The sequence below is a fragment of the Kitasatospora sp. NPDC059599 genome (assembly GCF_042735125.1).
Lineage (GTDB): Bacteria > Actinomycetota > Actinomycetes > Streptomycetales > Streptomycetaceae > Kitasatospora.
In genome coordinates this window covers 1-44418 of record NZ_JBHWCL010000075.1, presented here as the reverse complement: position 1 = coordinate 44418, position 44418 = coordinate 1, and the positions used below count along the sequence as shown (strand labels likewise).

The following is a 44418-nucleotide window of genomic DNA, read 5'->3' as shown; positions in this document are numbered from 1 at the left end:
ACGCGCAACGCGCAACGCGCAACGCGCAACGCGCAACGCGCAACGCGCAACGCGCAACGCGCAACGCGCAACGCGCAACGCGCAACGCGCAACGCGCAACGCGCAACGCGCAACGCGCAACGCGCAACGCGCAACGCGCAACGCACAACGCACAACGCACAACGCACAACGCACAACGCACAACGCACAACGCACAACGCACAACGCACAACGCACAACGCACAACGCACAACGCACACCATGCAACACGCACCACGGAGCGCAGGGGGACGGATGGGCAAGGCCGACGCCGTACGGGCGGCCAACGCACTGGGCGTGCGATGGGTCGAGCGGACCGACCCGGCGGAGGGGACGGTCCTGATGCCGGCCGGTGTCTGGCCGCTGCTCGGACTGCTGGCCCCGGCCGGGAGCCCCGAGGTCCGGGGCGAGCTGGCGCAGGCGCTCGGCATGCCGCCGGAGGCCGCCGCCGACCGTGCCCGGGATCTCCTCGGCCTGCTGCGGGACGTCCCGGTGGTCGGCTCCGCGCTCGGCCTCTGGACCTCGCGGCGCCTGCGGCCGCGCCCCGAGTGGCTGTCCGGGCTCCCGCCGGCCCTGCACCGGCGGCTGACCGGTGACGTGCCGGAGGACCGTCGGCAGCTGGACGCCTGGGCCAGGAACGCCACGGACGGCCTGATCGACGCGCTGCCGGTGGAGGTGGACCGGGACACCCGGCTGGTGCTGGCCGCCGCACTCACCGTCCGCACCGACTGGATCCGCCGCTTCGACGAGGTCCACGGCGTGCCGTACGGCGTGGACGACGCCTGGGGCGAGCCCGTCCGCTACCTGTCGCGGTGGACGTCGATGCTCGACCGGGTCGCCGTCCTGGAGACGCCGGCGGGCCTCGTCACCGAGGCCAGGGTGCTCGGCTACGGCGACATCAGTGTCCACCTGCTGCTCGGCGAGCCCGACGCCCGGCCCGGCCGGGTGCTGGCCGCCGGGATCGAGGTGCTGGGCCAACGACACCGGCGGACCACGGCCGACCGCCTGCCCGACGGCGCCCCCGGCCCCGGTCTCACGATCGCCCGGATCGCGCGGTACCAGCCGGAGGACCTGCTCTCGGTGGTCGTCCCGCAGTTCACCGTCGAGGCCGACCACGACCTGCTGGCCCACAAGGCGGTCTTCGGCCTGAAGACGCTGAGCGCCCGCTCCGAGACCGAGCACCGGCTGCCCGGCCTCGCGGACGGCGAGCCGCTGTACCTGAACAGCGCCCGCCAGCGGGCCACCGCCACCTTCGGCCCGCGCGGCTTCCGGGCCGCCTCGGTGACCGCCCTCGGCGTGGCGATCGGCGCCGCCGCGACGACCCGCCGCCCGCCCTACCAGCAGCGGATCGCCCGGGTCGGCTTCGGTCGCCCCTTCGGCTTCCTCGCGGTCCACCGCACCTCCGGTCTGGTCCTCGCGGCGGGCTGGGTCACCGAGCCGGACCGCGAGGCCGAGCGTGAGCCGGAGACCGACCCGTGGGAGGAGTGGCAGGAGGAGGACTGACGGACGGACGGGGAACCGACGGACGAACGGGGAACCCACGGACGGGGCCGACGGGTGGGGGACGGACGGATGGATGGCCGTCGGCCGGGGTGCGTGATCACCACAACACCCCGTGGCGGCCTGCGCGCTGACAGACTGGGAGCAGCACAGTCCGTCACGGAGAGAGGCCACACCCCGCATGCCCAGCAGCGCTGCCGTCGACAACCCGTGGTTCCGCCGGTTCAACCCGTCCGACTCCGCGCCCGCCCGGGTCGTGATCTTCCCGCACGCCGGCGGCTCGGCCAGCTACTACCTGGAGTACGCCAACGCGCTGGCGCCGCACGCGGACGTGCTCGCCGTCCAGTACCCGGGCCGGCAGAACCGCTTCCTGGAGCCGACGATCAGCTCCGTGGACGAACTCGCCGACGAGCTGTTCCGCGAGCTGCAGGACTGGACGGACCGGCCGTTCCTCTTCTTCGGCCACAGCATGGGCGCGGCCGTCGCCTTCGAGACCGCGCGGCGCTTCGAGCGCAACGGCGTGAAGGGGCCCGAGCGGCTGTTCGTCTCGGCGGGCCGCGCGCCCTCGCTTCCTCGGGACAGCGAGGTGCACACGCTGCCGGACGACGAACTGTTCGCCGAGATCGTCGAACTCGGCGGCACCGACGAGCGGATCCTCGACATCCCCGCGCTGAAGGAACTGATCCTGCCCGCCCTGCGGGCCGACTACACCGCCATCGAGACGTACCGCTGCGCCCGGGACGCGACCGTGTCGGTGCCGATCACCGGCCTGGTGGGGGAGACCGACCCGAACGCCACGGTGGAGCAGGTCGGCCAGTGGGACCGGCACACCACCGGCGGCTTCGACCTGCGGGTCTTCCCGGGCGGGCACTTCTACCTGGCCGACCGGATCGCCGAGGTCGTGCAGCTGGTCGTCAGCCGCCTGCACGGCTGAGCCTGCCCGGAACCGGCCCTCCGCACGGGTGACCGAACCCCGTCGGCTCGGCTACTGTGCCAGCGTGACGGGCCGTCAGCAGACGGTCAGCAGAGCACCGGGAGGCCGTGTTGCGCCGGATCGCCGTCGTCGGAGCGGGCCAGGCCGGCCTGCAGTTCGCGCTCGGGCTGGTGGCGGACGGGTACGAGGTGACGCTGGTCGCCGAACGCACCCCCGAGCAGGTGCGCGGCGGCCGGGTGCTGTCCACCCAGGCGATGTTCGGCCCGGCGCTGCGGATCGAGGCGGCGGCCGGGCTGGACCTCTGGGCGGACCGGGCGCCCGCCGTCTCCTCGGTCGACGCGGTGCTGGTGGCGCCGCCCGCCGTCCGGGCGCTGGAGTTCACCATGACGCTCGACGAGCCCGCCCAGTCGGTGGACCAGCGGCTCAAGCTGGCCGGGTGGCTGGAGCTGCTGGCGGAGCGCGGTGCCCGGGTCGAGTACCGCGCGCTGGACCGGGAGGGACTGCACGAACTGGCCCGCCGGCACGAGCTGACCGTGGTCGCGGCCGGGCGCGGCGAACTGGCCGGGATCTTCGACCGCGACGCCGGCCGCTCGCCGTTCGACCGGCCGCAGCGGAACCTGTCCTGCCTGTACGCGCACGGCGTCGACGCGCCCGACCCGGCCGCCGGGCCCAGGGCCCGGATGCACGCCCTGCCTGGCCTGGGGGAGCTGTACCTGCAGCCGGCGCTCACCCACTCCGGTCCCTGCTCGGTCCTGCTGTGGGAGGCGCTGCCCGGCAGCCCGCTGGACGTGTTCGGCGACGACCCGGCGCCCGACGTCCGACTGGACAGGATCCGCGCCCTGTTGGGCGAGTACCTCCCGTGGGAGGCGGAGCTCTGGACGGCCGCCGAGCCGACCGACGCCGGGGCCGGGCTGTCCGGCGCGGTCACCCCGACGGTCCGCCGCACGGTGGCCGAACTGGGATCGGGCGTGGACGCCGTCCACGTGCTGGGCCTCGGCGACGCGGTGGTGGTGAACGACCCGATCACCGGCCAGGGCGCCAACAGCGCGGCCCGCGCCGCGGAGGCCTGCCGGCGGGCCGTCGTCGAGCACGGCGACGCTCCGTTCACGGCCGACTGGATGTGCCGCACCGCCGAGCGGTTCTGGCAGCAGCACGCCCGCCACGCCGTCGGGTTCACCGCCACGATGCTGACCATGCCGGACCACCTGCAGGGTGTGTTCGCGGCCGCCGCGGAGCGCGAGGAGGTCGCCCGCCGCCTCGCCAACACCTACGCCGAACCGAGCGACCACGCCGCCTGGCTGGCCACCCCCGACCTGACCGCCGCGTACCTCGCCCCGCAGGGCACCGCGCCGTAGTTGTCGGGTGGGAGGCCTCCCGCGTGAGCGCGCAGGAGCGGGCCGAACTGTCCGGCCTCGCGAAGGCCTTCATGGTCGATCCGTTCGAGGCCGACATCCTCCCGGGATTCCGGGGCGACCTCGACGAGGAGGACCGGGACCGCCCGCCGGACGACATCGCCGGCGCCCTGCCGGACCTCGTCGACCGAGGCCGAACCTCGTCGACCGAGGCCGGATCGAGGTCCGGCGGATCGCGCCCCGGGTCTCACCGACCGGCGAGGAGGGGTAGGGCTCGGAGACCCGGCGCCGGCGGACCGCCTCGCGACCGTCCTGGGGACGAGTCCGGGTGGGAGCCCCCGGCGGACGGCACCTGGGTCGGCGCCCTTGATTCCGATCGAGAGCGACGCCGGGAAGCGAGACCGACGCCGGGAAGAGGGGCAGCCGCCGCTCGCCGGGGACGGGGACGACGGGGACGGGGACCCGCTGGGGTCCCGCCGCACTTGCCCCCGGGCCGTCCGCAGGACGACGCTGGAGGGAAGGACGGCAACGGGTTCGCGAAGCAGTGGACTCGGAAGCAGCGGGTCCGCGAAGCAACGGGTTCGGGAAGCAGCGGGTTCGGGAGGCGTCTCCCGTGGACGGACACGAGCCCGCGGGCCGGTCCGGGAGCGGTCACCGCAGCGTGCCGCACACGGCCGACCTGCGGGTGGAGGCCTGGGCGCCGACGGCCGAGGGCTGCATCGGCGAGCTGGTGCACGGTGTCGTGCACAGCTTCGCCGACCTGAGCGGTGCGCGGATCGTCGGCGAGCGCGGCTGCACCGTCGTCGCGGCGAGCGACGCGGACCTGCTGGCGGGCGTCCTGGAGGAGGTCGTGTACCGGATGGACGCGCACGGCGAACTGCCCGTCGCCGTGGCGGTCGGCGGCATCGAGGGGCCGGACGGCGCCCGGACCGTCGCGGTGCGGTTCCGGATGGCGGACACCGCGACCGCGGCCCTGGTCGGAGCCGTGCCGAAGGCCGTCTCGCTGCACGACCTGGACCTGTGCGCCGGGCCGCACGGCTGGACCTGCCGGGTCACCGTGGACGTCTGAGCCCGGGGAGTGCCGGAGCAACCGGGCGGCGGAACAACCGAGCGGCGGAGACCGCGGCAGCGGGCGCCGTCCGCGGGAACGGGGTGAGCGAGGTGGAGATCGCACTGACCGAGGCGGGCCGGCACCGCTGGCGGATCGAACCGCGCCCGCCGATGCGGGTGCCCGGCATCGTGTTCGCGTCCGCCGCACTGCTGCCGCAGGCCGCCGGGGACAAGGCGCTGGAACAGGTGGCCAACGTGGCGACCCTGCCCGGGATCGTCCGCGCCTCCTACGCGATGCCCGACGTGCACTGGGGCTACGGCTTCCCGATCGGCGGGGTCGCGGCCACCGACGTCGCCCGGGGCGGGGTGGTCTCGCCCGGCGGGGTGGGCTTCGACATCTCCTGCGGGGTCCGGCTGCTGGCGGCCGGCGTCGCCCGGCACGAACTGGACCACGAGCGGATCCGCCGCCTGATGGACCTGCTGGACCGCACCGTCCCGCGCGGCCTCGGCCGGGGCGGACTGTGGCAGCTGTCCGGGCCCGGGGAACTGGACGACCTGCTGCTCGGCGGCGCCCGCTACGCCGTCGAGCACGGCCACGGCGTGCCGCGCGACCTGGAGCGCTGCGAGGACGGCGGGGTGCTGGACGGCGCGGCCCCGGGGGAGGTGAGCACCCGGGCCGTCGAGCGGGGGCTGCAGCAGGTCGGCAGCCTCGGCTCGGCCAACCACTTCCTGGAGGTGCAGGCCGTCGACCGGGTGACCGACCCGGACACCGCGGCCGCCTTCGGACTGCGGCCCGGCCAGGTCTGCGTCATGATCCACTGCGGCTCGCGCGGCCTCGGCCACCAGATCTGCACCGACCACGTGCGCGCCATGGACCGCGAACTGCACCACCACCGGATCGACCTGCCGGACCGCCAACTCGCCTGCACCCCGGTCGACTCGCCGCGCGGCCGCGCTTACCTGGGCGCGATGACCGCCGCCGCCAACTACGGCCGCGCCAACCGGCAACTCCTCTCCGAGGCGGCCCGCCGCGCCTTCGCCACCGCGCTCGGCGTCGGACTGGAGCTGGTCTACGACGTCTCGCACAACCTCGCCAAGCTGGAGACCCACGAGGTGGACGGCGCGCCCCGGACGCTGTGCGTCCACCGCAAGGGCGCCACCCGCGCGCTGCCGCCCGGAGACCCCGACCTGCCCGCCGACCTGGTCGACGCCGGCCAACCGGTGCTGGTGCCCGGCACCATGGGCACCGCCTCGTACGTCATGGTCGGCCTGCCCGGCAACGAGGCCTTCCGCTCCGCCTGCCACGGCGCCGGCCGGGTGCTGAGCCGGCACCAGGCACTGCGCACGGTGCGCGGCGAGCAGCTCGGGAGCGATCTGGAGGCGCGGGGCATCGCGGTGCGCCCCGCCTCGTGGCGGGCGCTGGCCGAGGAGACCCCCGAGGCGTACAAGGACGTCGACGCGGTCGCCGCCGTCACGGAGGCGGCCGGGCTGGCCCGGCAGGTCGTGAGGCTGGTGCCGCTGGGCGTGTGCAAGGGGTGAACCGGGTGCCCGCCGCCCGCCTTCGCTTCCGCCGCTGCTTGCCCCTGCTCGCTCTCTGCCCGCCGCCCGCTCTTTGCCCGCCGCCGGTCCGCTGCCCGCCTTCGGTCCGCGCGTCGGGGCGGTCCGCCGGTCCGCCGCCCGCCGCCGGTCTGCACCCGGTCGTCCCGGCCGGGTCTCTCGACAGGCCGTCCCGCGGGCGCTTTGATGGCCGACGCACCCGTCACAGGAGGTGGTCCATGCCAGGCAACGGAACCGGGCCGGTGATCGAGCTGACCTCGCTCACCAAGCGGTACGGCAGCACGGTCGGCATCGAGGGACTGGACGTGTCCGTGGCGGCCGGCGAGGTGTTCGGCCTGCTCGGCCCCAACGGCGCCGGGAAGACCACCACCCTGCGCTGCCTGGTCGGTCTGCTCGGCCCGACCGGCGGCCGGGTGCGGGTGCTGGGCCTGGACCCGGTGGCCGACCACCGCCGGCTCGCCCCCTCGATCGGCTACCTGCCCGGCGAACTGCGGCTCTACCCCGAACTCACCGGGCGCCAGACCCTCGACCTGCTCGCCGCCCTCCAGGGCGCCCCGGTGCCGCGCCAAGGGGAGCTGTGCGAACGGCTGAAGCTCTCCCGGGCCGACCTGGCGCGCCCGGTGGGGGAGTACTCGCGCGGTATGAAGCAGAAGCTCGGGCTCGTCCAGGCGCTCCAGCACCGGCCCGCCGTCGTGGTGCTGGACGAGCCGAGCGAGGGGCTGGACCCGCTGGTCCAGGAGACCTTCTACGAGTTGCTCGCCGAGGAGACGGCCGCCGGGCGGACCGTCCTGCTCTCCAGCCACGTGCTGCCCGAGGTGCAGCGCACCTGCGGGCGGGTCGCCATCGTGCGGCACGGCCGGCTGGTGACCGTCCGCTCGGTCGCCGAACTGCGCGAAGCCCGGGCCCGGAAGGTCCGGCTGGTCCTCGCCGACGGACTGGGCGCCCGGCCGCTCGGCGCCGCCGAGCGGTGGTCCCCGCGCTGGGACGGCGGGCGGGTCGAACTGCTGGTGCCGCCGGACGAGGTGGTCCCGGCCGTGCGCGGCCTGCTGGCCGAACTGCCGGTGGCCGACCTGACCGTGGAGGAGGCGGGCCTGGACGAGGCCTTCCTCGACCTCTACCGCTCGGACGACGACGGCTCGGACGACGCCCGTCCGACCGGCGCCCGTCCGACCGGCGACCCCGATGACCGGAGCCGTGTCGACGGCGCCCGTCCGACTGACGACCGTCCGCCGACGACCGAGGAGCAGCCGTGAACCCGGGCACCGTCAGCCGCCGCCTCCCCCTGGTCTGGCTCGCCCTGCACCGGCGCCGCCGGATGCTGCTCTCGCTGCTGCTGGGCATGGTCGTCTTCGAGACCCTGATCGTGGTGATCGCCGGGACCGTCGCGCCCGGCGACCTGTTCGGCGCCGCCCGCCGCAACCCGCCCGGTGCCTTCAAGGCGTTCAGCGGTTCCAACGGCGACATCTCCATCGCCAGCTACCCCGGACTGCTCGGCGCCGGACTCACCCACCCGTTCTGGATCGCCCTCCAGCTCACCGTGATCGGCTCGCTCGGTGCCGCCGCCGTCGCGGCCGACGTCGAATCCGGCACCATCGAGCTGCTGATGACCCGCCCGGTCTCCCGGCGCCGGCTGCTCGCCGAACGGGCGGGTGCCATGATCGCCGCCTCGGTGCTGCTCAACGCCGCCGCCACGCTGACCATCGCACTCGGGGTGGCGTTCTCCCCGAAGCTGCGCGCCGCCGTCCCGGAGGGCGCGGTGTTCACGGCCGGACTGCTCGGCTGCGCCCTCGCGTTCTGCCTGACCGGGCCGGTGCTGGCGGTGTCCGCGCTCAGCCGGCGGCGGGCGTACGTGGTCGGTGCGGCGGTCGTCTTCGGGGCGGTCGGCTTCGCGCTCAACTTCGTCGCGCTGGCCTGGGCGCCGGCCCGGCCGCTGCGCTACCTCAGCCCGTTCCACTACTACGCCCCGGGCGACGTGCTCGGCCACGGCGGGGTGCCGTGGGCGGCGCTGGGCGTGCTGGTCGGGGTCGGCCTGCTCGGTCTGCTGGCGGCGTTCCGGCTGCTGGAACGCCGGGACCTGGCGATCTGACAAGGGCGGTGCCGGCCGACCGGTACCCCGGCGCAGCGGCCGGGGCGCCGCTCCGGCATGCTGTACCCCCGCCGACCCGGCGGCGATGATCATTCTGCGTGGACGGACCGATGGACAGCAGCGACGACAGACCCGCCCCGGCCCGCGAGGCGCGGCGCCCGCCGACCCGGCGGACGGCCCGCCCGACAGCCCGCCCGACAGCCCGTGCGACGGACGGCTCGGGGACCCGGCGGGTGCCCAGGGCCCGGGTGGCGGCGCTCCTGGTGGCCGCGGCGCTGGCGGGCTGGGGTGCCGCCACCGCCCCGGACTGGAACGGGCCGTGTGACCCGGGCTTCCCCGGCGTGGACGAACTGCGGGACGCCCTGCCGGTCTTCGCCTGCTTCACCGTGGGCGACCGGACGACCGCCGGCTACCGGCTCGACGTCCGCTACTCGGGGAAGGAGCACGACCCGGAGGAGGCCCTGTCCGTCGCCCGTCAGGAGGCCGGGGTGTTCTGGCAGCGCTTCCCCTACCCGGTGTCGGGCGTGCACATCGACACCACGGCGGCGTTCGGCGAGTCGGCGGTCAAGCAGGTGACGCTGGACGCGGGCGAGTTGACGTCGCGGTTCGGCCCACAGCCGGCCGGGCCGGGCGCGCGCTTCCCCGGACAGCCGGTCGGGCGCACCGAGGTCGTGCTGTGGGCGGTGTGCGGTGGGCTGCTCGCCGTGGCGGCGGGGCTGCTGCGCCGCCGCCGGCCGGGTCGGCGGTCCGGGGCTCAGCAGGCGCGGGCCGCCGCCAGCAGGTGTTCGCGGACCAGGGAGACGTGGGGGTTGGCGGACCCGGCCGGCCGCCGGACCAGGTAGGCGGTGTTGATCGGCGGGTCGGCCGGCTCGTGCAGCAACCGCAGCGCTCCGGAGGCGAGTTCGGCCCGGCAGAGGTAGCCGGGCAGGACGCTCCAGCCCGCGCCCGCCGTCACCGCCGCCAGCACCGCCCGCAGGTCCGGCACGGTGAGTGCGGCCCGGGCGTGCAGTCGCCGGTCGAAGACGTGCCGCCAGTAGCGGCGGGCGATCGGCAGGTCCTCGGCGTAGCTGAGCAGCGGCACCTCGGCCAGCGCCTCGGGCAGGTCCCGGCCGGCCAGCCGGTCGGCCCACGCGGGTGCGGCGACCAGGACGAACTCCTCGTCGGCCAGGGGTTCGGAGAGCAGCGTGCGGCCGCGCGGACGCCGGGTGGCGATCACCAGGTCGTGCCGACCGGCCCGCAGTTCCTCCAGCAGCGGGTCCGTCAGCCCGCCGGTCACCCGGAGCCGGACCCCCTCGGCGACCAGCGGTGCGAGCTCCGCCAGCAGGACGGTGCCGAGGAACTCCGCCGGCCCGGCCAGGTGGACCGGCTCCGGGACGCCACCGCCGCGTCCGTCGGCGAGGCCCGCCAGCTGGTCCAGCGGGACCGCCAGGCGGGCGGCGAGGTCGTCGGCGTACGGCAGCGGACTGACCCCGCGCGCCCGGCGCTCGAACAACTCCCGGCCGAGCCGCTGCTCCAGCGCGCGGATCTGCGCGGTCACCGTGGACTGGGACAGGCCCAGCAGGTGTGCGGCCGCGGTGAAGGATCCGGCGCGGTGCACGGCGAGGAAGGTCCGCAGCTGGTTGAGGTCCAGCGGGCCGGAGCCGGGCAGCAGCCGGTCCTCCGTGCTCGGGCGGCTCGTGGTGGGGCGGCTCGCCGTCCGACCGCTCGCCGTCCGACCACCCGCCGTCCGACCACCCGCCGTCCGATCGCTCGTCGTCCGATCGCTCATGCCGCGAGGGTACGGGATCCCGATGGCTGGGCCGACCGTGCGAGGCATCGGAATTCCGATGCCTCGCATCGCGTGGCCCATTGGTTCCCGTGGGCCCGCCGGGTCTAGCGTCGACGGTGTGAGCGCCGCGGCGGGGGTCGTCGCGGCGGGGAACGCACCACTGGAGGCACCCACGATGGCCGACATCCTGTTCGTCCTGACCGGCTCGGACGTCTGGACCCTGAACGACGGCACCAAGCACCCGACCGGCTTCTGGGCGGAGGAGGCCGTCGTCCCGTACCAGGCCCTGACCGCGGCCGGGCACCGGGTCGTCGTCGCCACGCCGGGTGGCGTCGTCCCGGTCGCCGACCGGGCCAGCCTGACCGACCCGGCGATCGCCTCGGCGCTGGAGGCGATCGAGGAGTTCCGCCGGCCGCGCGTGCTCGCCGGGACCGACCCGGCCGACTACGACGCCGTCTTCTACCCGGGCGGCCACGGCCCGATGGAGGACCTGGCGGTCGACGCCGACTCCGGCCGGCTGCTGACCGCGGCACTGGCGTCCGGCCGCCCGCTCGGCGTGGTCTGCCACGGCCCGGCCGCGCTGCTCGCCGCCCGCACCGAGGACGGCGGTTCGCCGTTCGCCGGGTACCGGCTGACCGGCTTCACCAACGCCGAGGAGACCCAGGCCGGTCTGGCGGACCGGGCGCCCTGGCTGCTCCAGGACCGGCTGGTCGCCCTCGGCGCGGACTTCCGGGAGAGCGAGGCCTGGGCGCCGCACGTGGTGGTCGACCGCAACCTGGTGACCGGCCAGAACCCGGCCTCCTCCGCGCTGGTGGCCGCCGAACTGCTGAAGCTGCTGCAGGCGTAGCCGCCGCGGGCCGGGCCCGCCCGGGCGGTGCGCCCGGGCCGGCCGGCGCCGACGGTCGTGGCAGGCTGCCCGGGTAGCACCGCCGCCCGTGACCAGGAGCACCGCCATGGACCGACCCGCCGCCCTCCACCCTGCCGCCCTCCGACCCGCCGCCCTCCGCCTCGACGCCACCGCCTCCGGACACCCGGCGGGAATCCTGGACGCCGCCGAGCGCGCCGAACGCCGGGGCATGGACCGGCTGGTGGTCGCCGAGACGGCGTACGACCCGTTCCTCCAGCTGGCCCGCGCCGCCGACCGGACCACGTCGATCGAACTGGCCACCGGCATCGCGGTGGCCTTCGCCCGCACCCCGATGACGCTCGCCTACCAGGCGTGGGGGCTGCACGCGGCCTCCGGCGGACGGGCCGTCATCGGGCTGGGCTCCCAGGTCAAGCCGCACATCGAGAAGCGCTTCGGGATGCCCTGGGACCGTCCGGCCGTCCGGATGCGCGAGTACGTGCACGCGGTGCGGGCGATCTGGCACAGCTGGCAGACCGGTGAACGGCTGCGCTTCCGGGGCGAGTTCTACACCCACACGGTGATGACGCCGGTCTTCTCGCCCGACCCGGTCCCGGCCGGGGTGCCGCGGATCCTGCTGGCGGGCGTCGGGCCGCTGATGACCCGCACCGCCGGGGCGGTGGCCGACGGTTTCCTGAGTCACCCGTTCTCCTCCACCGCGTACCTGGCCGAGCAGGTGCTGCCCGGCCTGACCGAGGAGCGGGCGCGGGCCGAGGCGGAGGGCGCCGCGTGGACGGAGCGGCCGTTCGAGGTCGTCGGCAACGTGCTCACCGCCGTCGGACGCACCGAGGAGGAACTGGCGGCCGGCCGCGCCGCGACGCGCGAGCGGCTCGCCTTCTACGCCTCCACGCCGGCCTACCGTCCGGTGCTGGCGCAGCACGGCTGGGAGGACCTGCAGGAGGAGTTGCACGCCCACTCGGTGCGCGGGCGCTGGGCGGAGATGGCCGCGCTGATCGACGACGAGGTGTTCGACGCCTTCGCGGTGTCCGGTTCGGTCGAGGAAGTGGCCCGGGAGGTGCGGCGCCGGTACGCGGGCCTGGTCACCCGGCTCTCCGTCAGCCTGCCCGAGGACGCGGACCCGGAGCTGGGCCTGGACGTCCTGGCAGCGGTGCGCTCCCTGGACTGACGTCCGGAGCGCGGGCCGTGCAGTGCGGCACCGACCGGTACGGTCCGGAAACGGGCGGGATGCGAACGATGCGGGTCGTCGATCGGGCGACTGGTGATCAAGTCCGGGCAGATTCGGGCAACGGGTTTCCGGTGGTGAGGGCGGGAGGCAGGATCGCGGTGACAGGCCGGGCCGTGCGACGAGGCGTGGCCCTCCGGGCCTGTCATGTCTTGGCCAGCCGTTCCTTCCCTGGCCATCCGCTGCCGATCGTGGGGGTACCCGCGTGTCCGTGTCCGACGACCGCCCCGCCGACTACGACCTCGCGGAGCGCTGGGACCCCGTCGAGGCCGCCGAGGCCGACGAGTTGGCCGACCTGGACGAGTTCCTGCGCGTCTGCGCCGAGCTCACGGGCTTCGACGTGCCCGAACTGCGCGCCACCGGCATGGCGGACGAGCACCACCGCACCGTGCTGGCCCACCGGGTCCGGGACGAGCACGCCCTCGTGCACCTCTGGTACGTCGGCGCCTGGCCCGGCGAGGCGCCCAGCTCCGCCCGCGCCCACGACCGGGGCCTGGTCTGGCGGACCTTCCGGGCCGTCCCGCCCGGGGCCGCCGCGCCCGGGTACGGCAGCTGGGCCGACGCGCCCCGGGGCGCGGCGGCCCGACGGGACGAGAGCCGGTGACCGCCCACTGGGACGCCGTCGTGGTCGGCGCCGGCTTCGCCGGGAGCCTGGTCGCCCACCGCCTCGGCGCACAGGGGTGGCGGGTGCTCGTCCTGGAGGCGGGACGACCCGCGCCCACCGGTGCCGAAGCCTCGGCCGCCCACCGCGCGGCCGGCGGCGGACCACCCACCTCGCCCTACCCGCACAACCCCGAGGCGCCGTCACCCGACGTCACCGACCTCACCGGACTGCCCGGCGGCGGCTTCACCGCCACCGGACACCTCCGCCAGTACGGGCCGCTGCCGTACGCCAGCGGCTACCTGCGCGCCAACGGCGGCACCGGCCTGCTCTGGACCGGACTCGCCCCGCGCATGCACCCCGAGGACTTCCGCACCGGCGACCTCGGACACGGCCGCAACTGGCCGATCGGCTACCACGACCTGGAGCCGCACTACCGCGACGCCGAGCACGAACTCGGCGTCGCCGCCGACGCCGGGGAGCAGCGCAGCGCCGTCGGACTGCCCATCCCCGACGACTACGCCTTCCCGATGCGCGCCATCCCCGCCAGCTTCCTCGACCGGCAGCTGGCCGACGCCCTCGACGGCCGGACGGTCCGCGACCCCGTCGTGCCCGGGCCCGCCCGGCTCGCCGTCACCCACACCCCGCACGCCCGCAACGGGGTGCCGACCACCGGGGTGCCGGTCCGTCCCGGCTCCGCCGACGGACCGCTCTGCGCGGGCAGCGCCGGCTGTGTCCCGGCCTGCCCGAGCGGCGCCAAGTACACCCCGCTGCGCACCCAGGCACGCTGGGCTTCCGGGGTCGAGCTGCGCACCGGGGCCGTGGTCGCCCGGGTGCTCGCCGACCCGCGGACCGGGCGTGCCGGGGGAGTCGAGTACCTGTCCGGCGGTGCGACCCACCGGGTGGCGGCGGACCTGGTGGTGCTCGCCGCGCACGCGATCGAGAACGCCCGGCTGCTGCTGCTCTCCGGTCTGGCCGAGCGCAGTGACCAGGTCGGGCGCAACCTGATGGACCACCCGGCCCTGCTCACCTGGGGCCTGATGCCCCGCCCGGTCGGCCCCCACCGGGGGCCCGGCTCCACCAGCGGCCTGGAGGCCTTCCGCTTCGGCCCCGGGCGCGACCGCCGGGCCCCGTTCCGGATCGAGATCGGCAACTGGGGCTGGTCCTGGGCCGGTGGGCCGCCGGAGGCGGAGGCCGCCGCGATGCTCGCCGCCGGACTGCGCGGCAAGGAACTGCGCGAACGCCTCGGCGACCGGCTCGGCCGCCAGTTCTCGCTCCAGTTCGAACTGGAACAGCCCGCCGACCCGGCCAACCGGGTCACCCTCGACCCGGACCGGCGCGACCCGCTCGGCCTCCCCGCGCCGGCCGTCCGCTACGACCTGTCCGACTACGTCCGCGAGGGCATGGCCTCCGCCCGGGCCGTCTCCGACCAGCTCTTCGCCCTGCTGGGCGCCGAGGACCACACCGCCTACCCGGCGGAGGGCTGGCCGGGCCGGCTGGAGCACCGGGGAGCGGTCCACGGCTACCGGGGCGCGGGCCACGCCGGCGGAACCCACATCATGGGCGACTCGCCCGCCACCTCCGTGGTCGACCACTGGCAGCGCTGCTGGGACCACCCCAACCTGTACGCCGTCGGCTGCGGCTCCATGCCCTCGCTCGGCACCTCCAACCCCTCGCTCACCATGGCCGCGCTCGCGCTGCGCAGCGCCGAGCGGATGCACCGGGACCTGCTGGAGCTGCACCGGCCGGCGACCGTCACGACACCGGCCACGTCCCGTACCCCCGTACCCCCTTCGTCCTCGGAGCCCTCATGACCGGCATGCCGCTGCCGCCCGTACCGGAGCCGTACCACCTGCCGTTCCACTACGGCGCGCTGCACAACATCGGCGTCGACTACCTGGTCGACCACGAGCGGGCCCGCGAACTGCTCGGCAAGCGCCACCCCGGGCTGCAGGCCGCCGCGTTCGACGGCGGGGCCTGCGTGTCGCTGAACTACCAGCTCTACTTCGCCCAGTACCCGAACGGCGGCGGCATCACCCAGGAGTTGGAGATCAACCTGATCGCCCACCCGCTGTTCGCCGAGGACCGGATCCCGGTGGTCAACTACGGCCAGTACGCCCGGGGGTACGACCAGACCAAACTGCTCGGCATCGCCCGGCTGCACGTGCTTTGCGACAACCTGCTGGCCATCGACGCCGGACGCCGACTCTACGCCGAGCCCAAGCACCCGGGCTGGTTCGAGACCACGCTGCCCTCCCTCAACGCGCCCGCCGTGCGCGAACGCTGGACCGTGTCCTGCCGCCGCGCCGGCCTCGGGCCCGACGGGCTGGACCGCCACGACGAGGAACTCCTCGCCCTGGACGTGAACCTGGCCGGCCTCACCCCCGAAGCGGTCACCAACACCCCGATCACCGGCTACGGCACCGACGACGAGGGCAAGCTCCTCGCCGGGCCGCTCACCGTGTACCAGCCCTACCGCTACTACGCCCTGGACGACCGCACCGCCGACCGCGTCCGGCTCGACCTCGGCAACCCCGCCGAGGAGTCCGCCCGCGACCTCGCCCACCTGATCGCCGACGCCCCGGCCGCCGGGGCCTGGACCTACCAGTCCCCGCCGGTCGCCGCCCACAACCGGGCCTACTACGTCCGGTGACCGCGGAGCGCTTCACCCCCGGGAGTACCGCCGTCCGCCGGGACATCGCGTACGGCCGGGTCTGGACGGCCATGCCGTACACCGTCCTCGCCGACGACGGCGCCGACCTGACGATGACCGCCCGCCCCGGCATCGCGAGCCTGGCCCCGTCGAGCTGGACCACCGCGCGGCGGGCGGGCGACGTCGCGGTCCGCAAGCGCGGCATCGACGACCTCGCCGCCGGTCAGTGGGAACTCGACCACTGGGTCTGGCGCGACACCGTGGTGCTCAGCCGGTTCGTCGCCGGCGAGCCGTACAGCGTGCACCGCTTCCTGACGCCCGAGGGCCGGCCGCTGCGCTGGTACGTCAACTTCGAGCGCCCCTACCGGCGGACGGCCATCGGCATCGACACCCTCGACCTCTTCCTGGACCTGGTGATCACCCCCGATCTGGCGACGCACACCTGGAAGGACGAGGACGAGTACGCCCAGGCCCGGCGCCTCGGCCTGATCGACGAGGCCACCCACCGTCAGGTGGAGCGCGCCCGTGAGGCAGCCCTCGCCCAACTCCTGGACCGCAGGGGGCCGTTCGCCCCCGCCCCGGACGCCTGGACGATGCCGCCCCCGGGCCCGCTGCCCGTCCTGCCGGCCGCGACCCTCAGCACCCCCGCGGGGTGAGTCCGCGGCTGCCTGCTAGGGTCACGCCTCGACATGAACGACACCAGCCCGACGGGCACCGCGGACAAGACATGCACCGCGAACGCGACCGGCCATGCGGACCCGACGGGCACCGCGGCGAGGGCCCTGGTGAACGCCGCGGACGCGATGGACGACATCGAGGCGCTCGGCCACCTGCACGACGGCGGAGACTACCGGCGGCTGGCTGAACGGACCTCGAACCCGGACGTGCTGCGCCGACTGGCCCGGGGCGAGTACCCGTTCGTCTGGCACGCGATCGCCAAGAACGCCGCCGCGCCCACCGACCTGCTGGTCTCGCTGTCCCTCCGGCGCAACACCACCTGGAACGAGAACCTCCTGCTCGAACTGATCGCCGCGCACCCCGCCCTCACGGGCGAGGCGTTGGACGGGTTCATCGATCTCCTGGCCACGCGGCTGAGGGAGGACGCGCGCCCGTACGCGGCGGTGCTGGAACTGGCCCGGAGGCCGGAGCCCACGGCCGAGCGGCTGCACTGGCTGGTGCACCTGCCCGGGGCCTCGGCCCGGTTGCGCCGGGGAGTCACCCGGGTGCTGGTGGCACGACCGGACCGGTGAGCGCGGACGGCGCCTGTCCGTCGTCCTGATGCCCGTCGTCCTGCTGCGCGCCGGGCCGATCCGTGGGTGCGGCTGCGGCCGGCACCCGGGACCAGCGCCCGGCGAGGACCGTTCCGGCCACCAGCTGCAGTTGGTGGTAGAGCATCAGCGGCAGCACCATCAGCCCCGCCTGCGACCCGAACAGGACCGTGGCCATCGGCAGGCCGTTGGCCAGGCTCTTCTGCGAACCGCACAGAACGGCCGCGATGCTCGCGGACCGGTCGAGCCCCAGCAGCCGCGCCCCGAGTGCGGTGGCCGCGAGAGCGGCGGCGAGCAGGGACAGCAGCACCGCGAGGAGCCCGAGCAGGGCGACCGGCGTGGCCAGGCGCCAGATGCCCTGGGCCACCGCCGCGCTGAACGCCGTGTAGACCACGAGCAGGATCGACACGCGGTCCACCGGGGCCAGGGACCGCCGGTGACGGTCCAGCAGCCCGCCGATCCACGGTCGCAGCAACTGCCCCAGCAGGAACGGGGCGAGCAGCTGGAGCCCGATCCGCAGCAGCCCGTCGGCGGACAGCTCCGTGTGCGAGCCCAGCAGCCGGGCCGCCAGCAGCGGGGTGAGGAACAGCCCCGCCAGGCCGGAGTAGGTGCCCGCGCAGATCGCCGCCGGGACGTCGCCCCCGGCGGCGCCGGTGAGCGCCACCGAGGACTGCACCGTCGAGGGCACCAGGCAGAGGAACAGCACCCCGGTCTGCAGCGGCGCGGTCAGCGGTACCGGGGTGAGCAGTGCCGTGGCGAGCCCGAGCAGCGGGAAGAGGACGAAGGTGGCGGCCAGGACCAGCCCGTGCAACCGCAGGTGCCGCAGACCGGCCAGCGTCTCGCGGGTCGAGAGCCGGGCGCCGTAGAGGAAGAACAGCAGTGTCACCGCGAGGTCGCAGGCCGACCCGGCGACCCGCGCCGACCCGCCGGAGGCCGGGAACAGCGCGGCCAGGCCGACCGTCCCGGCCAACGCCGCCAGGTACGGATCGAGCCACCGAGGCACCTGCACACGCGCGCCCAGCGCAGGCCGGTGTTGCCCCTGGCGGTGTTGCCCGTGGCGGCGTTGCCCGTGCCGACGCTGCCCTGGCGGTCGCTCCGGCTGGTCCCAGCCTGCCGGACGGTCGGTCACGGACCGCCTCCCGTCACCGGGCGGCGCGCGGGCCCGGCCGGCGGCGCCGGACCCAGGAGACCGCCGACCAGCGAGCCCGCGCCGTCGTGGTCGCTGCCCGCCGAACCGCTGCCGTTCTGGAGATTGGCCGTCCGGTCGACCTCCAGCCACGAATCGGCGTTGGAGTTGTCCACGACGGTGATCAGGGACCCGCCCGCCGCCGCGGGTGCGGCGCCGGCCGCGAGCAGGGCGCACGCTCCGGCCACCCCCAGCACACCGGCCCGCAGGGCGGCGGCCGCCGAGGGCGGGGCGGGCCCGCGCCGACCGGCCGTCACACCGTCACCGCCGTCAGCTCCCGAGAGCGGGCGATGTTCCGCTCCAGCAACTCGGTGGACTCCCGCACACCGATCTGCCGGTCCTCCTCCGCTGCGGCGGGCAGCCGCCCGTCGGCGACCTTCAACCCCGCCAGCGCCTCCTCCATCGCCCGGTGCGCCGCGAAGAGGCACGGTGTGCTGTAGATGGCGACGTCCACCCCCAGCTCCGTCAGCTCCGAGAGCGACAGCCGGGGGGACTTGCCGCCCGCGATCTGGTTGAACAACAGCGGCTTGTCGCCGACCACCGCGCGGATCCGGCGGATCCACTCCTCGCTGCGCACGCCGTCGACCAGTACCACGTCGGCGTCCGTCGCGGCGAGCGCCCGGGCGCGGCGCAGGATGTCCTCCTCCTCGGTGGCGTCGGTGCGGGCAACCACCACGAGGTCCGTCCGGTTGGCGAGAACGAGCTCCAGCTTCTCCAGGTACTCCTCCAGCGGGAGGACCTGCTTCCCGTCCGCGTGGCCGCAGCGGCGCGGCCGCTTCTGGTCCTCCAGGATCACGCCCGAGGCGCCGATGCGTTCGAGCCTGCGCACGACGTGGCAGGCCACCTCGGGATCGACGTAGCCGTCGTCGATGTCGACCAGGAGGTGGTGCCGGGGGAAAGCGCCGCGCAGCCGCTCGACGAAGCCGACCATGTCCGGCCAGGCGATGAAGCCGATGTCGGGCAGCCCGTAGTAGGAGGCCGCGAAGCCGAAGCCGGAGACGAACATGCCGTTGTAGTGCTCGGCCGCGATGGAGGCCGAGTACATGTCGTAGACGCCGATCAGGGGCGTGGTGCCGGGGCCCGCGATCTCCGCGCGGAGGCGCTGTCCGGGGGTGTCCGTCGTCGTGGTTCCGTGGAACAAGGCCTTCTCCTCATCCGGATGACTTTGCCTGAACTTGGTGTTCGCTAGACCAAACCGAGGTGTCATCACTATGCGGCCTTTAATGTTCCGTGGGCAAATCTTTAAAGGAGATTCCCACGTTGGAGTGAAGGTATCGGCGACAATAGGAAAGGCGTAAAACACTTTCGTATGCCGCGCGGGCGTCAAGGGTTCCGGGACGGGAAGGTCGGCGCGGCTGTCCGGGTGATCGGGTGCCGTGCGAGGTGCGGCACGTCGTCCCGGCGGTCGACGGCCGCGAGGGGGTCGCCCGGGTCCCGGCCCGTGCGTCCGGAGCGCGCACCCGGGTCCGGGGGAGGTGTCCGCGCCGGAGTCGTCGGCGGGAGCGGGAGCGGGAGCGGGAACGGGCACCGCCCGCTCCCGCCGACCGCCGGGCGCTGACCTGCGGCGGTCCGACGGCGGGCGGGCGGGCGGGGCGGGTCGGGCGGACCGGCCGGGCGGACGGGTCGGTGGGTGGAGAGGCCGGGCGGCCGGGTTCAGGCGCTGGCCACCGGCGGCGCCGCGCGCCGCTCGCGCAGCGTCCTGAGCATCCGGCGGGTCGCCTTGGTGGCGACGGGCGGCAGCAGCTCCAGCGCCAGCCGGCGCGGGGCGGAGCGCAGGACCGGGGCCTTGACCTGGTAGTTGAGGCGCAGGACGCGCGCCCCGGCGATGGTGTCCTCGTCCACCGTGTAGCCGTCGGCCCGCCAGTCCCGCGCCAGCAGGACCTGCCGGGCCGCCGCGGCGTCGCCCCAGGTGCCGTAGAACTTCATCGGTGTGAGCAGGACCGGGCGCAGTCCGCCGGTGAAGACCGCCTCCCAGACCGCCGCCGAGACGCCGGGGGTGTGCTCGGAGCGGTAGTCGTCCAGCGCGACCAGGCCGTTCCCGGTGAGCGCGGCCCGCGCGACGGCGATGTCGCCGGCGACGTGCTCGTACAGGTGGGAGGCGTCGACGTGGACGAACCGGCAGCTGCCGGCCGGGATCCGGCCGTCGGCCAGCACCGAGGTGGGCGCCTGCACGATCTCGGGCAGTTCGCTGTGGAAGGCCAGGTAGTTGGCCTCGAAGGCGCTTCGGGTCAGCGTCTTCCGGTAGGACATGTCCATCTCGGCGGCGTTGTCCTCGTCGCCGGCCTCGGAGTCGAACAGGTCGCAGACCGTCAGCCGCTCGCCCGGCCGCAGGTGGTCGCCGAGCAGGACGGCGCTGCGGCCCAGGTAGCTCCCGAGCTCCAGGATGTCGCCGGTGACGCCGGTGGTGGTCTGGGCGGACAGCAGGTGGCCGAAGGCGGCCCGATCGAGACTGAAGAACCAGCCGGGGATGTCGTCCCGCTTCATCGGTGCGGGGCGGGCGGCTGCGGTCTCGGCAGTGGGCACGGCGGCCTCCAGGGGGACGGCGGGGCGCGGTGGCGGATCACGCCGCGGAGGGACGCCGAGGACGTGAGGCGGATCATCATAGCCACGCGGGGGCCCGCTGGGGCCAGGTGTGGAAGGACCTGATTCCGTTCGGCCGTTCGGGCGTTGGGGCGTTCCCGGAGGGCGGCGGCGTCCGGGTCAGGCGGGCCGTCCGGATCGCTCCAGCTCCGCGATGGTCTCCGTCAGCCAGGCCCGCTCGGCGGCGGTGGAGGCCCGGGCGACGAGCAGCATGCCGCGCCGGAACGGATTGGGCTCCTGCTCGGCGCTGACCGGCCGGCCTTCCCCGTCGTAGAAGAAGCTGCTCGGCGCGTCCAGGAAGGCCAGCCGGCGGCGCAGGACGGCGGCCTGCCGGACCGGGTCGGCGAGGTGGTGCAGGAACGTGGTGAGCGTGAAGAACCTGATCTGGTCGGTGATCTCGGCCTGTTCCGGGTCGGCCAGCCGCCGCAGCAGCTCGGCCCGGCCGTCCACGGTCGGTTCCAGGGTCTGGCGCGGCGCTGCGCCGGTGCCGGGTTCGCTGCGGCGGGAGAGCAGGCCGGCCTTCTCCAGCCGGGCGATGGCGGGGTAGAGCGCGCCGTCGCTGACCGGCCGGACGTGCCCGGTCAGGCCGGTGATCCGGGACTTGAGTTCGTAGCCGTGCAGCGGCTGGTCGTACAGGAAGCCGAGGATCGCGAGGGTCAGCACGGTCGGGGCCCTTCCGTCGGAGCGCGCCGGTGGAGCGGTCATGATATCTCTTGCCGATGTACCTCGAATCGATGTATCTCTATTCGAGGTTGCCGTCCGGGCTCCGGCCGAAGGGCCCCGAGCAGGCCCCGGACGGCGGAACAGGGGAGGAATCATGCGCGGGCATCTGTCCCGACTCACGGCGCTCGCCGTACCCGTCTACGCGGAACTGCTGTCCGGGGTGGTCGCCTCGGTGATCGGCACGCTCTGGGTGGCCGGTCTCGGCGGGGCCGCGGTCGCCGCCGTCACCTTGGCCGGAACCGTCGAGAACCTGCTCCTCGGGCTCGTCCTGGTGGTCGGCTCCGGCACCAGCGTCCGGCTGTCCCGCGCACTCGGCGCCGGTGACCACGACGAGGCCGCCCGCACCACCCGCGCCGCCTGGTGGCTCTGCGCCGCGGGCAGTCTCGCCCTCGCCGTCCCCGGCTTCCTGCTCCGCGACCGGCTCGCGGGCGCCTTCCTGGACGGCGAGGCCGCCGCCCACGCCGCCGCGTACCTCACCGTCGCCTTCCCGGCCTTCGCGCTGTTCTTCGGTCAGCGGGTCGCCGACGAACTGTTCAAGGGTGCGGGCGACACCCGCACCCCGATGCGGATCGCCCTGCTCTCCAACGCCCTGCTGCTCGTCCTCGACCCGCTGCTCATCCTCGGCGCCGGCCCGTTGCCCGCCCTCGGTGTACCGGGCGCCGCGCTGGCGCTGGCCGCCTCCCGGGCGGTCGCCCTCGCCGTCACCCTGCGGCTGTCGGCGCGGCCGCAGCCGTGGCCCCGGCCGGCCCGGGCCGCCGGGGCAGTGCGCGCGGCGGCGGCGCGGATCGTGCGCGCGGGCACGCCGTTCGGCCTGGACTTCACCGCCCGGATGGCCGTCGGTACGGCCCAACTCGCGCTGGTGGCGGGCTTCGGTGTCGCGGCGGTGGCCGGCTACGGCGTCGGCTACCGGGTGCTGCTCGTCGTCACCATGGCCTTCTACGCGCTGCGCCAGGCCGCCGCGATCGAGGCCGCCCGCCTCACCGGCGCGGGGGAGGGCGGCGCGCTGTGCACCCTGCACCGCGCCACCGGACGGCTGGCCGCGCTCGTCGGTGCGGTGGCGGCGGTGCTGTCCGCGACGCTCGCCGCCCCGCTGACCGCGCTGTTCACCGACGACCCGGCGGTGGCGGCGCAGTCCGTCGGGTTCCTGCGGATGGCGGCGCTCTACCTGCTCCCGTACGCGCTGGTGGTAGCCCTCGGCGGGTTCCACCAGGCGGCGGGTGCCGGCCGCCCGGTGGTGCTGTCCGTCCTGGTCGGCCTCGGCGCCCAACTCGTCACCTCGGCCGCGCTGTCGGGGCCCCTGGGAGTGTCGGGCGTCCGGCTCGGACCGGTGGTGGGCGCGGTCCTGCAGCTCGCCCTGCTGGCGGCCCTCGCACGGCCTCGGGCGTCGGCTGCACCGAAACGACCGGTTGCACCGAAGCGACCGGCGGTACCGAAGCGACCGGCGGCACGGGAGCAGCCGGAGGCCTCGCGCCCCGCGCCCGCACCGCACCCGGCGCCGGCCGACGAACCGAGGGTGCTCCGAAGCGCCGAGTGACCCGCGGCGGCCGCGGCGCCCGCCGAGCGCCCGCCCCGGACCGGCGCGGGCGCGCGGAGGGTGCCGGCTGTGCGAGGGTGGCGGGCATGGCATCCACCCCGGACGGGCGGCCGATTCCGCCTGCGCACGCCGACGAACGGACCATGCTGGAGAGCTGGTTGGACTTCCAGCGGGCCACGCTCGCCACGAAGGTCGCCGGGCTCGACGACCGTCAGGTCCGGCTGGCCGCCGTACCGCCGTCGACGATGACCCTGCTGGGTCTGGTACAGCACCTCGCCGAGGTCGAACGCACCTGGTACCAGCGGGTGTTCGCCGGTCTGGAGGTGCCGCCGGTGTACGGCGCCGACAACCCCGACGGGTACGCGCTGGACCCGGGGCGGGGGGCCGCCGAGGCACTGGCGCGCTGGCGGGCGGAGATCGACCTCGGGCGCGAGCTGACCGCGTCGGCGTCCCTGGACGCCGCGGGCCCGCTCTCCGCCGGAGCCGCCGCGGCGCTCGGCTCGGAGACCGTCTCGCTGCGCTGGATCCTGGTCCACCTGGTCGAGGAGTACGCCCGCCACAACGGCCACGCCGACCTGCTCCGCGAGTGCGTCGACGGCGTCACGGGCGTGTGACGGACTCCGGTGCCCGTCCGGTGCCGTCCGGCAGCCGTGCGGCGAGCAGGGTCCCCGCCGCCGCCAGGGCGGCCATGGCCAGGGCGGAGGGCGTCAGCGCGGCGCCGGGGTCGCCGCTGCCAGTGGTGGTCGTGGCCAGCGCGATTCCGAGGGCCGGGCCGACGTTCAGCGCGGTCTGCTGCAACCCGCCCGCGACGCCGGCCTCGCCGGTGGACGCGCCCCGGACCACCAGCGCGGTGGCCGTCGCCATCACCGCGCCGAAGCCGGCCCCCAGCAGCAGGAAGCAGACGGTGATCCCGACGGTCCCCGAACCGGGGCCGAGCCGGGCGGTGAGCAATGCGCCCGACGTGACCAGGACCGTCCCCACCAGCACCACGGCGCGCTCGCCGTGACGCTTGGCCGGCCGGGCCGAGGTCGCCGCCGCGACGATCATCGCCACCGCGAGCGGCGCCGCCCGCAGTGCGCTCTGCAGCGGGTCGAGCCCCAGCACGTCCTGCAGGTAGTACGTCGCCGGGAAGAGCACGCCCTGGAGCGCCGCCGAGGTCGCGAGCAGGACCCCGAGCGGCGGTGCGACCGCCGGCGAGCGGAGCAGGGCGGGTGGCAGCAGTGGACGCGCGGTGCGCCGCTCGTGCCGGGCCAGGGCGAGGCCGAGCACTCCGGCCACCGCCAGGCCGAGCGCGGTGCCGGCCGACCAGCCGGAGTCCGGCAGGGCGACCAGGGTCTGCACGAGGCAGGCCAGGGCCAGTGCGAGCAGGGCCGCGCCCGGCAGGTCGAGCCCGCCGCCGGGTGCGGCCGCCGCCGGTCGTGCCGCGGACGGCACGGCGAGGACCGCGAGCAGTGCGGCCCCGGCGGGCAGGAGGCCGACCAGGAAGACCGACCGCCAGCCGAAGTGCGCGGTGAGCGCTCCGCCGACCAGGGGCCCGGCCGCCGCCGCGAGCCCGATCGCCGCGGTGCGCACCGCGATCGCACCGGCCAGCCGGTCGGCGGGCCAGGCGGTGCGCAGCATGCCGAGGGTGGCCGGCTGCAGCAGGGCGCCCGCCACGCCCTGGACCACCCGCAGGGCGATGACCCAGCCGATGCCGGGCGCGACGGCGATCGCGGCGGAGCTCGCGGCGAAGCCCGCCACGCCGAGGGCGAAGACGCGGCGGTGCCCGTAGCGGTCGCCGAGCCGGCCGGCGAAGACCAGCAGGGCGGCGACGGTGACGAGGTAGCCGGTGCCGGCCCACTGGACGGCGGCGACGGAGGCGTGCAGGTCACGCTGGAGGACGGGCCGGGCGACGGTCAGCACCGTGCCGTCGAGGGCGACCAGGACGGCGCCGGTGATGCTCGCGGCGAGGGTGAGCCGGCGGTGGAGCCGCGGTGTCACCGGGCGGCCGGGCCGAGGTGGGCGTCCAGCACGGCGCGCAGCAGCGGCTCGACGTCCTCGCCGCCGGTGATGAGCCGGAGGCTGCCCCAGGTGCGCAGCTGGGCCAGGCCGTGCAGGTTGGACCACAGGGCGGCGGTGGCGGTGGCCGGGTCGTCGGCGTCCGGGTGCACCTCGGAGACCAGGCCGACGAAGGTGAGGAACAGCGGCACGCTGGTGCGGCGCAGTTCCGCACCGCTGCCCTCCAGCAGGTCGTGACGGAACATCAGCTCGAACATGCCGGGGTTGGCGGCGGCGAAACCGAGGTAGGCGCGGGCGAGCGCGTCGAGGCGGCTGCGGGCGTCGCCGCCGGTGCCGGCGGCGAGGGCGTCGGCACCGGCGAGCGTGTCGGTGAGCCGGCCGAAGCCCTGCTGCGCGATGGCGGCGAGCAGTTCGCGGTGGGTGGGGAAGTAGCGGCGGGGCGCTCCGTGCGAGACCCCGGCGTGGCGGGCGATCTCGCGCAGTCCGAGTGCCTGGACGCCCCCGGTGGTCACCAGTTCGACGCCGGCGGCCACCAGTCGGGCGCGGAGGTCCCTGTCCTGATCAGTCATGGACACTGTCTACCAGGGTGGCGTAGACAGTGTCTACTCGCCGTCGGTCGGGTGCCGGGAGCAGAATCGGTGGCATGGACGAAGGCGGCGAGTCGGCCTGCTGGCTGGAGCGGGTGTGCCCGGAGTGCGGACGGCTGCGGGAGCGGTCCGGTCCGGAACCGTGCGAGAACTGCGGTGCCACCGGCGACGACCCGCCCTGTGGTGCCACCGGCGACGACCCGCCCCGCGGCGCCGGACGGACGGACCCGGGCCACAGCTGAGCCCCCCGACAGGGCACGGAGAGCCGGACCCCGGCCCGGCCGCTCGGCCGGACCGGGGTGGCGCACGCCTGGACGGCGGGCGGCGCTACTGCGCCGGCGGCTCGTCCCGGAACTGGTTCTTCATCTGCTCCTGGGCGGTGTCCACCTGGCTGCCGTACGTTCCCTGGGTGTGCTCGTCGACGGTGTCACCAGCCTTGTCGACGGCCTTGTCGGCCTGCTCCTCGTGGCCCTTCAGCAGGCTCTTGAGCTTATCCATCATGGACATGTGGTCACACTCCTGGATGAGACGGCCCCACTCCTCCAATATCACCGCGCATCCCCCCGCGCGCATCCCGCGGGCCGCGCGGCGGGCTTGGCAAGGCGATTCCGGTCCTGTCAAATCGTGAGTTCACGGCCCGTCGGAAGGAGTCGCCCTGATGCTGCGCACCCGTCGCTCGACCTCCCCGCTCGACCGCTCCACCACGAACGACCGCGCCACCCGGCCGGACAACGCCACCCCGTTACCGCGCTCACGCGGCGGCGCCGCCGCCCGGCGCGGCGCGGGCGCCGCACTGACTGTCGCCACCCTGGTCACCCCGCTGCTGCTGGCCGGTGCCGGGAGCGCGGTGGCCGACCCCGACCCGGCGCGCAAGGGCGCCAAGCTGGCCGCGCGGCTGGTCGAGGCGAGCGACGCCGAGACCGCCCGCGACACCCTGGCCGCGCTGCAGCGGATCGCCGACCGCAACGACGGCACCCGGGTGGCGGGTTCGAAGGGCCACGAGCAGTCCGCGCAGTACGTCTACGACCGGGCGCGGCGCGCCGGACTCAAGGTGTCCAAGCAGGAGTTCGAGTACACCTTCTTCGAGGCCCGGACCCAGCGGCTCGACGTGCTGTCGCCGAAGGCCGAGTCCGTCCCCGTGATCGCGATGACGTACTCGGTGAGCGGCCCAGACGCGGGCCTGACCGCCGAGTTGGCCGTCGCGCCGGTCAGCGCCACCACCGGCTGCGCGGCCACCGACTACCCGGCGGGCGGGTTCACCGGCAAGGTCGCCCTGATCCGGCGGGGCGGGTGCAGCTTCGCCCAGAAGCAGGCCGCCGCGGCGGCGGCGGGCGCGGCCGGCGCGCTCATCTACAACAACGCCGACGGTGACCTCAACGGCACCCTCGGGGACCCGACCGCCGGAAAGGTCCCGACCGGCGGGATCACCAAGGCGGCCGGTGAGGCACTGGCCGCCGGGGCGGCCGCCGGGCCCGTCCGGGTGACCCTCGACCTCCGCACCTTCATGGAGCCGCGCAAGACCTGGAACGTCATCGCGGAGACCCGCGGCGGCGACCCGGCCAACACCGTGATGGTCGGGGCGCACCTCGACTCCGTCCCGGCCGGGCCCGGCATCAACGACAACGGCTCCGGCTCGGCGGGCATCCTGGAGGTCGCCGAGAACCTCAACGTCCACCCGGTGAAGAACAAGGTCAGATTCGCCTGGTGGTCCGCCGAGGAGTTCGGCCTCAAGGGTTCCGAGGCGTACGTGGCGTCACTCTCCGAGGCGGATCGGAAGAAGATCCGGCTCTACCTCAACTTCGACATGATCGCCTCCCCCAACTACGCGCAGTTCGTCTACAACGGCTCCGGCAGCGCCGGCGGCGGCGCGGGCCCCGAGGGCTCGGCGCAGATCGAACGCGACATCACCGGTTACCTGGACGGCCTCGGCCTGCCGCACGACCCGACCGCCTTCGACGGCCGCTCCGACTACGGTCCGTTCATCGACGCCGGCATCCCGGCCGGCGGCACCGACACCGGCGCCGAGAAGATCAAGTCCCCGGAGCAGGCGGAGCGTTACGGCGGCACGGCGGGCACCGCCTACGACACCTGCTACCACAAGGCCTGCGACAACCTCGGCAACATCGACATGGACGCCTTCGACGTCAACATCGACGTGATCGCCAACGCCGTGGGCACCTACGCCTGGGACCTCTCCTCCCTCCAGCGGCCCGTACCGGTGCCGGCCCCGACCGGGAAGTCGGCGGCCGTGGGCGCGGGCGGCCCCGGCACCAGCGGCACGAACGACGCCGGAGTGGGCGGCTGCGCCGACGACGTGGCGGCCTGATGCCCGGGTGGGCCCGCTGCCGTCCTCGGGCGGCGGGCCCACCCGCCCGCCGTACGCACCGCGAACGCCGCCTCCGACCGTGCCACCGCTCCCTCCCCTCCGTCATCGTCCCTGATGGGCGCCGGTGCGGTCACCGTAGCGGAGACCACTGACAATCCGGCCCCGGGCCTGTACGGTGCCGCGCGGAGCGCATCCGCCGAGACCCGGTGGGTGCGCCGAGCCCGGTCCTGCCACCATGGGACCGAGATCACGACACCGTGACACCCTCGGAGGAGTCAGCAACATGAGCACGCACTACGACGTCGTCGTCCTCGGCGCGGGCCCCGGCGGCTACACCGCCGCCGTCCGCTCGGCCCAGCTGGGCCTGAAGGTCGCGGTCATCGAGGCCAAGTACTGGGGCGGCGTCTGCCTCAACGTCGGCTGCATCCCCTCCAAGGCCCTGCTGCGCAACGCCGAGCTCGCCCACATCTTCACCAAGGAGGCCAAGACCTTCGGCATCAAGGTCGAGGGCCAGGTGACCTTCGACTTCGGCGAGGCGTTCCGCCGCAGCCGTTCGGTGGCCGACGGCCGGGTCAAGGGCGTCCACTACCTGATGAAGAAGAACGGCATCACCGAGTACGACGGCTGGGGCACCTTCGTCGACGACCACACCCTGCAGGTCGCGCTCAGCGGCGGCGGCTTCGACGTCGTCACCTTCGACCACTGCGTCATCGCCGCCGGGGCCACCACCCGCCTGCTGCCCGGCACCAGCCTGAGCGAGCGCGTCGTCACGTACGAGGAGCAGATCCTCACCGAGCAGCTGCCGGAGAGCATCATCATCGCCGGCGCCGGCGCGATCGGCGTCGAGTTCGCGTACGTGCTGCACAACTACGGCGTGAAGGTCACCATCGTCGAGTTCCTCGACCGCGTGGTGCCGCTGGAGGACGTCGAGGTCTCCACCGAACTCGCCAAGCAGTACCGCAAGCTGGGCATCGAGGTGCTGACCTCCACCCGGGTCGAGTCGATCGACGACAGCGACCCCGGCGCCAAGGTCCGCGTCACCGTCACCAAGGACGGCGAGCAGAAGGTGTTGGAGGCCGACAAGGTGCTCCAGGCGATCGGCTTCGCCCCGCGGGTCAACGGCTACGGCCTGGAGAACACCGGGGTCAAGCTCACCGACCGCAACGCCATCGCGGTGGACGGCCGCGGCCGCACCAGCGTCGAGCACATCTTCGCGATCGGCGACGTCACCGCCAAGCTGATGCTCGCGCACGCCGCCGAGGCCATGGCCGTGATCGCCGCCGAGACCATCGGCGGGGCGGAGACCATGGAGGTCGACTTCGCCATGATCCCGCGCGCCACCTACTGCCAGCCGCAGATCGCCTCCTTCGGCTACACCGAGGCGCAGGCCCGGGAGCTGGGGTACGACGTCAAGGTCGCCAAGTTCCCGTTCACCGCGAACGGCAAGGCGCACGGCCTCGGCCACCCGATCGGCTTCGTCAAGGTCATCAGCGACACCACGCACGGCGAGCTGCTCGGCGCCCACCTGATCGGCCCCGAGGTCACCGAGCTGCTGCCCGAGCTGACGCTGGCCCAGCAGTGGGACCTGACCGTCCACGAGGTCGCCCGCAACGTGCACGCCCACCCGACGCTGGGCGAGGCGGTCAAGGAGGCCATCCACGGTCTCGCCGGTCACATGATCAACATGTGACGCACCGTCCCCGACGTCCGGGCGCACCCGGCCGGACCCGGTCGGACGCCGCACCGCGCCCCGCCGAGCAGCCGCTCGGCGGGGCGCGTCGGGTTCCCGGGCTCGGTGCCGTCCCGCGGTCAGGCCTGTTCCGCGGTCAGGCCCGTCCCGCGATCAGACCGAGCCGGCCGTCGAAGCGCCGGTAGAGCACGCGGCCGCGCCCGCTGACGGGGTCGGCGAAGAACAGGAACGGCAACTCGGCGTCCACCAGCCGGTCGACGGCCCGCGCCTCGCTCAGCCGGGGCGCGCCGTACGGACTGAGCGTGATCGGCGCGGTGCGGCGGCCGGGCGGTCCGGCGGCGACGGTGCGGGCCAGCCGGTAGCCGGTCGGCCCGACGCGGTAGACGACGGCGTCGGTCTCGGTCGCCGGATCGGTGAACAGGTGGATGTGGTAGTCCATCGCGTCCATGGTCCGGGCGGCCGCCTCCGGCGAACACCACACCAGCGCGGGCTCCTTGCGCCGGACGATCCGGGGGTCCCCGCCGCCCCCGCCGACCCCCCGGTCCGCGGCGGACGGGACGACGGGCGGCACGGCGGACGCGTCGACGAGCGCCCCGGCGGGTGAGGCGATCCGGTGGGCGCCCGGCCACGGGCGCGGCGCCCAGGCCCCGGTGACGGCCCTGATCCTGCCGCGCAGCGCGTCGGCGGCCCGGTCGAGGGATTCACCCAGCTCGGCGGCGACCTCCTGCACCCGGATCCGCCGACCGTCCACCTCGGCGTTCACCTGCGCCAGCACACCCCCGGCCACGGCCGCCAGCCTGACCCGCAGCGCCTCCACCAGCGTCCCCACGCCGGGTGCCACCGCTGCGGCGGCGACCCGGACCCGGGCCTCGGCCAGGACCTCGCCCGTCAGCCCCTCGAACGCCCCCACTGCGACCAACTCGCCCATCACCAGGCCCTTCCATTCCCGTCCGGCGCACTCCGCCGACCAGGATCCCCATCCCCCCGTCGCCCCGGCCAGGGACCAACGACCCCACCCGCTGGGCCGACCGGGCCCACCAGGGAACGGGAGAACGGGCCCGGGGCAGGGCGCCGCGGGGCGGGTCGCTCAGGCGAGCCGGGTGCGGAGCCAGCCCTTGACCTCGGGGGTGACCGGGTCGGTGATGTCGGTGAACTCCTCGTGCTTGGTGAGGAACTTGGCGACGTACGGGCAGATCGGCACGATCCGCTTGCCGGCCGCGCGTACGTCGGTCAGCGCGTCCTGGACGAGACGGCCGGCGAGGCCCTGCCCGGCGAAGGCGTCGTCGATCTCGGTGTGGAAGAAGACGCGCTGGTCCTCGTGGTCCCGGTACTCGGTGAAGCCGGCGAGCGTGCCGTCCACGAGGATCTCGTACCGGTGCCGCTCGTCCGCGCGCTCGACGACGGTGCTGGTGGGAGTGGTCACGGTGGGGCCCTTCGGTCGTGCGGAGTGTCGCTGGAGTCGATCATGGGCATCCTGCCAGGCCGTCCCCCGGAGGGACCATCCCCGTCCTCGGGAGCCGGGCCGTCCCCGCTGCTCCGGAGCCGGTGCTCCGCGCCGGGTGCTCCGACGCCGAGTGACCCCGCGCCCGGGCGACCTCGCGCTGCCCCGCGTGGCGCCGGAGGTGGCGGCGGTGGCAGGCCCGGGGCGCTCGCGCGGGGAGCTGCGGATGCTGGCGGAGATCGAGGACGATCTGCGTGCGGACAGACGCGCCGGACCGTGCCCCCGAGCACCACGCACGTGGTGCCGGGTGCCGGGCGGCGTGCCCGGAACGGTCGTGCGCCTGCCGACCGCCGTGCTGTCGGTGTTGCGGCCCCTTTCCCCGTCCCCGTCCCCGTCGCCGGCTCCGTCGTCGGGTCTGCCGTCGGGTCTGCCGCCAGCCAGCGCCACCGCGCACTCAGCGGCCGCGCCGGTCGTCCTCGGCGGGGTCCGGGCTCCGGCGCTCGTCCGCGCGGCCGTGCGGCCGGTCGCCCGGCACCGAGGGATCGTCCCGTGAGCGCCCGGGCGGGCCGCGGTGGGCCCGCAGGTCGCGGAGTTCGCCGATCACGGCCCAGGCGACCGACACCACCGGCACCGCCACCACCGCTCCCAGGACGCCGGCCAGGACGGCGCCGCCGGTCACCGACAGGGCGATGACCACCGGGTGGATCCGGACGGACCAGCCGAGCACCAGTGGGTGCAGCAGGTGTCCCTCGATCTGGCCGATGACCACGATCAGGGCGAGCACCAGCAGCGCGACCACCGGCCCGCGCGCGGCCAGGGCGACCACGGAGGCGACGGCCAGGGCGATCGGCGAGCCGATCAGCGGGATGAGCGCCGCCACGAACTCCAGCACCGTCAGCGGCAGGACCAGCGGCACCCCCAGGATCGCCAGGGCGACGCCGACCAGCACGGCGTTGGTCGCCGCCACGATCAGCACGCCGCGGGTGTAGCCCGCGAAGGTGCGCCAGGCCGCGCGCCCGGCCCGGTCCCAGACGGTACGGCGGCGGGCCGGCAGCTGCCCCTGCGCCCAGGACCACATCCGGTCGCCGGAGTGCAGGAAGAACACCGAGCAGAACACCGCGAGCGCCAGCCCGGTGACCAGCTCGACGGCTCGGCCAGCGCCGCTGAGGGCGGTGCTGACCAGCGTCGAGCGGTGGGTGGAGATGAAGTCACCGATCTTCGCCCGCAGGTCGGTGACGGTCCCGGGCCGCAGGTGGAAGGGGGCGCCGGTCAGCGAGCGGTCGATCCGGCCGAGCCCGCCGCGCACCTCGTTGCCCAGCCGGTTCCACTCGTCGGCGACGGTCGTCCCGACCAGCGCCAGGACCCCGCCGATCACCGCTAGGGCGCAGAGGAAGGCGATCAGGACGGCGAGCGAGCGGGGCATCGCCCTGGCCAGCAGGTCGACCAGCGGGCGCAGGACCGAGGTGATGACGAGCGCGATGAACACCGCGATGACCGGCAGTTCCAGCCGGCCGAGGACGTCGACGACCAGGTAGGCGCCGACGCCGAGCAGCCCCAGCCGCCAGGTGTACCCGGCAGCCGTTCGCAGTCCTCCGGGGACGTGCTCGACCGGCCCGGCCCGGTCGGCGTGCTCCACCGGGGCCCGGCGGCGCGGTGCCACCCGGGGGCGTCTGCTGCCGAGCGGTACGGCCCGCCGGTTCGGCCCGGAGCCGTTCATCCGCACGGGTGGCCTCCCTTGGGTCCTGTCCGGCTCCTGGGTCCTGTCCGGCGGGGGCGCGGCCCGCCCCGCGACGTCACGGTGTGCGGACGGCGTCGGCGGGGACGGATCATCGAAGCCTCCCGGGTGGAAGTCCTGCTCCCAGCGTCTCTCCGGCGGGGACTCTTCGTACACCCGCACCTTCATGCCCGCCGTGCGCACGTCACCGCGGCGGGTCGCGGGCGGGCGGGGCGCGGGCCGTGCGGTCGGATCCGGTGCCGGCGGACGGCGGGCCGGAGTGCCCGTCGTCCCGGCGCAGGTGCAGGACCGGCAGGAGCAGCCAGGAGAACGCGAACCAGAGCACGACGGCACCGGCGATCAAGCCCGAGGACGCCGCGTCGTCGGTCGCGACCCGGAGCAGGAGCAGCAGCGCCGACCCGATGGTCAGTGCCGGCAGGACCAGGCCGCCCACCACCAACCGGGCCGCCGAGTCGACCGGTTGGGGCTTGCGGCGGCGCCCTGCGAAGACCCGGTGGTAGCCGACCGGGGCGGTGGGCCGGTCGGCCCGCTCGTCGGGCGACTCCCGGCGGCCGGTCCGGCGGGGGTCGGCGCGGCGGCGGCCGGTCCGGCGGGGTTCGGTGCGGCCGTGGGGGTCGGTGTCCGGCGTGGTCATGGGATCGCCTCCGAGTCCTGTTCACCGGTGCGTGCAGCCAGGCCCGGGCCGGGCAGATGCGCGGGTGGCCGTTCCCGGGCCGGGTACACGCAGCGTCGTCCCCACCCGTCGTCCCCCGTCGTCCGGGCGCCGTCGGAGGCCCGGACAGGTGTGCCGTCCGTGTACAAGCGGCCTGGCGCGGGAGGAGATTCGGTGACACGGGGTGGGGGAAGAAGGTGGCCGTCATGAGAAACCTCACCCGCCGTTACGCGGTGACCCTCCCCGGCCCGGTCGGCGGGCACGCTCCACCGGCCGTCGTCGTCGTCCACGAGACGAGCGCCGTGGGCCCGGCGGGGGGCTCGTCCGGGAGAGCGCGGACGGCGGACTCCGGGTGGGGATCAACGGAGGGTGGCCACCGTCCTCGCGGCGCCGGCGACCGGCGACCGGCAGCCGGCACCCGTGCCTCACGGCCGTGCCGCTCCCGTGACCGCTGGCGGAGCGGACGGTTACCGGGCGCTGGCCGCCAGGGCCTCGCGCACGGTGAGCAGGCAGGGATCGCAGTAGCGGTCCGGTGCGGCCTCGACGGCGGCGTTGTCCCCCGCCGGGACGACCCGCTGGGACGGCTCCAGGAACCGCCCGCACAGCGACGACGTCGCGTCGTCCTTCGCCACCACGTGCCACACCACGGCGGGCGGGGACACCGCCGGGTCGTGCTCGGCCCACATCTCGTACACGGCGCTACCTCCGGATCGCTGGGGCTCGGTCAGTCCATGCAACCCCGGGGTCCGCCGAACGGCCACCGGGCCGGACCCGGTGGGATGGTTGTCGGCCCGGTGGGGCCGGAGGCCGCTCCGGGGTGCGTGGATCCGCCGGCCGTGGGCGGACGCGCGCCGCGTGAGGTCGGGCCCCGCGCCGGACGCCCGGTCTGCGCCGCACGGCCATGGCGGCCCCCGGACGGAGTAGCCGGTCTGCTGCCGTCCGTGCGCCTGCCCCCGCTCGGTGGTGGCGACACGTCTGCCCGGCCGGCCCCGCTCACCCGGGCGGGCCGAGCCGTAGCCGCACGGCCAGGTGGGGCCCCTGCGCCTCGCGCTCCTGCTCGACCGTCCCGCAGAGGGCGGTGAGCACCGTCAGCACCCGTTCGACGTCCTCGTGGCCGCCGAGCAGGTCCGCGTCGATCCCGCCCGCCAGGGTGATCGCCTGCGCCGGCGTGGCCCGGTCCCGCCCGCTGCGCGCGTCGAAGGCCTGGGAGAACAGGTGCACGCCGGCCGGTGCCGCGCGGGGCGGGGCACCGGCGGGCCGCGGGCCGGCCACCACCCGGGTGCCCTCCGAGGTCACGGTCGGCGGGTCCTCCCACACGTTGCCGACCCGGGTGCGTCCGCGTCCGGTGTGGTTGGGGAAGACGGTCTCCAGTGCGTCCAGCACCGTGTGCGCCGCCTCCGGCGGGCCGTCGGCGAGGCGGACGAGCACGTGTCCGGCCGCCAGGGGCAGGCCCATGGCCCGTCTCCTTCCGGTGGGATTCGCTCCCTTCCGTTCTACGGCCGCAGGCACGGCCTGCGCACCCCGGGCGGACGGCGGTGGCACCGTCCCGACCGCCCCGGAACGCGGACACCGCCGGGCCCTCGACGAGGACCCGGCGGTGTCGGCACGCCGGTGCGTGCGCGCTGTGGACGGAGCGTCAGGCGCGGCGGCCGCGCCGCCGCCGGGTGACGAACACCGCGCCGCCGCCGAGCGCCAGCAGCGCCACGGCCGTGATCGCGATCGGCACGGTGTTCGAGTCCGCGCCGGTGGTGGCCAGCGCCGGACCGGAGGCGCTGCCGGTGGGCGCCGCGACGGCGGTGCCGCTGCCGGTGCCGTCCGTCGGGCCTGCCGGGGCGGAGGCGGAGGCCGTGGCCGAGCTGCCGCCGGTGGGCTGACCGGTCGGCGTGGCCCCGCCGGCGGGCTGGCCGGTGGCCGGGTCGAGCAGGAGGGTGGCGGCCTGCGGGGACTTGAAGTCGAACATGCCCTCGATGGAGCCGGCGTGCTCGTCGAAGGAGGCGTCGCCGATCCGGCCGGTCTTCCAGTTGTCCTCGACGAAGCGCAGGACGGAGGTCTGGTCGGTCAGCGTGTGGTCCACGAAGTTGGCCTTGGCGTACGGGGACGCGACCATCAGCGGCAGGCGCGGGCCGTAGCCGCAGCGGTCGGCGTAGCCGCCCGCGCCGCCGTCCTTGCCGCACTGGCCGGGGCCGTTGAGGCTGTCGTTGGCGGCGTCCCGCGAGCCGTTGACGGGCTCGGCGAACTTGTGGTCGTACCAGCCGTCCGAGTCGTCGTACGCGATGACGACGGCGGTGGAGGCCCAGTCCTTGGACTTCTGGAGCTTGTTCAGGGTGTCCACGACGAAGTGCTGCTCGTCCAGCGGGTCGGAGTAACCCGCGTGCCCGTCCTGGTAGTTGGCGGCCTTCAGGTAGCTGACGGCGGGCAGGTTGCCGTGCTGCAGGGCGGCGTCGAAGTCGGTCAGGTCGTACTGGTGGTTGGCCTGGCCGTTGTGCCCGACCTCGTCCACGTCCTTGGGCGCCAGGTGCTTCGGGTTCGCGGTGGACTTGTAGTACTGGAACGGCTCGTGGTGCGGGTTGTAGTCGGTCTGCGACGCACCCACGATGTTGTCGTGGGCGGCCCCGCAGACGGCCTTGCCGTCCTTCTCGCCGGTCGGCTTGAACCCGCCCTGGAACCAGCCCCAGCTGACGCCCTTGTCGTTCAGCAGGTCGCCGACGTTCTTGCCGGTCATCACCAGCTGGTTGTGCTGGGGGCTGGAGCAGTCGTCGTAGCCCGGGTCCGGGTCGTTGATGACGGTGCCGACGCCGTTGGCGTCCGGGGAGGAGACCACGTAGGCGTCGGTGGTCTTCTGGCCGGTCTTCGGGTCGACCGGGTAGCCGCCGTGGGTCTGACCGGTGACCAGGTTGAGCGCGCCGGGGGTGGACGGGCCGTAGGTGGTGCCGAAGAAGCTGTCGCTCATCGCGAAGCGCTGGGCGTAGTTCCACAGGGCGGTGACGGTGTTGCCGTCGTAGTAGTCCATCACCAGGCCGGGCTGGGTGAACATCGGCGCCTTGCAGCTCTCGACGTCGGTGTGCTCGACGAACTTGTCCATCTTGCCGCCGTCGAAGGCGAGTTGCTCGTCCTTGTAGGTGTGGTCCTGGTCGCAGGTGACGGCCTGGGACGGGCTCAGCCGCTTCGGGTTGGTCCCGTTCGGGTTGTGGTGGAGCAGGTCGTCGGAGAGGCCGTCGACCTTCGGGGTGCCGGGCTTGGCGGTGAACTTCACCTTGTCGTCGGCGGTGTTGGCCGCGTTCGGGTAGGTGCCGAAGTAGTGGTCGAAGGAGACGTTCTCCTGGAATATCACCACCAGGTGCTTGATCGGCGTGGCGGTCTGGGGGGCGTCGGCCGCGAAGGCTGCGGGCGCGCCGCCGAGGGCCGCCAGGGAGACCGCGCCGAGCAGGCCGGCTCCGGAGCGGAGCCACCGTGTGCGGGTGGGGACTGCGTACATGGTTGGTACCTCGAACGTCAGATCATTTTTTTCAGAGTTGGGGCCCCGCCGGTGGATCTTGGGCGGCGGGGCGCCACGAAGGTAGACGGGCGAGGTGAACGCAGTTTACATGTACACGTGAACGCCGGACCAACGGGGGTGGTACGAGGGGGAGCGTTCCGGCTTCGAAAAGGTTCGGATGCGTCGGAAGCTTGACGGCGCGTCGGATGCGTGACGGCCCGTCGGGTGACCGGTGACCGGTGACCGGTGACCGGTGACCGATGGCCGATGGCCGGTGGCTCGCGTCGGTGGACCGCCGGTCTGCGGCCGTCAGTCGGTCATGGTCGCCTCGACCCCGGCCAGGACCAGCGCCAGGCCCGCCTCGAAGCCCTCGTCGAAGTCCCGGAACATCACCCGGCCCGCCTCGGCGGCGAGCGGGTGGGCGGCCAGGCGCTCGGCGCGCGCCTCGACGTCGTAGCCCTCGTCCCCGTCGAAGGGGTTGGGGCCCATGGCCTGCTCCTCGATGACGTAGCCGATGGTGTAGCTGTACGCGGTGTACCAGGCCCGGGTGGCGGTCGCCATGGTGAAGCCGGCGTCGATGAGCAGGCGCAGCGAGGCGTCGAGGCCGGCCGCGTACGAGGTGTCGGTGAACCGGGCGCCGCTGTAGACCTTCGCGCCGTCGCGGTGGCGCAGGAGTTCGGCGCGCAGGGCCCGCATCGTGGTGAGGTACACCGCCCGCCAGTCGGCCGGTGCCTCCGCCGGGCCGCCGCCCGCCCCGGCCGCGCGGGCCGTCATCCGGCGCATGATCTCGGTCGCCATCTCGTCCAGCAGCGCCTGCTTGTCCTTGAAGTGCCAGTACAGCGCGGGTGCCTTGACGTCGAGCGAGGCGGCGATGGCGCGCAGGGTGAGGCCGTCGAGGCCGACCTCGTCGAGCAGTCTCAGTGCGGCGTCGACGACCTGGGCGCGATCGAGCTTGGGGGTTCTCTGCGGGGTCACGCTTGACAGTTTAACGCCGTTAAGTGCACGCTTCCGGCATCGGCTGCTTAACAACGTTAAGGGGGTTGCCGTGACCGCTCGCGGCACGCACACGGACGTCCTGATCATCGGCGCCGGGCCCACCGGCCTCGCCCTCGCGCTCGACCTCGCCCGGCACGGCGTCGCCGCGCTGGTGGTCGAGCGCGGCGCGGAGCTCTTCCCCGGCTCGCGCGGCAAGGGCCTGCAGCCGCGCACCCTGGAGGTCCTGCACGACTACGGCGTGCTCGACCGGGTTCGCGAGGTGGCCGGCCACTACCCGCCCAACCTCTTCTGGAAGGGCGGCGAACCGCAGGACGAGCGCCGCATGTACGAACCGGCCGAACCCTCCGAGGCCGAGCCGTACACCGAGACGCTGATGCTGCCCCAGTGGCTCACCCAGCGGATCCTGCACGGGCGGCTGCGCGAGCTGGGCGGCGAGGTCGCGTTCGGCCGCGAACTGGCCGGCCTCCGCCAGGACGAGGACGGCGTGACCGCCGAGTTCACCACCGGTGCCCCGGTCCGGGCCCGCTACCTCGTCGCGGCCGACGGCGGACGCTCGACCGTCCGGCGACTGCTCGGCATCGGGATGACCGGGGAGACCGTCGACCCCGCGCCGATGCTCATCGCCGACGTCCGGGTCACCGGACTGGGCCGCGAGCACTGGCACGTGTTCCCCTCCGACGAGGGACTGCTGGCGATCTGCCCGCTGGGCGGCACCGAGGACTTCCAGCTCGTCGCCGGGTTCCCCGAAGGGACGGCCGTCGACCTCACCCTCGACGGCCTGCGCGCGGTGGTCGCCGCCCGCTCCCACCTGACCGCCGAGCAGGTGACCGAGCTGCGCTGGATCTCCGGGTTCCGCCCGCGCGCCGCACTGGCGGACCGCTTCCGCGCGAGCCGGGTGTTCCTCGCCGGCGACGCCGCGCACGTCCACTCGCCGGCCGGTGCGCAGGGCCTCAACACCAGCGTCCAGGACGCGTACAACCTGGCCTGGAAGCTGGCCGCCGTGCTGGCCGGCCGGGCGGACGCCGCGCTGCTCGACACCTACGAGGAGGAGCGCCGCGCCAACGCGGCGGAGATGCTCGCCCTGTCGACCCGGGTCCACCGCGGCGAGGAACGCCGCGGCCGCGCTACCCAGCAACTCGGCCTCGGCTACCGGGAGTCCTCGCTCGCCGTGGACACCCGCCCGGACCTCCCGGAGGACGCGCTGCGCGCCGGCGACCGCGCCCCCGACGGACAGCGCGGCGGCACCCGCCTGTTCGACGCCTTCCGCGGTCCGCACTGGACCCTGCTGACCGTCGGCACCGACGACCCGCTGCCCGCTCTCACCGCCCCCGTGGTCCGCATCCCGGCCTACGGGGCGTACGGCACCGGCGTGTTCCTCGTCCGCCCGGACGGCTACCTCGGCTGGGCCGGCCGGACGGCCGACGGCCTCACGGACTATGCGGACCGCCACGGGCTCCTCGACGGCTGACCGGGCCGGACCGGTGCGGCCGCCCGGCGTTCACTCGGGACGGTCGTCGGAGCGCTCGTCGCGACGCCCCCGGCGTACCGCCAGCAGCAGGAGCAGCGTGGTGATCGCGCCGCCGATGGCCAGCCGGGAGAGCTCGACGCCGGGCGCCCGGAGGACGGTGAGGAGGGCGGCGAGGCAGAGCCCCAGCAGCGCGAGGACAGCGGCCTGCCGCATCAGGTCGCGGGTGAGCGCCGCAGTGGTGGCGGCGAACCCGGTCAGCAGCAGGGTGATCACGATCAGCGCGTCGGCCACCGGTCGGCCCCCCGGGCGGTCTCGACGCGTGCGGTCGCCCGGGCGGCGGCCGTCGCGCCGTCGGTGCGCTCCGTCAACGCCGGCTCCAGTGGCGTGATCTGACGGACGAGGGCAAGCCGGCCGACCCGTCGGCCGTCGGGGGAGGCCGCGAGCGGCGGCCGGCCGGGGGCGAGTCGCAGCACCGCCGCGCCGGCCGCCCCGAGCAGGGCGATACCGCCGCCCACCGCCGCCTCCAACGGCGGCACCGAGCTGATCAGCACGAGGTTGAGCAGCAGCAACGCCCCCCACCAGAGCAGGAGTTCGGCTGCGGTCCGCATCTCGTCCCTCCCGTCCCGGTCGTCGGTGCAGTGCCGCGGGTGCGGCGAGCGGCCCCAGGTGTACCGCCCGGTGGGCGACGGCGTCCCGCGCGCAACGCCGCCGTGCGCGGGATCGCCGTTCCGGACCACTCGTTCGCCGGAGCGCGCGGCGGAATCGTCCGATCAGCCGATTCCTCGGATCATCGGACGTGCGGCCCGGACCGGCGTGCGCGGGGCGAACCGCCCGGGGCGGAGCACCCGCCGCGCCGGCTCAGTCCGGCGGCTCGTGCGGCTCCGGTTTACGGGCCGGCTCGTGGGCCGGTTCGGTGGTCCGGTACTCGGGCCCGTCCTCCGGCCCCTTCCGGTCCTCGTGCCCGGGTGGCGGCGAGCCCTCGCCGGCCAGCCGGGACTCGGGGGTCTCGACGGGGACCGGAAGGTCCTTGGGCACGGGCTGGTCCTGGTCGGTCATGGGATTCGCCTCCTCGGCCGAGTGTGCGGGGGGAGTGCGTCACCCGGGGGCCGTCGGGGTGCGGCCCCCGGGCGACGGGTCAGTGCTTCCCCGCGTCCTTGATCTTCTCTCCGGCCTGCTTCAGGTCGCTCTTCACCTGGTCGGCCTTGCCCTTGGTTTCGATCGTGCGGTCGCCGGTGGCTTTCCCGGCGGCTTCCTTGATCTTGCCGCCGGCCTTCTCCGCCATGTTGCGCATCTTGTCGTCGGTCCCCATGGCAGGTGCTCCTCTCGTCGACGGGGCGAGGTCCGCCCCGGGCCGCGTCTGCCCGGACGGCCGGGTTCCATGCGCGGGTCCGCGGTTCAGTTCCGCTGCTGCCGGGCGCGGGCCTCGGCGGTGGTCGTCAGGTCGTGCAGCCAGCCGTCGAGGCCCTGGCGCAGGATGGCGGTGGCGGCGGGCACGTTCGCGTCGACCTGGGGGCCGGTGTGGGTCTCCTCGGTGCGCACCAGGACACCGCCGTCGACGGCGGTGAAGTTCCACACGTGGACGCCGTCGATGTGCAGGCCCTCGGCGTCGGCGGGGCCGGTCCAGCGGATGCAGGAGCCGGGCCGCACCTGCCGGACGGTCGAGGTGATGTCCAGTTCGGTGGCCGTGGTCGCGGGGTTCGGGGGCAGCGGGGTGGTCCAGTGGAACACCGAACCCCGGCGCAACGGGCCGTGGTCGAGGCGCTCCGCGCTCCGGACCGGGGCCTGCCAGGCGGGCCAGCGCGCGATGTCGGTCTGCAGCTTCCAGACGGTGCGCAGCGGCGCGTGGACCAGCGCCTCGGTCCGGTACCGCACTTTGGCGCCGGGGTCGACGCCGGCCCCCCGGCAGGTGAGGGAGGTGTCGTGGCGCGAAGTGGCGGCTCCGGCCGGAGCGGCGGCGGCGCCGAGCAGGCCGAGGACGAGCGGGACGGTGACGAGGGCGGCGCGGGCGCCGGTGCTGCGGGTGCCGGACATGGAACTCCCCTTCGCTGACGGGCGGTTCGAGGTGGAGCTAGAAGCTCACGCTTTCGTGAGAAGTTGTAACTCGGCGACGAGGCCGGGGTCAATAGCCTTCGTGATAGCCTCTAACGAAAGCGTGAGTATCTAGGCGCGCATGACGCGGAGGGCGGGCCGGGCATGGCGAAGACGGGCACGGGCGCGGACACGCCGCGCGAGCGCTACCGCGCCCAGCTGCGCGAAGAGGTCAAGCGGCACGCCCGGGAGCAGATCGCCACGGCGGGCGCCTCCGCGCTCTCGCTCAACGCGATCGCCAAGCAGATGGGCCTGAGCGGCCCCGCGCTCTACCGCTACTTCGCCGGCCGCGACGAACTGATCACCGAACTCGTCCGGGACGCGTACCGGAGCCTCGCCGACACCCTCGGCGCGGCCGCCGCCGACGGCGCCGACCTCGCCGGGCTCGCGCGCACCCTGCGCGGCTGGGCCCTGGCCGACCCGCAGCGGTACTTCCTGCTCTACGGCACCCCCGTCCCCGGCTACCACGCGCCGCAGGACACCGCCGCCGTCTCCGATGCGATCATGCGCACGCTGCTTGACGCCTGCACGGCGGCGACTCCCGGGGCGCCCCGGGCGCCCGAGGCCCCCGAGGCGCCCGAGGCGCCCGAAACCGCGGGGACGGCGCTCGCCGCTCACCTGGCGGCGCACCGGGATTGGGTCGGCGACCACCCCGCCCCCATCGGTGCGATCCACCGCTTCCTGGCCTTCTGGACCCGCCTGCACGGCGTGCTCTCCCTGGAACTCGCCGGGCACTTCGGCGGCATGGGCTTCGACCCCGACCTGCTCTTCGAGGCCGAGCTGGAGGGCCTGCTGGCCCCCCGGTTCTGATCGACCCCCGGTGGGGGCAGGCTCGCTCGTCGGACTCGTCGGACTCGTCAGGCCGACACCCCGAGCGCGGACCCGCCGCCTTGCCGGTCCGCCGCGCGGCACACCGGCCGCGATGGGGCGTGTACGGCCGGTCGCACTCCGATCCGGACGGGTGCGCAAGGCCCCGGATGTTCACAGAACCGTCACTTCGGGTAGTTGATCGACAGCAGTGAGTGGACAGGGGGTGGGGTCAGGGAGTCGCCATGTCGGATCACGATCAGCTCGGCGCGCCTGCCGGTCCGGACGGACGTCCGCCCCGCTCGGAGCGGGTGCCGCAGCAGGGCGCAGCGCCCGGAAGCCCCGCCGGGGACACCCGGCCGCCCCCCGGGGACGCTGCCGCCGCGGGGCCCTGGCACGACCGGATGCTGCCGTTGCTGCGCACTCCGACGGCCGACCGCCGACTGGCGCCCGACCCGTCCGGCGCGGAGCCGCCCGGAGCCGCTGAACCGGCCCGGGTGCTGGACCTCGCACTGCTGGTGGGCGAACTGCTGCTGGCCAGCGGCGAGGCGGCGGAGGACGTCGAGGCCGCGATGCTCGCCGTCGCGCGCGCCTACCGCGTCCACCCGTGCGACCCGCAGGTCACCTTCACCCGGGTGGCGATCTCCTACCAGCCGGGCTCCTCGGAGCCGCCGTTGACGGCGGAGTGCTCGGTGCGCCGCCCGGCCGGTGACTACGCGCGGCTGGCCGCGGTCTTCCGGCTGGTCACCGAGATCGCGGCGGGCGGCGTCACCGTCCACGACGCCCACGACCGCCTGGTCGCCGTCCACCGGCCCAGTCGCCGCTATCCCGTCCGGATCCGCCTGCTCTGCTGCGGCCTGCTGGCCGGGGCGGCGACCCTGCTGGTCGGTGGCCGGGCCGACGCCCGGGCCTGGCTGGTGTTCGCCAGCGCCGTTGTCGCGGCCCTGGCCGGCGACCGGCTCTCCGCCCTGGTGGCGCGGCACGACCTGCCGGCCTTCTACCAGTTCGTGGTGGCCGCGGCCCCGGCGGCCGTGATCGGCATCCTGCTGTCCTTCAACGGGCTGCACCTGCGCGGATCGGTGGTGATCACCGGCGGGCTGTTCGCGCTGCTGCCGGGCTGGCCCATGGTGGCGGCGGCCCAGGACGGCCTCGCGGGCTTCTACCTGACCGCCGCCGCTCGCCTGCTGGAGGCGCTGTACCTGATGGCCGGCGTGGTGATCGGCGTGATGGCCGTCCTGTACGTCGGCGTCAACAACGGCGCCGACCTGGCCGCCCAGGACGTCCCGGCCGCGGCGGACAACCCCCCGCTGCAGCTCACCGCGGCGGTGCTGCTGACCCTGGCCTTCGCGGTGCTGCTGAACACCGAGCCGGCCGCGCTGCCCGCGGTCCTGCTCAACAGCGCGGTCGGCTGGACGACGTACGGGGTGCTGGCCGACGCCGGCGCGGAGCCGATCCTGGCGACCGGCCTCGCGGCCGGGCTGGTCGGACTGTCCGGCCAGTTGATGGCGCGCTACCGGGGCGCCCCGGTGCTGCCGCACGTCACGGCGGCCCTGGGCCCGTTGCTGCCCGGGTCGGTGCTGTACTTCGGGATGCTCGCCTTCGTCCGGGGGCGGCCCGAGGTCGGGCTGAGCGGGATCGGGCGGGCGGCCGCGATGGCGATGGCCCTGGCGATCGGCGTCAACCTGGGCCGCGAGCTGGCCCGTCTCTTCCTGCCGGTCGCGCGTGCGGCCCCGCGCCCCGGTCCGCCGGCCCGCCGGACGGGTGGCCGCCACCGTCGGTGACGCAGCTCGGCGCGGCGCCGCGGCACCGCGCCGAGCCCGACGGCGAGCGGTGCGCCGAGCCCCGCGTCGAGCCCGGCGCGCACCGGCGTCGGTCGGCCGGTTTGCCCCGCCGCCGGAGCGGTACACGCGGTGCTGTGAACCACATCGGGAGCGGGCGGTTCCGAGGCCGCCCGCCCGACACCCATCCGCCTGTCCAGCCAGGGAGGCTCCCGTGATCGTGCTCGGCGTCATCCTGCTCATCATCGGCTTCGTCACCAGCATCTCGATCCTGTGGACCATCGGCATCGTGCTGGTCCTCATCGGTCTGGTCCTGTGGGTCGCCGGCGCCCTCGGGCACGCCGTCGGCGGACGCCGCCACTACTACTGAACGGGTCCGGACCGGTTCGGGACCGGGCCGCCCCACCGTCGCGGAAGGAGGTCGGCCACGACCGACGGAGAGGACGAGGGGGAGCGGCAGGGGGTCGGACCGTCGGCGAC

General features: G+C 74.8%; 46 protein-coding genes and 1 pseudogene. 25 read left to right on the top strand and 22 right to left on the bottom strand.

Annotated features, from left to right (window positions below):
* The first annotated feature begins 273 nt into the window (after positions 1–273).
* From ACFV04_RS24890 to ACFV04_RS24855, 8 genes are all read left to right on the top strand, one after another.
* Entirely contained in the window at positions 274–1521 is a 1248-nt protein-coding gene (locus ACFV04_RS24890; RefSeq protein WP_380532385.1) for a serpin family protein, read from the top strand.
* 178 nt (positions 1522–1699) lie between these two features.
* Positions 1700–2452 (top strand): thioesterase II family protein, encoded by a 753-nt coding sequence (locus tag ACFV04_RS24885; protein ID WP_380532383.1) that lies wholly within the window; start codon positions 1700–1702, stop codon positions 2450–2452.
* A gap of 110 nt (positions 2453–2562) precedes the next feature.
* Positions 2563–3807, top strand: a complete 1245-nt coding sequence (locus ACFV04_RS24880) for a styrene monooxygenase/indole monooxygenase family protein (protein ID WP_380532381.1) — start codon at positions 2563–2565, stop codon at positions 3805–3807.
* A gap of 610 nt (positions 3808–4417) precedes the next feature.
* Positions 4418–4873 (top strand): archease, encoded by a 456-nt coding sequence (locus ACFV04_RS24875; RefSeq protein ID WP_380532379.1) that lies wholly within the window; start codon positions 4418–4420, stop codon positions 4871–4873.
* 92 nt (positions 4874–4965) lie between these two features.
* Positions 4966–6393, top strand: coding sequence for an RtcB family protein (locus ACFV04_RS24870; protein WP_380532378.1), 1428 nt, complete (start codon positions 4966–4968; stop codon positions 6391–6393).
* Between the two features lie 236 nt (positions 6394–6629).
* Complete coding sequence (locus ACFV04_RS24865) at positions 6630–7664, top strand: ABC transporter ATP-binding protein (protein ID WP_380532376.1); 1035 nt, start codon at positions 6630–6632, stop codon at positions 7662–7664.
* A complete protein-coding gene (locus ACFV04_RS24860; RefSeq protein ID WP_380347083.1) occupies positions 7661–8497 on the top strand; it encodes an ABC transporter permease in 837 nt (278 codons plus the stop codon). The genes ACFV04_RS24865 and ACFV04_RS24860 overlap by 4 nt, the downstream gene beginning before the upstream one ends.
* 110 nt (positions 8498–8607) lie before the next feature.
* Positions 8608–9339: a hypothetical protein gene (locus ACFV04_RS24855; protein WP_380532373.1), complete on the top strand. Its 732-nt coding sequence runs from the start codon at positions 8608–8610 to the stop codon at positions 9337–9339.
* Here the strand turns inward: ACFV04_RS24855 and ACFV04_RS24850 are convergent.
* Positions 9252–10265 carry a LysR family transcriptional regulator gene (locus ACFV04_RS24850; RefSeq protein ID WP_380532370.1) on the bottom strand — a complete coding sequence of 338 codons (1014 nt, stop codon included), beginning with the start codon at positions 10263–10265 and terminating at the stop codon, positions 9252–9254. The two genes, ACFV04_RS24855 and ACFV04_RS24850, sit on opposite strands and share 88 nt — an antisense overlap.
* Positions 10266–10440: 175 nt before the next feature.
* On the opposite strand from ACFV04_RS24850, the gene ACFV04_RS24845 reads away from it, so the two are divergent.
* The 7 genes from ACFV04_RS24845 to ACFV04_RS24815 all read left to right on the top strand — a co-directional run bounded on the left by ACFV04_RS24845 (position 10441) and on the right by ACFV04_RS24815 (position 16856).
* The gene (locus ACFV04_RS24845) at positions 10441–11112 is read left to right on the top strand and encodes a type 1 glutamine amidotransferase domain-containing protein (protein ID WP_380532390.1); all 672 of its coding nucleotides are present in this window, start codon (positions 10441–10443) and stop codon (positions 11110–11112) included.
* A 106-nt stretch (positions 11113–11218) separates the two neighbouring features.
* A complete protein-coding gene (locus ACFV04_RS24840) occupies positions 11219–12295 on the top strand; it encodes a TIGR03617 family F420-dependent LLM class oxidoreductase (RefSeq protein ID WP_380347077.1) in 1077 nt (358 codons plus the stop codon).
* A 268-nt stretch (positions 12296–12563) separates the two neighbouring features.
* Positions 12564–12956 carry a hypothetical protein gene (locus ACFV04_RS24835; protein ID WP_380532368.1) on the top strand — a complete coding sequence of 131 codons (393 nt, stop codon included), beginning with the start codon at positions 12564–12566 and terminating at the stop codon, positions 12954–12956.
* The gene (locus ACFV04_RS24830; RefSeq protein WP_380532365.1) at positions 12953–14767 is read left to right on the top strand and encodes a GMC family oxidoreductase; all 1815 of its coding nucleotides are present in this window, start codon (positions 12953–12955) and stop codon (positions 14765–14767) included. Before ACFV04_RS24835 ends, ACFV04_RS24830 begins: the two co-directional genes overlap by 4 nt.
* A complete protein-coding gene (locus tag ACFV04_RS24825; RefSeq protein WP_380532362.1) occupies positions 14764–15606 on the top strand; it encodes a hypothetical protein in 843 nt (280 codons plus the stop codon). Before ACFV04_RS24830 ends, ACFV04_RS24825 begins: the two co-directional genes overlap by 4 nt.
* A complete protein-coding gene (locus ACFV04_RS24820; protein ID WP_380347072.1) occupies positions 15603–16262 on the top strand; it encodes a DUF402 domain-containing protein in 660 nt (219 codons plus the stop codon). The genes ACFV04_RS24825 and ACFV04_RS24820 overlap by 4 nt, the downstream gene beginning before the upstream one ends.
* Before the next feature lie 33 nt (positions 16263–16295).
* Positions 16296–16856 carry a hypothetical protein gene (locus ACFV04_RS24815; protein WP_380347071.1) on the top strand — a complete coding sequence of 187 codons (561 nt, stop codon included), beginning with the start codon at positions 16296–16298 and terminating at the stop codon, positions 16854–16856.
* Here ACFV04_RS24815 and ACFV04_RS24810 read toward each other — a convergent pair.
* The 5 genes from ACFV04_RS24810 to ACFV04_RS24790 form a co-directional block, all read right to left on the bottom strand.
* Positions 16822–17883: a bile acid:sodium symporter family protein gene (locus ACFV04_RS24810; RefSeq protein ID WP_380532358.1), complete on the bottom strand. Its 1062-nt coding sequence runs from the start codon at positions 17881–17883 to the stop codon at positions 16822–16824. The two genes, ACFV04_RS24815 and ACFV04_RS24810, sit on opposite strands and share 35 nt — an antisense overlap.
* Positions 17884–17999: 116 nt before the next feature.
* Positions 18000–18317: a hypothetical protein gene (locus ACFV04_RS24805; protein ID WP_380347068.1), complete on the bottom strand. Its 318-nt coding sequence runs from the start codon at positions 18315–18317 to the stop codon at positions 18000–18002.
* Positions 18314–19201: an oxaloacetate decarboxylase gene (locus tag ACFV04_RS24800; protein WP_380347066.1), complete on the bottom strand. Its 888-nt coding sequence runs from the start codon at positions 19199–19201 to the stop codon at positions 18314–18316. The genes ACFV04_RS24805 and ACFV04_RS24800 overlap by 4 nt, the downstream gene beginning before the upstream one ends.
* A 512-nt stretch (positions 19202–19713) precedes the next feature.
* The gene (locus ACFV04_RS24795; protein WP_380532355.1) at positions 19714–20583 is read right to left on the bottom strand and encodes a class I SAM-dependent methyltransferase; all 870 of its coding nucleotides are present in this window, start codon (positions 20581–20583) and stop codon (positions 19714–19716) included.
* A 177-nt stretch (positions 20584–20760) separates the two neighbouring features.
* Positions 20761–21303 (bottom strand): PadR family transcriptional regulator, encoded by a 543-nt coding sequence (locus ACFV04_RS24790; protein ID WP_380532387.1) that lies wholly within the window; start codon positions 21301–21303, stop codon positions 20761–20763.
* 154 nt (positions 21304–21457) lie between these two features.
* Between ACFV04_RS24790 and ACFV04_RS24785 the strand changes: the two genes are divergently transcribed.
* Together ACFV04_RS24785 and ACFV04_RS24780 are read left to right on the top strand one after the other, a co-directional pair.
* On the top strand, positions 21458–22897 hold the full coding sequence (locus ACFV04_RS24785) for an MATE family efflux transporter (RefSeq protein WP_380532352.1): 1440 nt from the start codon (positions 21458–21460) through the stop codon (positions 22895–22897).
* Between the two features lie 86 nt (positions 22898–22983).
* Positions 22984–23511: a DinB family protein gene (locus ACFV04_RS24780; protein WP_380347061.1), complete on the top strand. Its 528-nt coding sequence runs from the start codon at positions 22984–22986 to the stop codon at positions 23509–23511.
* On the opposite strand, the gene ACFV04_RS24775 is transcribed toward ACFV04_RS24780, so the two are convergent.
* Together ACFV04_RS24775 and ACFV04_RS24770 are read right to left on the bottom strand one after the other, a co-directional pair.
* Positions 23498–24877, bottom strand: a complete 1380-nt coding sequence (locus ACFV04_RS24775) for an MFS transporter (protein WP_380532349.1) — start codon at positions 24875–24877, stop codon at positions 23498–23500. The two genes, ACFV04_RS24780 and ACFV04_RS24775, sit on opposite strands and share 14 nt — an antisense overlap.
* On the bottom strand, positions 24874–25464 hold the full coding sequence (locus ACFV04_RS24770; protein WP_380532346.1) for a TetR/AcrR family transcriptional regulator: 591 nt from the start codon (positions 25462–25464) through the stop codon (positions 24874–24876). Before ACFV04_RS24770 ends, ACFV04_RS24775 begins: the two co-directional genes overlap by 4 nt.
* 74 nt (positions 25465–25538) lie before the next feature.
* Between ACFV04_RS24770 and ACFV04_RS24765 the strand changes: the two genes are divergently transcribed.
* Entirely contained in the window at positions 25539–25724 is a 186-nt protein-coding gene (locus ACFV04_RS24765) for a hypothetical protein (RefSeq protein WP_380532344.1), read from the top strand.
* An 85-nt stretch (positions 25725–25809) separates the two neighbouring features.
* Here the strand turns inward: ACFV04_RS24765 and ACFV04_RS24760 are convergent, their stop codons facing one another.
* Positions 25810–25989 (bottom strand): antitoxin, encoded by a 180-nt coding sequence (locus tag ACFV04_RS24760; RefSeq protein ID WP_360255455.1) that lies wholly within the window; start codon positions 25987–25989, stop codon positions 25810–25812.
* A gap of 151 nt (positions 25990–26140) precedes the next feature.
* Between ACFV04_RS24760 and ACFV04_RS24755 the strand changes: the two genes are divergently transcribed.
* Both ACFV04_RS24755 and lpdA read left to right on the top strand, forming a co-directional pair.
* The gene (locus ACFV04_RS24755) at positions 26141–27808 is read left to right on the top strand and encodes a M28 family metallopeptidase (RefSeq protein WP_380532341.1); all 1668 of its coding nucleotides are present in this window, start codon (positions 26141–26143) and stop codon (positions 27806–27808) included.
* 283 nt (positions 27809–28091) lie between these two features.
* Positions 28092–29498 (top strand): dihydrolipoyl dehydrogenase, encoded by a 1407-nt coding sequence (gene lpdA, locus ACFV04_RS24750; protein WP_380347054.1) that lies wholly within the window; start codon positions 28092–28094, stop codon positions 29496–29498.
* Positions 29499–29634: 136 nt separating this feature from the next.
* Here the strand turns inward: lpdA and ACFV04_RS24745 are convergent, their stop codons facing one another.
* From ACFV04_RS24745 to ACFV04_RS24730, 4 genes are all read right to left on the bottom strand, one after another.
* The gene (locus ACFV04_RS24745) at positions 29635–30426 is read right to left on the bottom strand and encodes a sigma 54 modulation/S30EA ribosomal C-terminal domain-containing protein (RefSeq protein ID WP_380347052.1); all 792 of its coding nucleotides are present in this window, start codon (positions 30424–30426) and stop codon (positions 29635–29637) included.
* A gap of 159 nt (positions 30427–30585) precedes the next feature.
* Positions 30586–30921, bottom strand: a complete 336-nt coding sequence (locus ACFV04_RS24740; RefSeq protein WP_360255446.1) for a GNAT family N-acetyltransferase — start codon at positions 30919–30921, stop codon at positions 30586–30588.
* 472 nt (positions 30922–31393) lie between these two features.
* Positions 31394–32656 (bottom strand): AI-2E family transporter, encoded by a 1263-nt coding sequence (locus ACFV04_RS24735; protein ID WP_380347111.1) that lies wholly within the window; start codon positions 32654–32656, stop codon positions 31394–31396.
* A gap of 202 nt (positions 32657–32858) precedes the next feature.
* Positions 32859–33308, bottom strand: a complete 450-nt coding sequence (locus ACFV04_RS24730) for a DUF6328 family protein (protein WP_380532336.1) — start codon at positions 33306–33308, stop codon at positions 32859–32861.
* Positions 33309–33364: 56 nt separating this feature from the next.
* Between ACFV04_RS24730 and ACFV04_RS24725 the strand changes: the two are divergent.
* A pseudogene (locus ACFV04_RS24725) lies at positions 33365–33631 on the top strand (DUF6296 family protein); the annotation flags it as partial.
* Between the two features lie 162 nt (positions 33632–33793).
* On the opposite strand, the gene ACFV04_RS24720 reads toward ACFV04_RS24725, so the two are convergent.
* The 4 genes from ACFV04_RS24720 to ACFV04_RS24705 all read right to left on the bottom strand — a co-directional run bounded on the left by ACFV04_RS24720 (position 33794) and on the right by ACFV04_RS24705 (position 37776).
* Complete coding sequence (locus ACFV04_RS24720) at positions 33794–34021, bottom strand: hypothetical protein (protein WP_380347049.1); 228 nt, start codon at positions 34019–34021, stop codon at positions 33794–33796.
* A gap of 298 nt (positions 34022–34319) precedes the next feature.
* The gene (locus tag ACFV04_RS24715; RefSeq protein ID WP_380532333.1) at positions 34320–34781 is read right to left on the bottom strand and encodes a hypothetical protein; all 462 of its coding nucleotides are present in this window, start codon (positions 34779–34781) and stop codon (positions 34320–34322) included.
* Positions 34782–34962: 181 nt separating this feature from the next.
* Positions 34963–36801, bottom strand: coding sequence for an alkaline phosphatase family protein (locus ACFV04_RS24710; protein WP_380347046.1), 1839 nt, complete (start codon positions 36799–36801; stop codon positions 34963–34965).
* Between the two features lie 309 nt (positions 36802–37110).
* Positions 37111–37776: a TetR/AcrR family transcriptional regulator C-terminal domain-containing protein gene (locus ACFV04_RS24705; protein ID WP_380347044.1), complete on the bottom strand. Its 666-nt coding sequence runs from the start codon at positions 37774–37776 to the stop codon at positions 37111–37113.
* 70 nt (positions 37777–37846) lie between these two features.
* Between ACFV04_RS24705 and ACFV04_RS24700 the strand changes: the two genes are divergently transcribed.
* Entirely contained in the window at positions 37847–39265 is a 1419-nt protein-coding gene (locus ACFV04_RS24700) for an FAD-dependent monooxygenase (RefSeq protein WP_380532329.1), read from the top strand.
* Positions 39266–39295: 30 nt separating this feature from the next.
* Here ACFV04_RS24700 and ACFV04_RS24695 read toward each other — a convergent pair whose 3' ends face one another.
* The 5 genes from ACFV04_RS24695 to ACFV04_RS24675 form a co-directional block, all read right to left on the bottom strand.
* Positions 39296–39556 (bottom strand): hydrogenase subunit MbhD domain-containing protein, encoded by a 261-nt coding sequence (locus tag ACFV04_RS24695; RefSeq protein ID WP_380532326.1) that lies wholly within the window; start codon positions 39554–39556, stop codon positions 39296–39298.
* On the bottom strand, positions 39541–39873 hold the full coding sequence (locus ACFV04_RS24690; RefSeq protein WP_380347040.1) for a hypothetical protein: 333 nt from the start codon (positions 39871–39873) through the stop codon (positions 39541–39543). Before ACFV04_RS24690 ends, ACFV04_RS24695 begins: the two co-directional genes overlap by 16 nt.
* Positions 39874–40123: 250 nt before the next feature.
* The gene (locus ACFV04_RS24685; RefSeq protein WP_380532323.1) at positions 40124–40321 is read right to left on the bottom strand and encodes a hypothetical protein; all 198 of its coding nucleotides are present in this window, start codon (positions 40319–40321) and stop codon (positions 40124–40126) included.
* 79 nt (positions 40322–40400) lie between these two features.
* Positions 40401–40574 (bottom strand): CsbD family protein, encoded by a 174-nt coding sequence (locus ACFV04_RS24680; protein WP_380347037.1) that lies wholly within the window; start codon positions 40572–40574, stop codon positions 40401–40403.
* 86 nt (positions 40575–40660) lie between these two features.
* Positions 40661–41296, bottom strand: a complete 636-nt coding sequence (locus ACFV04_RS24675; RefSeq protein WP_380532320.1) for an SRPBCC family protein — start codon at positions 41294–41296, stop codon at positions 40661–40663.
* 162 nt (positions 41297–41458) lie between these two features.
* Between ACFV04_RS24675 and ACFV04_RS24670 the strand changes: the two genes are divergently transcribed.
* From ACFV04_RS24670 to ACFV04_RS24660, 3 genes are all read left to right on the top strand, one after another.
* Positions 41459–42163 (top strand): TetR/AcrR family transcriptional regulator, encoded by a 705-nt coding sequence (locus ACFV04_RS24670; RefSeq protein WP_380532317.1) that lies wholly within the window; start codon positions 41459–41461, stop codon positions 42161–42163.
* A 242-nt stretch (positions 42164–42405) separates the two neighbouring features.
* Positions 42406–43941, top strand: coding sequence for a threonine/serine exporter ThrE family protein (locus tag ACFV04_RS24665; protein WP_380532314.1), 1536 nt, complete (start codon positions 42406–42408; stop codon positions 43939–43941).
* A gap of 211 nt (positions 43942–44152) precedes the next feature.
* The gene (locus tag ACFV04_RS24660; protein WP_360255417.1) at positions 44153–44308 is read left to right on the top strand and encodes a DUF6131 family protein; all 156 of its coding nucleotides are present in this window, start codon (positions 44153–44155) and stop codon (positions 44306–44308) included.
* The last annotated feature ends 110 nt before the right edge of the window (positions 44309–44418 follow it).

Bases quoted from the DNA above. Each gene is read 5' to 3' on its own strand.
- ACFV04_RS24665 (WP_380532314.1), top strand. From the start codon at position 42,406: ATGTCGGATCACGATCAGCTCGGCGCGCCTGCCGGTCCGGACGGACGT.
- ACFV04_RS24760 (WP_360255455.1), bottom strand. From the start codon at position 25,989: ATGTCCATGATGGATAAGCTCAAGAGCCTGCTGAAGGGCCACGAGGAG.
- ACFV04_RS24710 (WP_380347046.1), bottom strand. From the start codon at position 36,801: ATGTACGCAGTCCCCACCCGCACACGGTGGCTCCGCTCCGGAGCCGGC.
- ACFV04_RS24730 (WP_380532336.1), bottom strand. From the start codon at position 33,308: ATGACCACGCCGGACACCGACCCCCACGGCCGCACCGAACCCCGCCGG.
- ACFV04_RS24765 (WP_380532344.1), top strand. From the start codon at position 25,539: ATGGACGAAGGCGGCGAGTCGGCCTGCTGGCTGGAGCGGGTGTGCCCG.
- ACFV04_RS24825 (WP_380532362.1), top strand. From the start codon at position 14,764: ATGACCGGCATGCCGCTGCCGCCCGTACCGGAGCCGTACCACCTGCCG.
- ACFV04_RS24675 (WP_380532320.1), bottom strand. From the start codon at position 41,296: ATGTCCGGCACCCGCAGCACCGGCGCCCGCGCCGCCCTCGTCACCGTC.
- ACFV04_RS24715 (WP_380532333.1), bottom strand. From the start codon at position 34,781: ATGGGCCTGCCCCTGGCGGCCGGACACGTGCTCGTCCGCCTCGCCGAC.
- ACFV04_RS24685 (WP_380532323.1), bottom strand. From the start codon at position 40,321: ATGACCGACCAGGACCAGCCCGTGCCCAAGGACCTTCCGGTCCCCGTC.
- ACFV04_RS24890 (WP_380532385.1), top strand. From the start codon at position 274: ATGGGCAAGGCCGACGCCGTACGGGCGGCCAACGCACTGGGCGTGCGA.
- ACFV04_RS24745 (WP_380347052.1), bottom strand. From the start codon at position 30,426: ATGGGCGAGTTGGTCGCAGTGGGGGCGTTCGAGGGGCTGACGGGCGAG.
- ACFV04_RS24755 (WP_380532341.1), top strand. From the start codon at position 26,141: ATGCTGCGCACCCGTCGCTCGACCTCCCCGCTCGACCGCTCCACCACG.
- ACFV04_RS24865 (WP_380532376.1), top strand. From the start codon at position 6,630: ATGCCAGGCAACGGAACCGGGCCGGTGATCGAGCTGACCTCGCTCACC.
- ACFV04_RS24840 (WP_380347077.1), top strand. From the start codon at position 11,219: ATGGACCGACCCGCCGCCCTCCACCCTGCCGCCCTCCGACCCGCCGCC.
- ACFV04_RS24855 (WP_380532373.1), top strand. From the start codon at position 8,608: ATGGACAGCAGCGACGACAGACCCGCCCCGGCCCGCGAGGCGCGGCGC.
- ACFV04_RS24735 (WP_380347111.1), bottom strand. From the start codon at position 32,656: ATGAACGGCTCCGGGCCGAACCGGCGGGCCGTACCGCTCGGCAGCAGA.
- ACFV04_RS24770 (WP_380532346.1), bottom strand. From the start codon at position 25,464: ATGACTGATCAGGACAGGGACCTCCGCGCCCGACTGGTGGCCGCCGGC.
- lpdA (WP_380347054.1), top strand. From the start codon at position 28,092: ATGAGCACGCACTACGACGTCGTCGTCCTCGGCGCGGGCCCCGGCGGC.
- ACFV04_RS24780 (WP_380347061.1), top strand. From the start codon at position 22,984: ATGGCATCCACCCCGGACGGGCGGCCGATTCCGCCTGCGCACGCCGAC.
- ACFV04_RS24815 (WP_380347071.1), top strand. From the start codon at position 16,296: ATGAACGACACCAGCCCGACGGGCACCGCGGACAAGACATGCACCGCG.
- ACFV04_RS24850 (WP_380532370.1), bottom strand. From the start codon at position 10,265: ATGAGCGATCGGACGACGAGCGATCGGACGGCGGGTGGTCGGACGGCG.
- ACFV04_RS24680 (WP_380347037.1), bottom strand. From the start codon at position 40,574: ATGGGGACCGACGACAAGATGCGCAACATGGCGGAGAAGGCCGGCGGC.
- ACFV04_RS24690 (WP_380347040.1), bottom strand. From the start codon at position 39,873: ATGCGGACCGCAGCCGAACTCCTGCTCTGGTGGGGGGCGTTGCTGCTG.
- ACFV04_RS24670 (WP_380532317.1), top strand. From the start codon at position 41,459: ATGGCGAAGACGGGCACGGGCGCGGACACGCCGCGCGAGCGCTACCGC.
- ACFV04_RS24885 (WP_380532383.1), top strand. From the start codon at position 1,700: ATGCCCAGCAGCGCTGCCGTCGACAACCCGTGGTTCCGCCGGTTCAAC.
- ACFV04_RS24785 (WP_380532352.1), top strand. From the start codon at position 21,458: ATGCGCGGGCATCTGTCCCGACTCACGGCGCTCGCCGTACCCGTCTAC.
- ACFV04_RS24845 (WP_380532390.1), top strand. From the start codon at position 10,441: ATGGCCGACATCCTGTTCGTCCTGACCGGCTCGGACGTCTGGACCCTG.